We start from the raw sequence: 57,671 nt of genomic DNA on the forward strand, positions 1-57,671 counted from the left end.
GGCGGACAACTACGTGCAACGGTTGAGCACGTGGTTTGTGCCGCCGGTGACGGGTCGGTATGTGTTCTATCTGTCGTCGGACGATGACAGTGACCTGTTCCTGAGCACGGACGAAAACGAGGCGAACAAACGATTGATCGCCCAACAGAGTTCGTGGAACGGCACGCGGGCCTGGCAATCGGGCAACAATGTGTCGCAACGCAATTCGGACACGTTTGTTGCTCCGGATGGAAGCATGCCGGGTCAGGGTGGGATTCCGTTGGCAGCCGGCCAACGTTATTACATCGAAGTGGTGCAGCGCGAAGGCGGTGGTGGCGACAACGTGGCGGTCTACTACACGCTATACGGCGAACCGGCACCCGCGGACGGCACGCCGTCCAACCTGCGGGGCAATGTGGTGACGCTGAAGCTGCCGGCCCCGACCTCGCTGAGCATCACGCAGCAGCCGCAGAGCGTGACGGTGCGGGCGTGGCATCCGGCGGTGTTCACGATCGGGATTCAAACCGATGCGCTGTATCCGGCCACCTACCAGTGGCGGCGCAACGGTCAGCCGATTGCCAACGCGACTACGACGGTTTACTCGTTCGTGGCTTCGACCAATGACAACGGTGCGCAGATTGACTGTGTGGTGACGTTGTCGCAGTACGGCTCGGTGACCAGTCAGGTGGCGACGGTGACGGTGGCCACCGACACCGTGTTCGTGCCTGGGAAGGTCAAGGAAGAGTTCTTCCCGGGTGCCTCGTTTGATGCGGTGTTGTACGGGAACGTAGGGTATCCCTCGCAGGTCAACGAGTGGACCATCTTTGAGTCGGGGACGAACATTGCCGACAACTACACCCGTCGGGTGAGCGGGCTCTTCGTTCCGCCGCAGACGGGCCAGTACGTGTTCTTCATCAGTTCTGATGACGAGAGTCGGTTGTTCATCAGCACCAACAGCGATCAGCCCAACATGAAGGTCTGGGTGGCGCATCAGCCGGCGTGGAACAATGCGCGGATGTGGATCGCTGGAAGCAATCCGACGCAGCGGCGGTCGGACCAGTTCTCGCCCGACGGTGGTACCACCTTCCCGTACGCCATGGGCATCCATCTGGAAGCCGGCAAGCGCTACTACATCGAGGCCCTCCATCGGGAGGGTGGCGGGGGTGACAACCTGGCCGTGACGTACAAGCTGGTCAGCGAGAACGATCCGATGGACGGAGATGCGCCGCGGTTGACCGGGGAGGTGATCGGGTACATGGCTGCGCCTGCGCCGGTGGAGCCGCCGGTGTTGACGGTGGCGCGGCAGGGTAACAGTGTGGTGATCTCGTGGAGTCCTGCTGGTGGGCGGTTGGAGAGCAGTCCGGTAGTGGGTCCGGGAGCGATCTGGACGACCGAGACGACGGACAATCCGGCGGTGATCCCGATCACGGGCACGGCGAAGTACTTCCGCGTGGTGCGGTGAGGCCGGCGCGTGGGAGGGGCTGATCGGGCCCGTTTGAGGATCGAGAAAGGCTGCGGGGCCGGGTGCGCCACCCAGGTGCACCCGGCCCCGGTTGTTCGGGATTTGCCCTTTTCCAAACGGCCCCAAACAAAAGGCGGAGGATTCTGCCCGTGAGCCGTGCCGTCCGGATGGAGGGGTGCATTCCTTTGTGCATGCAAGGAGGTGCAGCTTTGCCATGGCCCACTTGCGGATGGCAAGGATGATGGCCCGCACGATCGAGGGTGCCCTTCCCGGGGGGCCGGGCTCCCACGCTCCGAAGCCGCCCCGAGGGCTCAGAGCGTCAGAGGCCTCTTTCAGGGGCTCGGTCCCCGTCAAACCACGGGTTTACGGTCGTGCCGGTGCGGAGGATGGGGACAATGGCCGGCAGGTTGCTGATTGTTGGTACCGGTTGGGCTTGGTTGGACGGCAGGCATCGCTCTCCCGAGACCTGGCACGGTGCGCGAACCACAGTTCGTCAGGCGTGCGGCCCGGGACTGGCGAATGCCGCAGCCCCCTGCCCATGGCCGTGCACGGAAGGTAAGGTTTTCACCCATGGAATCGGGCAGCGGACGGTGCGTGAGGTTCGACCGGATTGAAAGGCTTTGCGAGGGGCCAACCGGATAAGCCCCTCCGCTGCCCCGGATGCACCGGTGGAGGGCCTGCGTGCTCTCCAACCCTGTCGGCTTTGCACGTTGGTGAAGCCTCCGCGGGCCCAATGGAGCGGGGCGCTCCCACCCCTTGCGGAACACGGCCTTGCCCGCGCTTTCTTTGGGCCTTGGTCAAGACCTTGAAGCACTGCGGATCGGAAGGTGCGGATTTCCTTGATTGCCACGAGCGGGGGGCGTTCCTTCGCAGGCACAGCCTTGTGCCCCCGGGTGCCAGGGGCGCGGTCTCGTGGTTCGGCGCGCGAAATCGTGTGCGCCGTTCTTGAGGCTTTTGCAGGCGGGTTTCCCGGGCTCGACCGGTCGGGGCTGCCACCTCAGATCCCGGCCCACGGAAGCGTGAAGCGGAAGAGGGCCCCGCCAAGCGGACTGCAACCGGCCGAGATCGCTCCGCCGTGATCCTCCACAATCCGTTTGCAAATGGAGAGCCCCAGGCCGGTGCCCTGTCGTTTTCCGTGGGTGACAAAGGGTTCGAAGAGCCGATCGCGGATCTCGGGTGCGACGCCGGGGCCGTTGTCGTGCACTTCGGTGACGACACATCGCCCGGCGTCGGAGAGACGCACCTCGATTTGCCCACCCTGAGGAAGCATGTCACATGCATTCTGCACGAGGTTTTGCAGGACGCGCCGGAGTCGCCGGGGTTGGATGCGAACCCGTCCACGGGGCCAGTTGGCGGTCGTCCACCGAAGGCAGGCTCCTCGCAGCGCGACCTCGGCCCGCAATTCGTCAAGGACCGGAGCCAGAAAATCGGCGTACACCATGGGGACCATGGTTTCCGTGCCGCTGCCCCCTTCGGTGAACAAAAGGATTTCCTGGATGGAATCGGTGATGCGTTCCACCTGACGCCGGATGCGCTGCAGGGCCTCCTCTCTGCGGGCGGGATCGGCGTGGGGAGCCAGGCCGAGTTCGGCGGCCAGTTGGAGGACGTTGAGGGGGCCCTTCAAATCGTGAATGATGGTGCGGGCGAAACGTCCCACGAGTGCCAGTCGTTCCATCTGCAGGGTCTGCTCCAGATGCACGCGGTTGAACTCCCGCAGCCGCCGGCTCAGTTCGCGGAGCAGGCGCAGGGCGAACTCGGGATGTTCATGCATCAACTCCAGGACCGCCTCGCGGGGCACGAACCAGACGACGGCGTCGGTACAGGTCGTAACAGCCGCTGATCGGGGTCCTTCCTCGACCACTGCCATCTCGCCGAAAATGGCCTCCGGCCCGAGCATGGCCAGCACCCGGCCCGGCCCGGTACCGTGGGAACAACCGATCTGCACCGTGCCCTCCTCCAACACGTACAAACCGTCGCCGGGCTCGCCCTCCCGTACGATGGGTGTGCCGGCAGGCACGTGCAGACGGCGCGCTGCGGCCTCCAGTTTGGCCAGCGCGCTTTCAGGCAGACCGGCAAAGAGGGGATGTACCCGCCAGTCGGACATTGTGGTGGATTGTATCCCCGAGAGCATCCGCGTAAAGGGCCTTTGAGCTTTTGGCTGAAACGGTTCCCAAGTGCCGTCCGGGGCGTGGATCTCAACGGCGCGCACTTGAGGAAGCAGAAAAGGCGCATTGTGGTTTCCTCCGGGAAGCTTGGGTGCGAGGGCCCGGACAGGGAGGAGTCTTTTACCCGTGTCGGCCAGGACGAGCGTCCGTGGCGGTTTGCCGTTGCTACCACGGTTTTGGCAACAGGGCCGACTCGGCAGCCGCCCGTGCCTGTCCATCCCTTTGCCACCCCGGTTCCGGGTTCCGGGGTCGGGATGGCGGTGAAAAGCGCTTGGGATCGCAAGGCGGGGTGCGGAAGTGCCTCGACTGCAGCGGAATCGCAACGCATGACTTTTCAGACTGTCTGTCGGGATCGGGGCTTGGTCAGCCTTGGGGAGTGGGCTTGGGGACTCAGGACGCCCGCGGTCATCACGAAAGTGTTTGACGCAGGTCAAGGATGGAAGGGTCAGGTCGCTTATGATGCGGATTAGCCATGAAAACTCGGCAGACCATCGCGGGGTTGCTCGTGGGTGTCTGGATGGGGAGTGCCGCGTCGGCCACAGAAGGTGGCGCGCCGATGTCGGATCTGACATTGGGCCGGCGTTTGTACGAACAGCATTGTGCGCCGTGCCACGGGGTGAATGGCGACGGCCAAGGTCCGGCGGCGGTTTGGCTGTATCCGAAACCGCGAAACTTCAGCGCCGGCGTGTTCAAGATACAAAGCACGCCTCCGGGGACTCTGCCGTCGGACGAGGACCTCTTTCGTTCGATCACGCGCGGTCTGCCGGGCAGTGCCATGCCCGGATTCGGTTACCTGAGTGAGACGCAACGCTGGGCTCTTGTCGGTTACGTGAAGTACCTGACGGCTTACACGAACGCCGGGGGACGACGGATCAACCGGTTCGAGGAACAGGCGGCTGCGGGTGTTGTGTCACGGCCGATTGAAGTGCCGCCGGAACCGCCCGTGACGGTGCAGTCGCTTGCCCTGGGACGCGAGGTGTACACGCGGATGCAGTGTTATCTTTGCCATGGCGAGACCGGCGCCGGCGACGGCCCGCAGGTTCCGCTGTTGAAGGACAGTTTCGGCCTGCCCGCCCGGCCGCGCGATTTCAACACGGAACGGTTCCGGGGTGGGTCCAGCGGCCGGGATCTTTACCTCCGCATTCGAATCGGGCTGGCGGGAACGCCGATGGTTCCGTACGGGGATGACGTTATGACCCCGGAGGAACGGTGGGCGTTGGTGCATTACATCCGCTCCCTGCGCCGCACCGACGTTGCGGTCAACGACCTGCTGCAACCTGAAGACAACCGGATTCCCGTGCAGCGGGTGAGACGACTCCCCACGGATCCATTGGATCCCGCCTGGGAGGAGCTGGAAACGTCCCGAGTCCCCCTGCATCCACTCTGGCCCGAGCCGCAGCAGGTGTATGCGGTGGCGGTGCGGGCCGTCACGGACGGACGGCGGCTGGCCATCTGGCTGCAATGGCGCGATCCGTTGCCGCAAGAGCAGGCGCTGCGGGTGGAAGATTTCCAGGATGCGGCCGCGGTCCAGTTTGCTCTCGGGGCTGAACCGGCCTTTCTCGGCATGGGCGATCGGGATCACCCGGTCAATCTCTGGCATTGGAAGGCGGCCTGGCAGGCTGAACTGGATGCCCGGAGCGGGCCCGATATTGCCCGGGCCCATCCTGCCATGCATGTGGACACCTACTTTCAGCCGGAACGCCACTTTGTAACCGCCCGTGACGCGGGCAATTTCGTGGCGCTTGCTCACCGAACCCCGGTTGAGGACGCCAATGCACGCGGCTTCGGGTCGTTCCAATCGCAGCCACCCTCCGGCCAGAACGTCCAGGGGCGGGGGGTCTGGATGGACGAGAGCTGGACGGTGGTGTTCATCCGGGATCTGAAGAGCCGGGAATCCGATGACGTGCAGTTTGTTCGCGGTCGGCCTGTGCCGGTGGCCTTTGCGGTCTGGAACGGTGAACAGGGCGACCGCAATGGACGGAAGATGATCAGTTACTGGTACCAACTGGTTTGGCCGGAACAACAGGCCCGGACAACCGGGCGGGGTCGTGGATCCTGACGGGCGGGAAAGGAAGGGTGATATGAGTGACAAACTTTCGCGTCGGGCGTTTCTGCAGCGGAGCGGGCTGGCCGGAGCGGGCCTCTGGGCGGCGCAATTCCTTCCGTTGCGCTATCTGCAGGCGCAACCCTTGGAGGATGTCGCCAACCCGCTGGCACAGTATCCCAACCGGGACTGGGAGAAACTGTACCGGGACCAGTACGCGTATGATTACGCCTTTTCCTGGGTGTGCGCCCCGAACGACACCCACAACTGCCGGGTGACGGCGCACGTGCGCAACGGGGTGATCGTCCGGATCGGCGAGCAGTTCGATGTCCAGACGTATTCGGACCTTTACGGCAACCGGGCGACGGCCAACTGGGGTAACCGGCACTGCGCCAAGGGCTACACCTTCCATCGCATCCTCTATGGACCCTACCGGCTCAAACACCCGATCGTCCGGCGTGGGTGGCGACAGTGGGCCGACGACGGCTTCCCGCTGCTGACGCCGGAACTGCGTGCGAAATACAAGTTCGACTCGCGGGGTACCGACCGGTTCGAACGCATCAGTTGGGAGGAGGCCTTTGATTACATTGCGCGCGCCCTGGTGGCCATTGCCCGCCGTTACAGTGGTGAGGAGGGCGCCCGGTTGCTGGCCCGGCAGGGTTATCCGCCCGAAATGATCGAGGAGATGGGCGGCGCCGGCACCCGCACCATCAAGATGCGCGGCGGCATGGGGTTGCTGGGCGTCCTGGGCAAATACGGGATGTACCGGCTTTGCAACTCACTGGCCCTGCTCGACGTTCATGTGCGCGGCGTCCCGCCCGAGGAGGCCAGGGCGGGCCGGAACTGGTCGAACTACACCTGGCACGGCGACCAGGCCCCGGGGCATCCGTGGGTGCACGGGCTCCAGAACTCCGAGTGCGATTTCAACGACCTGCGGAATTCGCGCCTCATCATCATGAACGGCAAGAACCTGGTGGAGAACAAAATGGCCGATGCCCACTGGTTCATCGAGTGCATGGAGCGGGGCGCCAAAATCGTTGTGATCAGCCCCGAATACGGAGCGCCCTCCACCAAGGCCGATTACTGGATTCCCATACGCCCGGCCACTGACGCGGCTCTCTGGCTGGGCGTCACCCGTTTGATGATCGAGCGGGGCTGGTACGACGAGACCTTCATCAAACGGTACAGTGATTTCCCGCTGCTGGTTCGGATGGACAATGGACGTCGGTTGCGTGCGGCGGAGGTGTTTCCGGGATACGAATCCCGATTGCCCGACGACAGTCCCAGCAAACGCATCCAGGGCCTGACGGACGAGCAACACCGGCGTCTGGGCGACTTCGTGGTGCGTGACGCCCGCACCGGGGAATTGAAGGCGCTCACACGGGACATGGTGGGTGACCGGCTGGTCCAGGCCGGCGTGGATCCGCAACTGGACTGGCAGGGACGCATCCGGCTGGTGGACGGCACGGAGGTGGACGTGGCGACCACCTGGCGGCTCTACCAGGTCCACCTGCGGGATTACGACCTCGATACCGTCGCCGAAATCACCCAGGCGCCCAAGCATCTCATCGAACAGCTGGCGCACGACATCGCAACCATTGCACCCTGCGCCATTCATCAGGGGGAGGGCATCAACCACTGGTTCCACGCCACGGAGGCGAATCGGGCCGCCTATCTTCCGCTCATCCTGACGGGAAACATCGGCAAGCCCGGGGCGGGCTGTCATTCCTGGGCCGGCAACTACAAGGCCGCACTGTTCCAGGGCAGTCCGTGGACAGGTCCCGGTTTCAAGGGCTGGGTGGCGGAGGATCCATTCCACCCGAACCTGGATCCCCACGCACACGGGCGCGAGGTCAGGGTGCACGCCTACACGAAGGACGAGGAACCCGCCTATTGGAACCACGGCGACCGTCCCTTGATCGTGGAGACGCCCAAGGCTGGCCGGAAATGCTTCACCGGCAGGACCCACATGCCCACGCCCACCAAGGCGATCTTCACTACCAACGTGAACCTCATCAACAATGCCAAGTGGGCCTACGGCGTCATCCGCAACGTAAATCCGAACGTCGAACTGATTGTCACGATCGACACCCAGATGACGGCCTCGGTGGAGTATTCAGACTTCGGTCTGCCGGCCAACTCGTGGGTGGAGTTTCAGGACCTGGAAGTGACCGCCAGTTGCTCCAACCCGTTCCTCCAGATTTGGAATGGTGGCATCAAGCCGCTGTATGATTCCAAGGATGACCTGGCGATCCTGGCGGGAATCGCCGCCGCGCTGGGCCGGGTGACCGGTGACCGGCGCTTTTACGACTATTTCAAATTCGAACACGAAGGGCGCCGGCGGGTGTATTTGCAACGGTTGTTGGACACGTGCACGACAACGGCGGGCTACAAGGTGGAGGACATCCTGGCCGGCAAGTACGGTCCGCCCGGCGGCGCCCTCATGCTGTTCCGCACCTATCCGCGTGTCCCGTTCCATGAACAGGTTCATGAAAGCCTGCCGTTTTACACGGACACGGGTCGTCTGAACAGCTACACCGACGATCCGACCGCCCTGGCCTGCGGGGAAAACTTTATCGTGCACCGGGAGGGGCCGGAGGCCACGCCCTACCTGCCCAACGTGATCGTCAGCTCGAATCCGCTGGTGCGGCCCGAGGACTACGGGATCCCCCTGGATGCGGAGGGTTGGGACGAACGGACGGTGCGGAACGTCAAGCTCCCGTGGGCCGAGGTCAAGAAGACCCGCAACTTCCTGTGGGAGCGTGGGTACCGGTTCTACTGCCTGACGCCGAAGTCCCGGCACAGCGTGCATTCCTCCTGGGCGAATGTGGACTGGCACCTGATCTGGAACTCGAACTTTGGCGATCCGTACCGCGTGGACAAGCGCCTTCCGAACGTCAGCGAGCATCAGCTCCACATGAACCCACAGGCGGCGCGCGACCTGGGGATCCGCGACGGCGACTATGTCTACGTGGATGCCAACCCGATGGACCGGCCCTATCTGGGTGCCACGCCCAGCGATCCGTTCTACCGCGTGAGCCGGTTGATGCTGCGGGTGACCTACAATGCCGCGTATCCCTATCACGTGGTCATGATGAAGCACGGATCCTTCATCGCCACGGAGAAGACGGTGCGGGCCCAGCAGACGCGCAGGGACGGCTTGTCGCTGACCGAGGACGGCTACATCTCGAACTTCCGTTTCGGATCCCAGCAATCGGTCACGCGCAACTGGCACATGCCCATGCACCAGACCGACACCCTGTTCCACAAGAGCAAGGTGTTCATGGGCTTCATCTTCGGCGGTGAAGCGGACAATCACGCCGTCAACACGGTGCCCAAGGAATGCCTGGTGCGCATCACCAAGGCCGAGGACGGCGGACTGGGCGGCCGGGGGCCTTGGAAGCCGGCCTTGAACGGCATGGCCCCGGACGCGGAGAACGAGGTGATGAAGAAGTACCTGGCCGGCGGGTTCGTCGGCCAGGGTGGCGGTGCCGGCAGTGGCGGATACGAATGAACGACCGCCCGGCCCGCCTGACCGCACAGCGAGCACCGACAGAAAGGAAACCAGCCATGCCGTGGGAGGAATGGGACGCGGAGGATCCGTACGAGCTCATGGGAGTTCTGTTGCCGACGACGGAGGATACGTCATGGGCGATGGCCGAGACCTTCATCGAGGAGTTTCTGCGGCTCGGTTACGGGGCGCATCAGATACTGGCGCTCTTTCGCAACCCGTATTATCGCGGGCCGCACAGCGTGTGGCGCCGCCACGGAGACGACAGTGTCAAGGAACTCATTGAACGGGTCTTCGCCCGATGGGGACGGGCGGCGGATGGAATGCCGCCCCGGCAGGGCCCGGAAACCGGTTTCCCGGGACAGGTGCGAGCGGCCGGCAACGGCCCGGAGGAAGAAGGATCGGGAGCGGTGAGCGTCGAGGGGCAGAAGGGCGAGTTATGAGCACGGTGTACAACTGGCAATTGGGCCGGGGGATGGCATATCCTTACCCGGCGGCGTATCCGCGGGAGCAGTTTGCGTTCGTGTTCAATCTGAACCGCTGCATCGGCTGTCAGACCTGCACGATGGCGTGCAAGTCCACGTGGACCTTTTCGCGCGGCCAGGAGTACATGTGGTGGAACAATGTCGAGACGAAGCCATACGGCGGCTACCCGCATCACTGGGACGTGAAGACGCTGGCGCTGCTGGAGAAGGCGAATCCGGGCGGCCAGGTGTGGGGCGGCGTGCCGGAGCCGGTCCGGGCGCCGTACGGCCGCTTTGACGGCAAGACCATATTCGAAGCCGCGCAGGATCTGATGGGTCCTGAGGGTGCGAATCGCGCATTGGGTTATCTCCCCCCGGACGAGGAATGGTCGGCTCCGAATCGGTACGAGGACCATCCGGTGGCGGCGGAGAAGGGTGCGCCGGATCGGTACTTTCAGGACGGCCAGCGACTGCCCGAGCATCGAACCTGGTTCTTTTACCTGGCGCGGATTTGCAATCACTGCACGTACCCGGCGTGTCTGGCTGCCTGTCCGCGCAATGCGATCTACAAGCGGCCCGAGGACGGGATCGTTCTGATTGATCAGGAGCGGTGCCGGGGCTACCGCAAGTGCATGGAGGCCTGTCCGTACAAGAAGGCGATGTACCGGTCCAACACGCGGACCAGCGAAAAGTGCATCGGCTGTTATCCGCGGCTGGAGGGCCGGGATCCGGCCGGCGGCGGGTTACCCATGCAGACGCGCTGCATGGCGGCGTGCATCGGTCACATTCGACTCCAGGGTTTTGTGGAGTTGGAGCCGGACGGGACCTGGAAAGAGGATCGTTACAATCCCCTGTATTATCTGGTTCATGTCGCGCGTGTGGCGCTTCCGCTGTACCCGCAGTTCGGCACCGAACCGAACGGTTATTACATCCCGCCCCGTTGGGTGCCGCGACCCTATCTGCGGCAGATGTTCGGTCCGGGGGTGGATGAGGCGATCGAGCGTTACATGGTGCCCGACCGTGAGCTGTTGGCGGTGCTGCAGTTGTTCGGGAAAGACCCCCGCGTCTGCCATCGCTACGAGATTCGCGAGGGGCCGAAAGTGTACGAGACCGAAATCCGCGGGCGGAAGTTCGTGCTCTACAACGACACCATCATCGGGTACGCCAAAGACGGCACCAAGATCATCGAAACGACGGTGCAGGAACCGTTTCATCGGCGACCGGAACAACATGCCAACTCGATCTGAATTTCGACCCGGCGGCGACTGGGGAGCCCGGCCTGCCGGTCCCCAACGGTCGGTCTTCCCCAACTATCAGCCGGCGGAGGACGGCACGATGGCCGACCCGGGGCAGGGCACGCCTCCCGGCTCCGGGCCGGCGGAGGCCGAGGTCCGGGAACGGACGGACCTGGCGCTGGCGCGGAGTTTCGTTTATCGGGTGCTGGCGGCGGCCTTGGCAGATCCCCGACCGGACACGTGGGCCTGGTTGAGCGACGCCGGGGTGGAGACCGCGTTTGCCAGGGCCTGGTCCCTGGCCGGGTGCCGCTCGCAGGAGCCCGTGCGGTTCGACCCGGAGGGTTTCGCGAGGTATCGGGAGGCCTATGAGGCGGCGTTTGGCCACGCGGCCCGCGGCATCTGTCCGATCAACGAGATCGAGTACGGACTGCTCCATGCGGATCCGTTGTATCATCCGCATCGGCTGGCCGATCTGGCGGGGTTTTATCGGGCGTTTGGGATGGAGCTGGCCGGGGACGCCGACGAGCGGCCCGATCACGCGAGCGTGGAACTGGAATTTCTCTGCGTGCTGGCTGCCAAGGAGGCGTGGTTCTGGCGGCAGGGTGCGCCGGAGGAGCCCTTGCAGCTCTGCCGGGACGCGCAGCGGAAGTTCCTGCGCGAACATGCGGCACAATGGTTGCCGGCCTTTGCCCGGAGGCTGGAACAGTTCACAACCGAGCCGATGCTTCGTGGCGTGGCCCGGTGTACGCACAGGTTCGTTGCGGAGGAATGCCGGCGTTTTCAGATCGCACCGGGTTCGGATGAACTGGGCCTGCGTCCGGTGAACGAGGCCCTCGAGCGCCTGTGTGCCAGTTGCGGCCTGGCGGCGATGCCGCCGGGTGCGGGCGCACCGCCAACCTGAGGCCATGGAAATCCTGTACGAAACGGCGTTCCTGGAGAGTGCGGTCTTTCTGTACACCCGCCGGGCCGCGGGGCGCGTGCCGGCGGCTCAGATCGCTCGATACCATGCCGAGCGGGAGATGGCTTATCGGATCCTGGATCCGGATGCGCGGGAGCGGCGGTTTCACGAGCTGCATCTGGAATGGTTCCGGGAATGGGGTTTGGAAGACCGGTGGCGTCGGATATTCGAGGAGATGCTCGGGGACGCCGAACTGGGGCGGCTGGCGGTTGCCCGACCGCGGGCGGGGGTGGAACCGGGCGTGGAACTGTACGTGGGCCCGGGCGGCGGCAGGAGCGCCGTCCTGGTGCTGGCTCCGGAGAAACTGGCCGGGGGGGAGGGGTTGGAAGCGTTCCTGCGGCACGAATTTCTGCATTTGCGTGACATGTTGGATCCGGCGTTCGGTTACGAGCCGGATCTTCTGACATCGGGGGTGCCGGTGGGGCTCGAAAGGCTGGTGCGGGAGCGTTACCGGTTGTTGTGGGATTTGAGCATAGATGGCCGGCTCGCTGCGGCGGGTCATCCGGTGGCCACCTCCCGCGAGGCATACGCGGATGCACTGGGGCGGGGGTTTGGTTTCTGGCCTGCCGAACGGCGTGCCGAGGTTTTGAACCGCCTGTGGGGTGGGAAGCGTCCTTCCCATGCCGAGCTGGTCCGGTGGGCGAACGATCCGCGAGGGGTGCGGGCGGAGAAGAAGCCCGCGCCCGGCGGCACCTGTCCGTTGTGCGGATTTCCATCCTTCGAGTGGGTGCCGGAGGAGCGGGCACGGGCCTTGGAATCCGTGATTCGAGCCGAGGTCTCCTGGTGGGAAGCCGGGCTGGGCCTGTGCGGCCGCTGCGCGGAACTCTACGAGGTCCGCACGCGGCAGTGGCGCTGGCAGGGGGCGGCTTGACACTCGGGGGCTGCCCGACATGTTCGGTGGAGCATGACCAGGATCCGACATCTGTTCATTTCGCCGGGGCACAACTATTTCGGTCATCACGGACAGCCGCCGGGAGAGCATCCGATTCTGGAGGTGGACGCCGTCGAGTGCGTGGCAGGGCGCGGCCTGCGGGGAGACCGGTTCTTCGATTTCAAGGACGATTACAAGGGGCAGATCACGTTTTTTGCGTGGGAAACCCTCGAGGCCATGAAACGCGAACTCGGGCTGCGGGAGGCCAGCCCCTCGGCCACGCGCCGCAACGTGATCACGGAGGGACTGGACCTGAACGGGCTCATCGGCCGGGAATTCGAGTTGCAGGGGGTGCGGTTCTTCGGTGTGGAGGAGTGCCGGCCCTGCTACTGGATGAACCGCGCCTTTGGAGATGAACGGGTGGAGATGTGGTTGCGCGGTCGGGGAGGGTTGCGGGCTCGCATCCTCACGGATGGCTGGTTGCGGCGCGACTCCGCGGGGGCGGAGCTTGGAGCTGGCAAATGACGGGGCGATCTCCTTTCAGTGCAGTGGTCCTGGCGGGCGGCTCATCCTCCCGGATGGGCTGCGACAAGGCCAACCTGCCGTGGCAGGGTGGGACCCTGTTGGAACGGCAGGTGACCCTGGTGCAGTCACTGCGACCGGCGGAGGTGTTTGTTTCGGTGCGTGAGGGGGCGCGTTACGGGGGGGTGAAGGTCCCGCTGTTGTGGGACCGGTTTCCGGATTCCGGGCCGTTGGCCGGCATCGAGCGCGGGTTGGAAGCGGCCTCGACGGGCCTGCTGCTGGTGGTGGCGGTGGATCTGCCGGCGTTGACGGTGGAGTTTTTGGACAGGCTGTTGGGGCACTGCAACGAACGGACCGGTGCGGTTCCTGTCTGGCAGGGGCAGTGGGAACCGCTGGTGGCGGTGTATCCCAAGCGGTGCCATGCACTGGCGGTGGACCTTTTGGTGCGATGCCGGCCTGCCGCGCGGCTGTTTGCCGAACGCTGCTGGAATGAGGGTGCCATTCGCCGGTGGACGGTGAGCGAGGCGGAGGGTGTCTGTCTCCGCAACTGCAACACGCCGGAGGAATGGCGGGCCGCGCAGGATGGGCCACGCACGCCGGCCGGCCAGACTTGAGGTCGCCCGGTGGGCGCAGGGAACCGCGCCGGGACGGTCGGGCCGGGTTGTCAGCGGCCCTGTCGTTTTTTGCGGAGGGCACGCTGGAGCTGGTTCCAAGGGAGGGTGTTGATGACGTCGGATGGTTTGAGCCAGCCCTTACGTGCCACGCCCACGCCGAGTTTCAGGTAGGCGGCGTGCTCGCGGCGGTGTGCGTCGGGGCCGAGGACGCATCGGACACCCTTGCGCAAGGCGGCCGGCCAGTGGCGCCAATCCATGTCGAAGCGGCGCGGGTTGCAGTTGAGTTCGATCCAGGTGCCCGTTTCCGCACAGGCTTCGATGACGGCGTCGAGGTTGACGGGATAAGGATCACGTTCGAGGAGGAGCCGGCCGGTGGGATGGCCGAGTGCGTGGACGAAACGGTTCTGGGCGGCTCGGACAAGTCGTTTGGTGTTTTCGGCCTCGTTGTTGGCCGGGACATGGAGACTGGCGATGACGAAATCCAGTTCGGCCAGGAGATCGTCGTCGAAGTCGAGTCGGTCACGCAGGATGTCCACCTCCGTGCCTGCCAGGAGGCGGAAGTCGGCTTCCTCGTCTTCGAGTCTGCGGTTGAGGTCGCGGATAGCCCGGATCTGCTGGCGGAGGCGCCCAGGGTCGAGTCCGTTGGCCTGAAAGGAGGAGCGGGAGTGGTCAGTGACGGCCCAGTAGGCCAGACCGAGCGAGCGGGCCAGTTGAACGGTTTCCTCAAGGGTCATGTGGCCGTCGCTCCAGGTGGTGTGGTTGTGGAGCGACCCCTTCAGATCGGTCCATTCCAGCAGGCGCGGGATGGGTCCCTTTTCGGCCGCCTCGAATTCGCCGAGGTCTTCGCGGAGCTCCGGAGGGATGTAGTGCAGGCCGAGTTGTTGGAAGACTTCGGCTTCGTCCCGGCAGGGGATGAGCAATTTGGGATCCCGGGTCTCTTCCTGGGATCGGAACAGGCCGTATTCGTTGAGGCGCAGGCCGCGTTCGATGGCCCGCTGGCGCATGACGATGTTGTGTTGCTTGCTCCCCGTGAAGTACATCTGGGCGAAGGGGAACTCGCGATCGGCCACCACGCGCAGGTCGGCCTGGAGCCCGCCTTCGAGCAGGACACTGGCCTTGGTATCGCCCTTGGCGAGGACCTTGGTCACGCCGGGTTGACGGGTGAAATCCTCCAGTACGCGTCTGGGATTCTTGCTGGATGCCAGCAGATCGAGGTCGCCGATGACCTCCTTGCTGCGGCGCAGGCTCCCGGCGGGGCTGGAGCGGATCACGTCGGGGTGTTGCCGGAGGAACTCCAGCAGGGGTTCGGCGGCGGACCACGCCTCGATGAGCAGATGTTGGGAGGCGAACTGGCGCCGTCTTTGTATGCCCTCCAACAGGTTGGCCTGGGTTTTTTCGCCGAAGCCGGGCAGGGTGGCGACCTTGCCTTCGCGGCAGGCCCTTTCCAGGGCCTCGACGGATTCGATCCCAAGTTTTTCGCGGAGGGTGAGGATGCGTTTGGGCCCCAGGCCCGGGATGTCGAGCAACTCGATCAGACCGGGAGGGATGGAAGCCTTGAGTTCCTCGTAATAGGGGAGGCGGCCGGTGGTGACGAGTTCGGTGATTTTTTCGCGCAGGCTTTCGCCGATGCCCTTGACCTGGTCCAGACGGCCCTCGGCCACGACCTTTTCGATCGGCTCGTCGAGGCTTTCGATGGCGCGGGCGGCATTGAGGTAGGCGCGGGTTTTGAACGGGTTTTCACCCTTCAGTTTGAGCAGGGTGCCGATCTCGGTCAGGATGGCCGCCACTTGTTCCTTGTTCATCAAAAACCATGATGGGTCGAGGGAAGGTACGGGCAAGGGCAAACCCGCGGGATGCGTTCTCTGGCGTGCAGGCCCCGGGGGTACCGGCTCAGTGGTTCGCGCCGGGGCCGGCCGGATCCAACCACCGCCGGGTCAGCCCGGCGTATGCGTCAATGCGACGGTCGCGCAGGAACGGCCAATGGGTGCGGGTAATGTCGAGGGCTTCCAGGTCCAGGTCTGCCAGGAGGATTTCCTCGCGATCGGACGAGGCCTTGGCCAGCAGTTCACCGGACGGGCCGGCGACGAAGCTCTGGCCCCAAAATTCCAAGCCGTCGCCGGGGGTTTCCGGGAGGCGTTCGTGGCCCACCCGGTTGGCGGCGGCCACGTAACAGCCATTGGCGACGGCATGGCTGCGCTGGATGATTTCCCAGGCGGCGTGTTGTTTCTCGCCATGTTCGGCTTTTTCGGATGGATGCCAGCCGATGGCGGTGGGATAGAACAGGATTTCTGCCCCCTGGAGCGCCGTCAGTCGTGCGGCTTCCGGATACCACTGGTCCCAGCAGATGAGCACACCCACGCGGGCGTAACGGGTGGCGAAGCAGCGGAAGCCGAGGTCGCCCGGGGTGAAGTAGAACTTCTCGTAGTAAAGCGGATCGTCCGGGATGTGCATTTTGCGGTAGAGCCCCGCGAGGGAACCGTCGGCGTCGATGACGGCGGCGGTGTTGTGGTAGAGGCCGGGGGCGCGGCGTTCGAACAGGGAGGCGATCAACACCACATGCAGCTCGCGCGCCAGGCGTTGGAAGGCGCGTGTGGTGGGGCCGGGTATGGGTTCGGCGAGGCGGAAAAAGTCGTGGTTCTCGCACTGGCAGAAATAGAGGGAGCGAAAGAGCTCCTGGGTGCAGATGATGCGGGCACCCTGACGGGCGGCCTGCCGGATGGCGCGCAATGTACGGCGGAGGTTGTCGTCGGGATCCGGTGTGGCCCGGGCCTGAATGAGCCCGATGCGCACGCGGCGCGGACGCGGGGAGATGTGTTTGGCAGCCATGCGAAAGCCTTCAGTGGGGTCGGGAAAGGTGTTCGGCCCGGAGCATGAGTCCGGTGCTCTTCTCCATCAGGGGCGAAGGGCCGGCTGTGGCGCCGGAGCCGTCGAACAATTCGCGGATGTAGCGTCCCAGGGTTTCGTTGGTGGGGCCGTATCCGGCGTGATAGATGTAGTGTTCGAGATCGTACAGCAGTTCGTCGGCGGAGGCATAGCGCTTGTGAAGATCCCGAGCGAGGGCCTTGTGAAGGATGGCATTGAGCCGGTCGTCAATGCGCTCGTCGAGGGTCCGGAAGTCCGGGATGGGCAGTTGCAGGACGCGCTGGCGGGACTCCTCGGGTGTGGCGGCCTTGAAGATGTTGTAGCCGAGCAGCAGATGCGCGAGGACGACCCCGGCCGAGAAAAGGTCGGAGCGTTTGTCGGTCTTTTGGAAGCTGGCCTGCTCGGGACTCATGAAATCGGCCTTCCCGGCGATGACCTCGCCCTCCTGATCGGTGAGGTAACCGCGGGCTTTGGCAATGCCGAAGTCGGTGAGTTTGACGTCGCCTTCGAAGGCGATGAGGATGTTTTTGAAGCTGACGTCGCGGTGCACGATGCCGAGGGGACGGCCGTCGCGGTCGGTTTTGGCATGGGCATAGGCCAGGCCGCGTGCGACGCGGCTGACGATGAAGACGGCCAGTTCACGGGGCAGGCGCCGTGCGCGCTGGACGTGTTGCTGGGTGAATTGTTCGAGATTGACCCCGCGGATGAGTTCCATGGCGATGAAATACACGCCATGGGCCTCGCCGAGGTGATAGGTCTGGACGATGTTGGTGTGGATGAGGTCGGCGACCAGCTTGGCCTCGCCGATGAAGTTGGCGATGAACTCCGGCTGGCGGGCGTACTGCTGGCGGATGACCTTGATGGCCACCCGTTTGACGAAGCCGTGGGCGCCGTGTTGTTCGGCCTCGTAGACGATGCCCATCCCGCCCTCGGCGATCTTGCGCACGATTTCGTAGCGGCAATCCGCGTGGATGGTGAACAATGCCACGCGGGGATGGTGGCCCAGAGTCCGGATCAGTCAAGCGCTTCGGCCCCGGCCGTGTCGTGAAAACGGGCGTGGATGCGGGGAGGAGAAGGAGCACCGCAGCCGACTTGTGAAGAGCCGGGAGGATGGCCCAGACTGGGGGCCGCCCGTTCAGAAAGGATGAAAGTGGACGCCAGAAATGCAACAGGGGGGCCGGGCAGGGAAGAGCGCCTGCCCCTGGAACAGGTGCGCGTGTGGCCCCTGGCCGAGCGGCGGAGTCTCAGCCGGCTGTCCGACATTCTGGTCTCGCCGGATCAGGCGCCCGGCCCCGTGCCGGCGGAGGTGGACGCGGCCGTGTTGGAGGCCGCGGAGAAGATTCGACACGCGCGCGAGCGGGACGCGTCGGTTCTGCTGATCTACGGGGCGCATCTGGTCAAGAACGGTCTGATGGACGTGGTGATCCGGCTGATGGAGGCCGGTTGGGTGACCCATCTGGCCACGAACGGTGCGGGCACGATCCATGACTGGGAGCTGGCGTTCCTGGGCCGGACCGAGGAGAGCGTGCGGGCGCATGTGGTGGAGGGTTGTTTTGGCACCTGGGACGAGACGGGGCGTTACCTGCATTTGGCGCTGTTGGCGGGGGCCCTCAGGGGCGAGGGTTGGGGGCGGAGTCTGGGGCGGTTCGTGGCCGAGGAGGGTTTGGAGCTGCCCGCGCCGGAGGATCTGGAGCGGAGCATCCGGGAAGAGCCCCGGCATCCCCTGACGGCGGCGCGGGCGGATCTGCTGCAGACGATGGTGCGCCACGGTCTGAGCGGCGGGCGTGTGCAGGTGTCGCATCCTTTCAAGGCCCACTCCCTGGTGGCGCGGGCGTTCGAGCGGGGTGTGCCCTTCACGGTGCACCCGGGCATCGGTTATGACATCGTGGCCACGCATCCGTGGTTCAACGGCGCGGTGCTGGGCCGGGCGGGCGGCTGGGATTTCGCGGCCTTCGGCGCCTCGGTGGAGCGGTTGGACGGCGGTGTGGTGTTGTCGGTGGGGTCGGCGGTGATGGGCCCGCAGGTGTTCGAGAAGAGTCTGAGCTGCGTGAACAACCTGCGGCGGCAGGCGGGCCGGCCGAGGGTCAGCGGTCACACGATTTTTGTGGTGGATCTGCAGGAAGGCGGAGCCTGGGACTGGACGCGGGGGGAACCGCCGAAGGACAATCCGGCCTATTACCTCCGGTTTTGCAAGAGTTACGCCCGAATGGGTGGCACGATGCGATATGTGCAATGTGACAACCGGCTCTTCCTGACGTCGCTCTGGCAGCGGTTGAAACGGAGGATCCCATGAAGCGGGTAAAGCAGACGCGCCCGGGCGCAACGGGCGGAGGTCCCGTGCAGACGTTGTCGGTGGACCGGCTGCGGGAGTTGTGCCGGCGGTACGGCAGGCTGCGGATTGCGGTGGTGGGGGATTTTGCCCTGGACCGGTACCTTGAGATTGACCCGCGGCAGAAGGAGCGTTCGTTGGAGACGGGCCTTCCGGTGTACAACGTGGTGCGGGTGCGGGCGCAGCCGGGTGCGGCGGGCACGGTGGTGAACAACCTGGTGGCGGCGGGTGTGGGCCGGGTTTGGCCGGTGGGATTTCACGGTGCAGACGGGGAGGGATACGAATTGCGGCGGTCGCTGGCGAGTCTGTCCGGCGTGCAACTGGACGCCCTGTTGGAGACATCTGAACGCCGGACCTTCACCTACACGAAACCGTTGCTGGTGGAGCCCGGCCGCCCGCCCCGGGAATTGAATCGGCTGGACATGAAGAACATGTCGCCCACGCCGCGCGGGTTGCGCGTGGCGTTGGCGGAGCGGGTGAGGGAGCTGGCACCGCGGGTGGATGCCGTCATCGTGCTGAACCAGGTGGATCGCCACGGCACGGGCGTGGTGGGGCCGGAGGTTTTGCAGGCGTTGGAAGCGGCGGTGTCGGACGAACCGGAGCTGTTGGTGCTGGCGGACAGCCGGACCGGATTGCGCGGGTTTCCGCGGGTGATGTGGAAGATGAACCTGCGGGAACTGGGCCTGTTGTCGGGGGCGCACCGGCCGGTCCGCGCACGCCGTGCGGGGGCGGAGGCGCTTCGACTGGCGGAGCGGAACGGGCAGCCCGTGGTGGTCACGCTGGGTGCGGACGGCTTGTTGGGGGCTTGGCCGACAGGCGAATTGTGGACCGTGCCCGCTGTACCGGTGGAAGGGCCGGTGGATGTGGTGGGCGCGGGCGACGCGGTCAGTGCGCATCTGGTGGCCGCGCTGGCGGCCGGGGCGCTGCCACAGGAGGCGTTGGAGATGGCGAATCTGGCGGCTGCTGTGGTGGTGCGCAAACTGGGGACGACGGGGACCGCCACGCCGCGGGAGCTCGAACGGCTGCTGCGCCGGTGCGAGGGACGCGCCCGGGATTGAAGCCTGTCCGTCTTCTGCCATCTTGTGCGCGCGGATGAGGCTGGTTGTGGAACATCGCTACGGGGGGATTCTGATCCCCGTGTTTGCCATTCGGACTTCGGACGACCTCGGCATCGGTGACACGGCCGGGGTTCGTGCGCTGTTGGACTGGTGCGAAGCGCACGGTCTGCAGATCCTGCAGACGCTGCCCATTCATGAATTGGGCGAGGATTTCAGCCCCTACAACGCGATCAGCGCCCGCGCGCTGGAGTACGGCACCCTGGATCTGCGGCCCGGCACGGTTCCGGACCTGGACCCCGTGACCTGGGAGGCGGTGCTGAGGGAGGTGGACATCGAGGGGTTGCGGTCCGGGCCGGTGGATTATGAGGCGGTGCGGGCGTTGAAGCTCCGTTTGTTGGAGGAGGCGTACGCCAGTTTTTGCCGGAGGGAGTGGGAACCGGAGACGGCACGCGCCCGGGCGTTCCGCAGGTTCTGTGAGGAAGAGGCGGACTGGTTGGAAGACTATGCGTGGTTCCGCGTGCTGATGGAGGAGAACGACGGCTCGGCTTCCTGGGAGGACTGGCCGGCCGAGCACAGGAGCCCCGACCGGGCGCGCCAGTGGCTGGAGACGCTGCCCGGGGCCAGGCGACAGGCCCTGGCGGACCGGCACCGATTCTTCTGCTATGTGCAATGGCTGGCGCACCAGCAGTGGCTGGGCGTGCGCCAGGACGCGGAGAGAAGAGGCGTGGCCCTGATGGGGGACCTGCCGTACGGCGTGGCACGGGCCAGCGCGGACGTCTGGGCGAAGCAACACCTGTTCGACCTGGAATGGTCGGGCGGCGCCCCGCCGGAGACCACCTTCCGGAGCGATCCGTTCGTGGAAAAATGGGGACAGAACTGGGGCGTACCGAACTATCGCTGGGAAGAGCACCGGCGGGAGGATTATGCCTGGTGGCGGGAGCGCGTCCGGCATCTAACACGGTACTTTCACGCCTATCGGGTGGATCATGTGCTGGGCTTTTTTCGGATCTACTCGTTTCCGTGGGTGCCGGAGCGGAACAGGGAGTTTGTGGATTTGACGCCGGAGGAGGCCGCGCGACGCACCGGCGGGCGGTTGCCGCGGTTTTTGCCGTTTCCGGACGACACGCCCGAGCATCGGGCCGCCAATCAGGCGCACGGTGAGGCACTGTTGCGGATGCTGCAGGAGGCTTCGGGCGAGGCCACCATCGTGGCGGAGGACCTGGGTTGGGTTCCCGAGTACGTCCCGGAATCGCTGCGGCGGCTGGGCATTCCGGGGTTTCGGATTCCGATGTTCTGCCGGGAACCGGACGGCCGCTACACGGACCCCAAGCGGTACCCGCGGTTGTCGCTGGTGCAACCGGCCACGCACGATCATCCGCCTCTGGCAGCGCGGTGGTTGGAGTTGTGGGCAGCGGCGGACAACGGGGACGCAGGGGCGCGCAGGGAGCTGGAGTATCTGATGGAATTTGCCGGCCTGCCCGGCGTGCCGCCGCCCCGGGCGTACACGCCGCATGTGCAGGAGGGGTTGTTGCGCGCAGTGTTTGGTGCGGCGTCGTATCTGGCGGTGGTTTTGTTGGATGACGTGCTGGCGCTGGCCACGCGGTACAATCGCCCGGGGACCAGGTCGGAGGAGAACTGGACGGCGCGATTGCCGTGGACGGTGGAGGCGCTGGGGCGGGATCCTGTGGCCGTGGCGCACGGCCGCAGGCTGCAGCGGTTGCTGGCGGAGACGGGTCGGTTGGGGGCGCCCGTTGTTGCGGGTCAGGCGGTTTGAGGCCGCGGTCCCCGGTGGGAGAGGAGGACACCGTGCAGGAGGGGGGTCAAGGCCGTTCCGGAGAGGCTGGGTCGGGTGAAACCTGCGGGTATCCGGCGCCGCGCGAAGCGCATGTGGACACGGCATCCGCCCCCGCCCAAGGCGGGGCGGAGAGAATTCCCGCCGGGCTGCGTCACGCCTATCTGTTCGCCTGGTTCAACGCGCTTTCGTATCAGGTCGTGCTGGGCAGTCCCATGATCCTCTACGCGAAAGCGCTGGGGGCCAGCGCAACGGTGTTGGGGGTGATTGCCGGAATGATGCCCCTGCTGGTGATTCTGCAGATCCCTGCCGCGGCGCACATCCCACGGGTGGGTTACCGGCGCTTTGTCGTCAGCGGTTGGGGGATCCGCGTGTTGTTCATCTTCGGGATGGCTCTGGTGCCCTTGCTGGGAGGGGTGTTGGATGCGCGGAATCAGCTGGCGCTGCTGTTGTTTCTGCTGTTCGGGTTCAACCTCTCGCGCGGGATCTCGAGTTGCGCCTGGCTGCCGTGGATCACTGCACTGGTACCGGCCGGACTCCGGGGTCGGTATCTGGCCCGGGATGCCGCCCTTCAGAACCTGGCGGGCATGGTCACGCTGTGGGTTGCGGCCCTGTTGTTGGGTGGGGAGGGGAGGCCCTGGCAATTTGCCACGTTGTTCGCGTTCAGCGCGGTGATGGGCGGACTGAGTCTGGTGTTTTTGAAGCGGATGCCGGACGTGCCGCCGGCGTGTGAAGCGTCCGGTGGACGCGGTCCGGTGCCCTGGCTGGCGATGCTGCGGCATCCACCTTTTGCACGGCTTTTGCAGGCGGTGGTGGCTTGGTCGGTGGCCTACGGCGGGATGACAGCCTTTACCGTGGCGTTTTTGAAGGTGTCTCTCGGTTACACGGAGGGGCACGTGCTGTGGGCGACTTCGGCGGCCTTTGCGGGGGGCTTGAGCAGTTTGTGGTTTCTGGGGTCGCGACTGGACCACCTGGGCAGCCGGCCTGTGATCCAGTTTTGCGGTCTGGGATGGCTGGCGGTGGTGACGGGCTGGATGCTGATGGCCGGCCGATGGCGGGAGCCTTCCCCCGGCTGGGTCCTGGCGTTGCAATTCCTGATGGGTCTGTTGGCGGCGCTGGTTCAGATGGCGCACACGCGCCTGGCCATGGCGGTCATACCACCCATGGGCCGGAACCACTTTTTCGCGTTGTACTCGGTGGCGAGCAATGTGACGCTCGGTCTGGCGCCGATTGGATGGGGCCTGTGGATCGATGCGGTGGGGGAACGGACCTGGCGATGGCTGGGCCTGGAATGGAACCGGTTCAGTCTCTTTTATGCGGCGGTGGGACTGGCATTCGGTGTTTTCGTGCTGCTGGCGCGGCGTTTGGTGGAGCCCAGGGCGGCCAGCATGGAGGCGTTGCTGCGGGAGGTCTTGATCGAGTCCCCGCAGCGGTTCTGGCTTCGTTTCTGGCCGCGGACCTGACGAATTTCCTGCCGGAGGGCGGGGAACAACATTGGTGCCGGTGGTGGGACTCGAACCCACACGACTTTTTACGGTCCCAGGATTTTAAGTCCTGTGCGTCTGCCATTCCGCCACACCGGCACGCGCGGGCAAGGCATGAGAACAATAGCCCGCTGCCGTCGGGACCGAAAGGGCGGAAAAGGGCCCGGCCGGCCGGCAGCGCCATGGTTGCCCTGTTGTGCAGAGGCGCCGGAGTTTGCCCGGCGGGATGTTGTCTGCTGTGGTTCAGGGCCATCCGGGCCGTAACGGAGTGGGCCGGAAATGCACCACGGCCCCGCCACCGGACGGTAGCTGGAGGGAAAGCCGCTCGCCCGACGCGGGCCCGGTGCGAATCTGGAGGTGTTGGCGGTCGGGGTCGTCGGTGTAGAGGGTGCATTCGGCGGGGCCGGTGATGAAGCTGCTGGGGTCGAGTGGTATGGTGACGGCCTGCCGGGTGCAGTTCAGCAGACCCACGTACCACTCGCCACGGTGGCGTCTGGCCAGGGCGACGATCCGGCCGATGCGGGACGGCGGCAGGACGCGTGTTTCGTCCCAGACCGTGGGGACCCGGCGGAAGAAGGACAGGGCCGGGCTTTCGAGGTAGGCCTCCGGATGATCCGGCCAGCACAGGAGCGGTGAACTGAAGATGATCGTGGTGGCGAGTTGGAATCCGAGGGTGGTGTCCTTGCGGAGCGAGGGCCGGATGTATCCCGGCAGGAAATCCGCAGGACCGACCACCAAACGCGTGAAGGGCAGGGCACCGTAATGTTCGAGGGGCAGATTGCTCCAGAGCTGGTATTCCTGTTCGCGAATCCCTTCGCGCGTGAGTTCGTGTGGCCAGGTGCGGTTGAGACCGGTCGGCTTGGGAATGCCGTGGAAGCTGATCAACAGCCGGTACCGGGCGGCATGACGGCGCAGGTCCTCGACCACGCGGACGGTTTCGATGCTTTCGGAATCGAAAAAGTCAATCTTCACCCCTTTGACGCCGGCCTCGGCGCAGCGGCGGAAGAAGGTCTCGCGGTCTTCGGGCCGGGTGAGGCCCGGTCCGTCGTCGCGGCCTTCGGGGTAACCGTGCCAGACGAGGATTCCGACGTTGCGCTCGGCGGCGTAGCGGCACAGTTCGGCCATGCGGTCCCAGAGGTCGACGTCGGGTTCGATCCAACCCCACCGCTCGGTCTGCCAGCCGCCGTCCACGAGGAGGTATTCGCATCCCAAAGCAGCGGCGGTATCCACAAACCATTTTTGCCGGGCCCAGCGGGCGCCGCCGTTGCCGAAGACCATCCATGTACAGGGGGCACGGCCGGGTCGGATCCAGTCGGTGCGGGCTCCCTGTGGAAACCGTTCCGGGTCGGGCGGGTCACAGAGTGCCGGGATGACGTCGCTGTTGACGAGTGGGTCGAGATTGGTGGTGACCAGGACCACGCGCCAAGGGGAGGCGATGGGCCCGTGCGCGGGCCAGCCCTGCGGGTCGTGCGGGAAGATGGCGCGAAGTCGGTCCGGGCCGTCGCTCTCCAGGGCCAGCCCGCTGTAGTCCAAGAGACGCGCCTCGCTGATCAGGAGGGTGATTCCGTTGGTCAGGACGGCTGTAACCGGCAGGCCCATGCGGAGTGCGCCTGATGCGGGGAGAGTGTTTGCCGGCAGGCTTTGGAAGATTCCCTCGTGGTTGGCGAGGTTGGTTTGGAACCAGAGCACCGCTCCGGGCGGGAGGTGCCATGCGGTTGTTTCTCCCCGGATGTGCCGCGGGGAATCAGCGGCGGGAACCAGATGGCGAAATGCCGCCGCGTCGCGGAAGAGTCGGACTTCCAGGGTCCAGGCGGGGCCCAACCCGGAACGGACGGGGATTTCGTAGGCGTAACAGTCGTTGGTGGCGCGGTTTTTCCCGCCCAGCCAGTCGAACTCCTCGTAGTGACGGGCCCGATGAACGGGGCCGAAGGCCGGGTACTGGCCGAGATCGTGGTCGTCGAGGAGCAGGCCGGTGGGTGCGGGCAGAAGTGCTTCCCGGCCGTGGGCGCGGACCCGGTAGAGCAGCTGGCCTTGCGGGTTGGTGGTCAGGTGAAAGGTGACGACCTGATGGGGGTCGGTCAGCACCAGTTCGCCTTCACCGGTTGGGGCGGAGCGGGCTTCGGGCGTCAAAACCAACCGGAGGCTGATGCAGAGGCAGGCTCCCGTTTGGAAGCGGCTCCATTTACGGCTGAGGACGGCGGTCGGCATGGAGAGCAGGATGCAACCCGGCCCGGGAAAAGCAAAGGGGGGACTGAACCCGGCAGCCGACGCGCAGTCGGGTCTGAGGCACGCCGGGCGATCCACTGCGGACCTGACCGGGAGGTTTCTTTCTCTGCGCTTCCGGTGGAGGCGGCGAGCCGGCGTCCGGTCGTCTCCGCCGTTGCCACAACGGCGGGACATTGGAGCCCTGACCGGGTGAGGCACAACCGGCATGCAGGAGGGCGCGGCTTTTCCGGGAGGTCGGCGTCGGTGAGGGCCGATGCTGCCGGACACCGGCAGGCCGGGCGGTGCCGGTCAATCCGGATCGGATGGGTGCCCTGATTCGGCCGGGGATTCGCCCGTGCTGACGGGTGCCTCCGTGGGTTCCATGAGCACGACGCATTCACCGCGGAGCGGGCGCTCGCTGCATTGTTGGAGGATCTCACGGGCGGTGCCACGAATGAATTGTTCGAACTTCTTGGTGAGCTCGCGGGCGATGACGATGCGACGATCCGGATGGAGTTCGGCGCATTCCTCGAGGAGGCGCTGGATCCGGTGGGGCGATTCGTACAGGACAAGTGTGCCTGGGATGGTACGGAGCTGTTCCAACCGGCGCCTGCGGGCCCCGGATTTGTGGGGCAGGAATCCCACGAAATGGAATTCGGCCGTGGGCAATCCGCTGGCGGTGAGTGCGGCGACCAGTGCGCAGGGACCGGGCACCGGCTCGACGCGGAGACCCGCATCCCACACGGCGCGGACGATTCGTTCGCCCGGGTCGCTGATGCCGGGCGAGCCGGCGTCGGTCACCAGGGCCACGGTGGCGCCCTGGCGAAGCCGGGAGAGAAGTTGGGCGGCGCGGGCGACCTCGTTGTGGGCGTGGCAGCTCACCACGGGTTTTTCGATCTGGAAATGGCGTAGGAGTTGAAAGGTGCGACGCGTGTCCTCGGCGGCCACGAGGTCGCACTGGCGCAGGACGCGGAGTGCGCGGAGGGTGATGTCCTCGAGGTTGCCGATGGGTGTGGCGACGAGGTAGAGCGTGCCGGGAATCAGGCCTGGTGCGGGAGCCTCGCTCATGGTCGGGCCACTGACGGATCCCCCGGCCGTGGTCGGATGCCGCGGCCGGCGCGGACGGGGTGGGACAAACGACCCGGCACGGGCCGGGTGGTGGAACGGATCGGGCTCACGTGGACGGGACCGGTGAGGTGGCGGCCGGGCCGGCTGGGGCGGGGAAGGCCGGCTCGGTTTGTGGGGCGCGGGTGCGGCGTTCCTGTTTGTCGCGGTAGATGCGTTCCTCCTCGTCGAATTCGCGTTCGGCGCGGTGCACGCCGGGCAGGCGGCGCCGTTCCTCCGCGGACAGGCGCGCGGCCTCCTCGGGGTCCATCAGGACGATGGGCCGCATGAGGACCATCAGTTCGCTGCGGTCGCGTGAGCGGTCGTTGCTGCGGAAGAGGTAGCCCAGCAGGGGAATGTCTTTGAGGATGGGCACGCCGGCATGGGACTCGGTGCCGGAGGAGCGGATGTAACCGCCCAGGAGGATGCTTTCGCCGTTGCGGACGGCGACCTCGGCCGAGAGGGTGCGGCTGCGGGTCTTGGGGACCTTGCCGCCGCCGGCGATTTCCACCTCGTCGCCCAGTTCGTCAATGGCCTGGTCAATCTGCATGAGGACCAGACCGTCGGCGTTGATGAAGGGGGTGACGGAGAGTTGGATGCCGACGCGGAGTTGCTGGTAACTGGCGGCCGGGCCGGTGCCGAAGCCGCCGTAGTAGGTGCTGGTGATGTAGGGTACCGTTTCGCCGACGAAGAAGGAGGCGGGCTTGGCGTGGGAGGTCAGGATGCGCGGTTTCTGAATGACGCGCGCGGTGCCGTCGCTGGCCGCGGCCTGGAGGGTGAGATAGAAGCTGTCGTCAATGCGGGTGAAGTAGCGCAGGCCGGTGCCGAGCAGGTCGGCGGTGAGATTGGTGCCGGTGCCGGAGAAGTTGAAGACCTGGTTGGCGTTGATGCCGCCGGCGCCGAGGATGTTGTTGCCGCCGAGCTGCCGGGTGGTCTGGAGTCCGGAGATGCCGAGGTTCCATTTGTTGTTGAGCGAAACGTCGAGGATGGTGGTTTCGATGAGGACCTGGGGCAGGATGACGTCGAGTTTGGAAATGATGTCCTTGATGGTGGCCATGTCTTCCTTGGTGGCGTAGACGAGCAGTGCGTTCGCGCGTTCGTCGGCGATGATCTTGGTTGCACCGATGATCTGGATCTCGCCGGCGGCCAGAGCGGAGGCTCGGCGCACGATTTGTTGGAGTCGGTCGCTGAAGCTGGCCTGGGGATTGGCGGGTTGCCCGGGTTGGGTGCCCAGGGGTTGGCCGGGCAGACCGGTGGAGCCGGGTCGTTGGAGGCCGGTGGGGGTCGTGGGACGCGCGCCTGTGCTGCGGGTGCCGACGCTGGTGGTGCCGCCGCCGGAGCTGAGACTGTTGAGGGCGGCGGCTATGTCGGAAGCCATGGCATACTTGATGGGAATGACCTCGGACACGTACTCCGAGGGGACGGCCACGTCGATTTCCTTGATCAACTCGAGCATGCGCTTGACGTTCTCGGCGTTGTCGCGCAGCACGAGGATCTGGTTGCTGTCGATGGGCAGGATGCCGTTGGGGACCTTGGCGAAGGGCGTCAGGACCTGTACCAATTCGCTGGGTTTGGCGTACTTGAGCTGGACGATGTGGGTGACGTAAGACCCCAGCTCCGGCAGTTGTTCGGCTTGGGCTCGTTGAATGGGTGCGCCCTCCTGATTGGCCTGTGCGATGGGGACGGCTTTGACGAATTTTTCACCGACCGGGATCATGGCAATGCCGTTCATGGCCAGGACGCTGTCCAGCGCCTGAATGAACTCGCTGCGGGTGAGGTCGGATTCGGTGCGCAGTTTGATGGGCGGCGCGGCGAGGTTGGCCGGACGCAGGATGGTGCGGCCGGTGAGCTTGGCGTAGTACTCGAAGACCTGTTCGATGTCGGCGCCGCCGGCGCCCACCCAGTCGACGGTCCCGGCCGGGATGGTGTCTTCGGCGGGGGCGGCCGGTGGGATGTTGGTGAGTAAGATCCCCGGGTTGCCCGGAGAGGGCAGGCCGGGCCCGGGCGGCGGGAGCGAACCCGGCACGGGCAGTCCGGCCGGGGTGCCCGGTTGACCTGCGGCAGGTGTGGTGCCGGGTCGGGGCAGGGCCGGGGCGGCGGTTTGTGCGGGTATGCGCACGGGCGCGGTGCGGTTGGTGAGCGGCGAGCCGGGGGAGGGCAGCACGGGTGGCGTGCGTGCCGGGGCGGCCGGTTGGGCCGTTGCGGTTGCAACCGCGAGTGTCGAAAGCCAGGTCAGTAAGAGTCGCTTTGCGAGCATAACACAATCCGTCAGGTGGCAGGTTGATTGGCCGGAGGCCGGGCCCCGGGCGCCGGGGGGCGGGGCGCGGAGGGTGTACGGGCCGGAGGGGCAGGCGGCGGGGGACGGTTCGTTTGCACCGTGCCTGTTGGGGCTGCCGGCTGGGGCGGGGTGTCATCGGCCGGGGTGGTGCGGGTGGCCGGCTTCTTCTGGTAACTGGCCACGAGGGTGATGTTCCCTACGAGTCGGTGTCGGGGCGGATCGGGCCGGAGCGACAATCCGCGGATCCGGGTCATGGAACCGGCGGATCCGATCCGGTAGAGGAAATCGAGCAGCGCGCGTTCCTCGGCGAGGACGCTGATGGTCTGGGAGCGTTCGATGAAGAAGGGGTTGTTGGTGCGGGTGGTCATGCGGGAGCTGCCGGTGATGGTGACGCCGCTGAGCGAGGCCTGGCGCTGGATGGTGCTGAGGAATTCGGTGCCCTGATCCTCCTCGGGGAGCGGTTCCTGGCCGGATTCGAGGACGCGAATCCGGGCCTCCCACTTGGGGAGGTCGGCGATGGCTTCCTCGTAGCGACGGAGTTTGAGTCGGGCGGCCTTCAGGTCTTCGCGCACCTCCTGCCAGTCACTGAAGTGCGGCCAGACGAGGAGCATGTTGAGGACCAGGAAGAGGACCAGACCGACGCCGATGACCAGGCGGCGTTCGCCGGGGCGGAGATTGAGTTGGGCGAGGGTTTTGGCCATGGTCAGTCTTCCGGTCGGCTCAGTTCGAGGGTGAAGTTCCAGGAGACCACATTGGCGTTGGGGGTGCGGCGCTGGGTGAACGGTTCGCCCTTTTGCGGGTCGAACATGGGCCGGCCGCGGACCTGGGCTTTTCGGAGGGCGCTGCTGAATTCGATGACAGCCATGACGCGGTCTTCCGGGCAGGTGCCGTTGAGGGTGAGGCGCCGGCCGTCGGCGAAATCGAAGGACTGGAGCGTGGCTCCTTCCGGTAGCAGCTCGGCCACGAGTTTGTAGCAGTCGAGGGCGGCGAAGCGGAGGTCCTGCCGGTCTTGCAGGACCTCGGCGCGGGCCTTGAGTTGGGAGGCGCGCGTGTACTCCGGGGTGAGGGCATCGATGCGGGCCTCGACACGGCTCAACTGGAACTGGAGAACGCCGAGGGCGGCGAAGTAGATGATCACCCCCACCAGATAAAGCCCGAGCACGGCGCCGAGCCCGGTCATCCAGAGCCGGTCCACGAACTGTTGTCGGTATCGCGCGGCGTGTTCGGGTGGCAGCAGGGAAGGCAGCCCGTTGGCTTGCAGGGCGCGGAGAGCGGTGCGACGGGCCAGGTCATCCGGGGGCGGCGGAGGTTGGACGGAGACGGTGGTCTGGAGGGCCTGGTTCAGGACCGGTTCCCATTCCGCGGCTGTGACGGGATCGGCCACGAGATGCCACTCGGGCGGACGGGTCAGCCAGCCGTCCAATTCGCCGGCCCAGGCGGCCTGCAGGAGTTGGCTCCTGACGACGCTGGTGCGGTCGCCGCCGGCCGGCAGTTGAAGGAAACTCAGGTTGTGCAGGACGCCGCCGTACCACCAGGCCACCAGGGCCAAATCGGGTCGGCCGAGGATTCCGGCATGGATCCAAGCGCCGTCGCCGCTGACCGGCACGGCGGCCAGTTGATCGAGGGTGCTCAGCTCGAGGCGATCGGGCAGGTAGCCGGCCGACTCGAGCTGACCCAGGAAGGCTTCGACCGTTTCGCGGGCGACGATGGCGACCACGAGTGTCTGCTGGCCCCCGGGTGCGCCGGGGACGGGGTGATAACTCCAGACGGTCTGCGCGACCGGCAGAGGGGAAAGACGTTCGAGCTGGAGTTCCACCATGGCGCGGGTTTCCTCGGGTGGTGCGGCGGGCAGATGGACAACCCGGAGGAAAACCCGGTCCGGATGCAGCCAGGCGATGTGCAGGCGGGGTCGGCCGAGGGTTCGCCAGTCCTTGGTTCCCCAGTGACGCGGCAGGGGCTGATCGGGCGCCAGCCGCTCGGCCCGGTCGGGTTGAATCCCGGTGCCTTTGACCTCGAAACGCCAGAAACGGCGTCCGTCCGGCCCGATGGCCAGGACGTGACATGCGTGGAGTCGGGTCTGGGTCACGCGCGCGCCCATGCGGGTTGTTTCGGGTTCTCGGCGAGGGCGTCCAGGTGCTGTTCGATCTGGGTGACCCGGAGAACCTCTTCGATCGTGGTGATCCCTTGCTTGACCTTGTTCCAACCGTCGGCGCGGAGGGTGCGCATGCCCAGTTCGATGGCCTTCTGGGCGATGGTGGAGGCCGGGGCCCGGCTCATGACGAGGGACCGGATCGGTTCGCTGACGACCAGCAACTCGTAGATGCCGGTGCGGCCCTGGTAGCCGAGCTGGCGGCATTCCTCGCATCCGGCGCCGTGGTAGAATCTGGCGGTCTCGATGTCCTCGGCCGGAAAGCCGATGCGCTGGAGGTACTCCTTCTCGACCTTTTGCTCGGTTTTGCAGAGCGGGCAGATGGTGCGGACCAGCCGTTGCGCCATGATCGCCTCCACCGAAGAGGCCACCAGGAACGGTTCAATGCCCATGTCAATCAACCGCGTGAACGCGCTGGGTGCATCGTTGGTGTGGAGGGTGGAGAACACCAGGTGACCGGTCAGGGCGGCGCGAATGGCGATCTCGGCCGTCTCCAGGTCACGGATCTCTCCCACCATGATCACGTTGGGGTCCTGGCGGAGGATGTGGCGCAAACCGACCGCGAAGGTCAGGCCGATCTCGGGTCGGACCGCGATCTGGTTGATGCCCTTCAACTCGTATTCGACCGGTTCCTCGATGGTGATGATGCGCTTGTGAACCGAGTTGATGGTGCTGAGGAAGGCGTAGAGTGAGGTGGACTTTCCGGAGCCGGTGGGCCCGGTGACCAGGAAGATGCCGTGCGGCTTGACGATGAGCTCGCGGATGAGGGCTTCGTCCCGCGGGGAGAACCCCAGCTTGTCCAGGCTCAGAAAGATCTTGCCGCGGGTCAGCAACCGCAGGCTCACGCTCTCGCCATAGACGGTGGGTACGGTGGAGACGCGGATGTCAATCTCCTCGCCCTGGATGCGGACGTTGATGCGACCGTCCTGGGGGAGGCGCTTTTCGGCGATGTTCATCCCGCTCATGACCTTGATGCGGGAGATGATGGCCGATTGGAACCGCTTCAGTTGCGGTGGCATGGGAATTTGATGGAGGATGCCATCAATCCGGTTGCGGATGCGCAGTTCGTCCTCCGCCGGCTCGAAGTGGATGTCGGTGGCCCGGTTGCGGTACGCCTCCCAGATGACCTGATTGACGAATTTGATGACGCTGGCCTCCTGGTCGCCCTCGGTGATTTCCTTGTTCTCGCTGACGAGCAGTTCGATGGGTTCCTCCTCGGCCATCTCGTCGAGGGTCTCGGCACCGACGCCGTAGTACTTTTTGAGGGCTTTCTCGATGTCGCCGCGGGTGGCAAGGGCGAACTGGACGGGTTGCCGCGCGTCGAACTGGACGGCGTTGAGCATGGCGGTGTCGAAGGGGTTGCTCACGGCCACCTGCAACAGGCCGTCGTTGCGCTGCACGGGCATGACGGTGTGCTGGAAGGCGACCTTGGTGGAAAGCCCCTTGCGGGCTTCGGGCGGGATGTTGATGCGGCCCAGCTCGAGAAACGGCCAGTCCAGAGCCTGGGCCAGTCGCCGGAGCAACGCCTCCTCGCTGAGGCCGCGTTCCCGGGCTGCGAAGGCGGGAAAGGACTCGTTCGAACCGTTGGCCGCCGCCAAGCGCCAACTCCGGACCAGGTCTTCCACCGTTTCTGGTGGGACCTCCAGCGCCCGGCTCAGGACATTTTGCAAACCGAGGTAACCCATCGGTGACGTTTTCCTACTCGCTGGGGGAAACACCCCTGAGAGCGGAAAGTTGCGCGGAAATCCCGCGTGCTGCCGGGGTGTCTCTGGCCATGACTCCCGCACGGGTGGGTCCCCGTCCGCAGCGGAAGGGGTCCGGGTGGCGAACCGGCACCGGGCGGGCGCGTTGTGAGGAGCGAACGTCCGTCACGGATTCAGGTAATCGGCCGGTTTTCGGCCCCGGATAAAGCGGTCGAAGCCGAACATGGAGGGACGATACTCGCCCACGGGGGTGACGTCAGCGTGTTCGGGCACCGGTTTGCCGGTGAGCCAATAGCAGGCGTTGACGAGCAGGCGGCGGAGATTCTCGTCCTGGAGATCCACCGCTGCGCCGATGGTGGAGGTGAGGGCCCGGGTGACCGCGCCGTTGGGCCAGGTGTAATCGCGGATCCACACCAGTGGCATGAGCGGTTTGTCATAATGGGGCGGGGCATCGGGTCGCATGCCGCGCAGGACCAACCCGTGCATGAGCACGGTGTCGGTGGGTCGGAGATGGCGCACGGCGTACACATCGGTCGGTCCCCAGACAGTTCGCACGCCTCGCAGCACGGGATGATCGGCATGGCGCCCGTCCACGAGGCCGCGGGTGCTTTCCCGACCGTGCTCGCCGTGGTGGGCGACCCAGGTTTCGCCCAGGACCTGCTGGCCGAAACCACCCGGCCAGGTCCGGCTGCGCCAGTCGAAGTGTGCGTAGGGGCTGCCCGGGTTGCGGCTGTACTGGAAGGCATGGGTGGCCGTGCGGAGCGCCACGATGGGTTTGCCCGCATGGAGGTACTCCACGAAATGCCGCATGTCAGCGTCGGGCAGCTCCCGGAAGCGAAACTGCAGGATCACCAGGTCGGCCCGGTCCAGCAGGTGCATGCCCGGGACATTGGTTTGGTTGTTGGGGTCGATCGTTCCGTCGTCCGGGTTTTGGGAGAAGAGGACGGTGGAACGGAACCCGTGTCGTTCGGCCAGCAGGCGCGCCAGCATGGGCAGACCCTCTTCGGACCGGTATTCCTCGTCGCCGGCCAGCAGGACGATGTGGCGCGGTGCGGAATCGCGCCGGTCTCGGGGCTCGAAGGTGATCCAGGGATCTGCGGCCAGGACCGGCAGGGTCAGGACCCACGCGACCAAGAAGATCACGGGTGCCGGTTTCATGAGGCGGCCTTGGACGGTTTGCGGGAGCGGAGCCGGCCCCTGCGGATCAGGGCGTATTCGAGGCTGTCGGCCAGGGCCTGGAGACTGGCCTCCACGATGTTCTCGCTGACGCCCACGGTGCCCCATTCTTCGCGGCCGTCGGTGGACTCGATGAGGACCCGGGTCTTGGCCGCGGTGCCGGAGGCGCTGTCGAGGATGCGCACCTTGTAATCGGTGAGGCGCACCCTGCGCAATTCGGGGAAGGAACGCACCAAGGCGGCGCGGAGGGCGCCGTCCAGCGCGTTCACGGGGCCGTCACCCTCGGCCACGGTGTGATGGACGTGGTTGCCCACCCGAACTTTGACCGTGGCTTCACAGATGGATTCCTGCGCATCGCGCCGCATCGAGACGTGGTAGGTCTCGACGGTGAAGAGCAGGGAGGGATTATGCTCCAGGACGCCGCGGATGAGCAGGGCCAGGGAGGCCGGGGCGGCCTCGTACTCGTAGCCCTGATGCTCGCGTTCCTTGACCAGGCGAAGGATTTCGCGGACCTCGGGCGTGTCGGGATTGAGCCGGAAACCCAGTTCCTGGGCCTTCATGAGAATGTTGCTTCGGCCGGCCAGGTCGCTCACCAGTACGGTGCGGCTGTTGCCCACCAGCGCAGGGTCGATGTGCTCGTAACTGGCGGTGAGTTTCTGCACGGCATTGACGTGGGTGCCTCCCTTGTGTGCGAAGGCGGCGGAGCCAACCCAGGGTTGGCGCGGATTGGGCCGGAGATTGGCGATTTCGTCCACGAAATGGGACAGCTCCTTGAGCTTGCGAAGCGAACGCCGGGGCACGGTCCGCAAGCCCATTTTGAAGGTCAGACAGGGAATGACGCTGGTGAGATTGCAATTGCCGGTGCGCTCGCCGTACCCGTTGATCGTGCCCTGTACGTGGACGGCGCCGGCCTCCACGGCGGCCAGCGCGTTGGCCACCCCCAGGCCGATGTCGTCGTGGGTGTGGATGCCCACCGGACAGCGGAGGCTGCGCACCGCCTCCGCGGTGACCTCGGCCACCTCGCGCATCAGCGAGCCGCCGTTGGTGTCGCAGATCACCACCAGATCCGCTCCGGCTTCGGCCGCCGCCTGCAGCGTGGCCATCGCGTAGTCGCGATCGAGTTTGTACCCGTCAATGCAGTGTTCGGCATCGTAGATGACCATCCGGCCGTGGTCCTTGAGGAACCGGACGGTCTCGCGGATCATGGCCAGGTTTTCCTCGGGCCGGCACCGGAGGACCTCCCGCACATGGAGCAGGGAGGTCTTGCCGTAGATGGTGACCACCGGGGTCTCAGCCTCCAGCAGGAGCCGGACCTGTTCGTCCTGGTCCACCGGGATTCCCTTGCGCCGCGTGGAGCCGAAAGCGGCCAGACGCGCGTGCTTCCAGCGCCGGCGCCTCGCCTGGGCGAAGAACTCGATGTCCTTGGGATTGCTGCCGGGCCAGCCGCCCTCGATGTAGTGCACACCGAAGGCGTCCAGCCGCTCGGCAATGCGCAACTTGTCGTGGACGGAAAAGTTGATGCCCTCGCCCTGGCTGCCGTCTCGCAGCGTGGTGTCGTAAATCTCGACCGACCGTTGTTTCATCTTGTCCGCTCGTTTAAAGACATATTGCTACGTCAAAACGGCCCGAAGGGAAAGCCGATTGTCGGGGCGTGGATGGCATGGTTCCGGGCTGCAAGGACGATGGGGCGCAACATTCCGGGATCGGACCGGCTCCCCCACCAAGGGCCGTCCCCCGGGGCGGGCATGGAGCGTGGCGGTCCGGGGCGCCTGCGGCTCTTGACAGCAATGCGGGGGCACGCCCATCTTGTTGTCGGTTCGAAGGTGCCTCGGTAGCTCAGTTGGTAGAGCAGCTGACTCTTAATCAGTAGGTCCCAGGTTCGAGTCCTGGCCGGGGCACCAAATCTTTTTGGTTCCGGATTTTCCCTCCCTCTGTTCGTGAATGTCCGCCTTCGCATGCCAGTTGCCGGGGCTGGGAGCCTGTTTTCTGTGGCGATGTTCCCTCGCCTGATCCCGTGGGCCGGCGTTGTCAGGGGTGGCCGGGGCCGGTTTGAGGTTGCCCTGAAGCGTGTGCCGAAGCGATAACGGCGGCGTGGCGTTGCGCGTGCTCATCTGTCCGGACAAGTTCAAGGGTTCGCTGACGGCCGTGGAGGTGTGCAAAGCCCTGGCCCGTGGCTGGCTTCGGGCACGGCCCCGGGACGTATTGGATCTGCTGCCGGTGAGCGACGGTGGAGACGGCTTCGGGGACGTCTGCCGCCGGTTGGTCGGAGCTCGCACGCGCTCCTTGCAAACGGTGGACGCTGCGGGCTGCCCGTTGCGGGCGCGTTGGTGGTGGTGCCGGACGCGGCGGCTGGCAATCTTGGAATCGGCGGCCGTCATCGGCCTGGCGTTGCTGCCGAAAGGTCGGTTTCATCCTTTCGAGCTGGACACGGCCGGGCTGGGACGGGCTCTGCAGAAGGTGGCGGCGCAGGGTGCCCGCAGGATCCTGGTGGGCCTGGGCGGCAGTGCGACCAACGACGCCGGGTTCGGCCTGGCGCGGGTCTTGGGATGGCGATTCCTCGATTCGGCCGGCAGGGAACTGACCCGGTGGACGGATCTGGATCGGCTCGCGTGCGTGGAGCGGCCTGTGAAAGGGTTCCCCTGGCGGGCCTTGCAGGTCGCGGCGGACGTGACGAATCCGTTGTCGGGTCCGCGGGGGGCCACACGAGTGTACGGCCCGCAGAAGGGCCTGCGGCCCGCAGACCTTGCCCGGGCTGAGCAGTGTCTGCGGCGGTTGGCACGCGTCATGGAAGATCTGACGGGCCGGCCACTGTCCCGGGTGCCGGGCGCAGGTGCGGCTGGTGGACTCGGATTCGGGTTCCTGGCATTCGCCGGTGCCGAGCTGGTGCCGGGATTCGACTGGGTGGCCGAGCGGGCCCGTCTGGAGCAGCGGCTGCGCCGGGCCGACCTGGTGCTGACGGGTGAGGGGTCCATGGATCGGTCCACGGTGATGGGCAAGGGAGTGGGCGAGATCGCCCGGCGCTGCCGTCGGAAGCAAAAACCTTGTCTCGCCTTTGTGGGCAGTTTCCAGCCCTGGGGCGGTCATGCGCGATGGTTCCGGCGGGTCTACGCGCTGCTGGACGTGGTGCCGGAAAAGGTGGCATTCGCCCGCCCGGCCGGGGTGCTGGAGCAACTGGCCGAACAGGCGGCCCGGGAATGGACCACGGAATCCGCCGGGTGAACGGTCCGGCGCGACCTTCCGGGCCGTACCATCGCGGCCGCCCTCAGCTGCGGGTCACTTGAAGGCCCGTGGAGGAGATGCTGAAGTTGACAAATCGCGCGCGCGGGTTCGGCGGCCGCCGGGTGAGCGCCTCCCGGATCCGTGCAGCCGCCGCCGGATCGCGCGCGATCATGAACAGATACCCGCCGCCGCCCGCGCCGGCCAGTTTGGCCGCAGCCAGATTGGGCGCCACGGTGTCGAGGATCGCCCGGACCTGGGGCGGGTTGGTGGCGGGATCGAGGGCTTGGTTGAGGCGCCAGCTCTCGCGGACGGTCTCGCAAAGCCCTTCGAAATCGCATCGTTGTACGGCCAGGGCACCGCGACGCGCGTTCTGACCGATCTCCTCCAGAAGGGCCAGGTGCCTGGGCGAGTTGAGAAACACCGCGCGCACGATTTCGCCGAGGATGTTCCATGCCAGCCGGGTGATGCCGGTGTAGTACAGCAGGCAACAGGCGGAGGTTGCCGGGGACTCGAACAAGTGCTGGGGCAGCCAGTGGATCTGCGGGCTCTGACGCAGGCCGGGGGCGGTCTCGATCAGTTTGATTCCGCGCTCGATGGCCCCGAGTTGGTCCTGCCACCCGCCTCCGGTGCCGAGGAGCTGTTCCAGCACCAGCGTGCGATGGGAGAGCGTCTCACGATCCCAACCCAGACCGCAGAGGTCCGAGAGTGCGGCCAGCAGGGTGGCGGCCAGGATGCTGCTGGTGCCGAGTCCGCTGCCCTTGGGCACGGCGGCGACCAACGACAATTCGATGCCGCCCCCGAACTCCCGAAGTTGTTGTTCGAGGGATTCGAACCCGCCGTGCACATGAAACCGTGGCGAGAAACCGGCCAGCGCCAGAGCGGCGCGTGCCAGCGCGAACGGGCTGCCCGGATCCGCGTGGTTCTCCAGCTCGGCATAGGTCCGCACCCGTTCTTCAGCGCTGAGGTCAATGGACCGAATCACCACCACGGGTTCGGGGATGCACTTGGCAAAAACCTGCAGGGGCGGTTGCCCGTTGAGATCCACCGCGAGGTTCAGAACCCGGCCGCCGTGTTCGAGGCAGTAGGGTGGCGTGTCCGTCCAACCACCGGCCAGGTCCACCCGCACCGGACAGCGCGCCCACACGATCTGATCCTCCTGAATGGAACGAACCGGATGCACGGGAAGGACCCTGGCTTCACGCACCAGCATCTCCCGGAGCCGTTCGAAGGCCTCCTGTTCCCGCCGTTCCCAGCCGGGCTCGCCGCGGTGCCGGGCCCATGCCGCCTGGAACATGGCCTCGCGCGCGGCGTGCAGCGGCGGGTCGTCGGGACCGAAAAGAACAGGGTCGGGTCGCTGTGCGTTCCCGGCAGCCAGCCGGGCCGCCGATTCCAGGTCGAGCCGGTAAAAGACGCTCTCTCGCGCGTGCTTCCGGAGGGCCGTGAGGGCTTCGCGGCGCAGGCAGGCCCGTTGCGCGTAAAGGCGCCTCGGATTGCAACGGCGCAACAGGTCGGCGGCGGACAGGCGCGGTCCGCCGAGCCATTGCCGGGCCCGGCGCTGCGATCCGGGTGAATCGGCCCGCCACAACCATTCGATCAAACCCGGATCGAGATCCGTCTCTCGCAGGAGGGGGAAAAGCGGACATTGGTGGATGTCCATGCCGGCCGGCCACGCCAGCACTCGGGGGGAGATCCCGCGCTCTTCCAGCCATTGAAGAAACGGCCGCCCCAGCCAGAACGTGCCGGGATCGTCCCAAGGGCCCTCAAACAGGTCGGCAAATCCGTACGCCCGGATGCACCAGAGATCGGCGTCCACCGGCACCATGTCCAGGCAGATCCCGGGCGGCAGGGTGAGTTTCCAATCGTTGGCCGGCACGCCTGTGAGCACGTGCTGATGCGCCAGGTGCCAGCGCGGGCCGATGACGCTGTTCTCGATCCACAAGGTGTGTCCCGCCTCGCGGTCCAACGGGAGCCGCACCCGTGCGTTCTGCAGGACCTGGTCCGGATGCCGGTGTTCCTCCCAGTCAACCGGTAGCCGGTTCTGCAGGCTCACCACGGATTCCACCATCTGTGCCGAGGTGCCGAAGGGATGGCACGCCGCGCCGGGCCACTCCACCACGGCGCAGCTCAGGGCGCGAATCTCCGGGTCGTCCAGGCGGGGGTCGGTCCCCAGGGCGGCGGTGAACGCGGCATGGAACGGACAGGGCTCGGCCCGACCGGCGCGGAAGATTCCTCTCGATTCCTCCCAGCCACAGCGGTGCATCAGGATGGAGACGGCCCTGGCGCTCAGCAGCCACACCCCGGTGTCCACTACGAAACGGTGGCTGGACGCAATCTGTCGAATCCGCGCCGCTGATGGCTTTTGCTCGGCAAAGGCCAGGCGCGACGGCTCGCGCCGGTGACAGAACAGCACCCCGAAATGTTGAGCCGTCTCCGGTGGGACCCGGATGCCGAGGACCACGACGTCCGCCTCGGGCAGCGCCGGCAGTCCCTCGGGACCCGGCCGGACCCAAACATCGCCGCGGCAGAGCACCAGACGAACGACATCGGGAGCTGCCCGCAGGAGGCGGTCCCACAGGGGTTCCTGTAGATCCAGCAGCGTCTGGTCGAGTCGTTGTCCCCGGCTCCACCGCAGCACCGGCACGGGCAGGAGGGATTTGCCCACGGGCGCATAGGCGGGCAGGCGCCGGCTCTGTCCGCCCGCGTGGATCACCACGCGCCGGTCTGCCGCGAGCCACGAGGCAAAGGACATGCTCGAGCCGCTGGCGTGCCACGCCGCCGCCAAAAGATGGGCGGTGGCGCCCCCGGAACCGGGCGGCGGTCCGTCGGGATCCGCCGCGGCAAACCATTCCGGGCTCATGCGCCCTTCCAGTTCGGCAAACACCGGCGCCATGGCCGGAGGGAGCGAGATCAGGTACCGCGGTTGCATGAGCATCGGAGAAGAGAGCCCGGCCAGGGCGGGGGACGCCGCGCAAACGAGTCCTCGCTTCCGGCTGGGCAGGTCGGGTTCATCATGGCTGGGACCGCCCGCTCCCGGGGGTCCGGGATCGGGCGGCCGGCGGGAAAAGAGGCGAGCGAATCCATCCCCAGAGTGCGAGCCGGAAAGTGAGGGCCGTCAGCAGGCAGCCCCATCCGTAGCGCACGCTGCGGCGGAAATTGATGGAGGAGGCTTCGGGAAAATACCGCGCCGGACAACTCACCTCGCCGATGGCGAATCCGTGCCAGAGGATCTGGGCCAGCATCTGGTTGTCGAACACGAAATCGTCCGAGTTCACCGTGAAGTCAATGTGCCGCAGGACCTCGGCGGAGAAGGCCCGGTAACCGGTGTGGTACTCGGAGAGTTTGGCACCCAACAGCCAGTTTTCCAGCAGGGTCAGAACGCGGTTGGCCACGTATTTCCAGACGGGCATGCCGCCGCGCAGGGCCTGCCCGCCCAGGATCCGGCTTCCCAGCACGCAATCATAGACGCCGCTGGCGATCATGCTGGCCATGGCCGGGATCAACGCGGGAGTGTACTGATAGTCGGGATGGATCATGATGACGATGTCCGCACCCGCCTCCAGGGCCAGGCGGTAACAGGTCTTTTGGTTGCCACCGTACCCGCGGTTTTGCGGATGGACATGCACGCGCAGGCCTTCCAGGGTGCGCGCGATGGCCACGGTCTCATCCCGGCTTCCATCGTCCACCAGGATGATCTCGTCCACCATTTCCTGGGCACGGACCTCGGCCCAGGTCTGCCGCAGCGTACGAGCCGCGTTGTACGCCGGCATAACCACCACGATTCTGCGCCCCCGGTACATCGTCCTGTCGCGCTGCCAGAAAGCGCGGCCAAGCTGCCGCAGCTCCCGCGGAGTTGAGAAGTCGAAAATCGGCCCGGACGATCTCCAAGAAGCACCAATGGATCGCCCGTTTCCATGCCCCGAGGGGATCCGAGGCGGCTTGACAAACCGGGAACCTCATGATCCAGTGAGTCCTGAAGATGGTCGGGCGGCCCCAGACCACCCTGCGCCGTGCCCTGGCCCTGCTCATGGCGGGGCTGTGGGTGTGGGTGTTTGCCGAGGCGGCCTGGCTGGGTGCGACCGGTCACCACCACAAGGCGACCTCCTCAGGTTCCCCCAGTTGCGGCGTTTGCACGATTGCATTGGGCCTGTTGGAAACCTCTGTTGAGGGCTCGACGGCATGCGAACCGCCTGCGGTGCCCACACAACCGTTGCAGTTCGTTCCTCCCTGCCCGCAGAAGATCTTTCCTGCGCTTCCCCATGGCCGGGCACCCCCGGCCGCCGCGCTTCCCTGAGCCGTTGAAGAGCACGCCCCGGGCGCATGCCGCCCGGGACGGAACACCACCGCCCGAACTGCTGTCGCCCGCCTGAACGCGGCCGATGACCGGCGCGGCGTGGTGAAGCGTATGCGAAACAGTTGCTTGAAATGAACCCCGATTTGTTGGACGCAATGAAAAAGTTTTTCTACACGACCCTATCTGCAGCTTTCATGACCGCGGTTGCCGCGGAGGAAACCGGAACCGCCGGCGGGCCGGATCGGATCCGGCTTTTGGAACAACGCCTGCAACAATTGCAGGGCGAGTTTGATCGGACCCTGGAGGAGCAACGGCGCCAGATCGAGGCGCTTCGGTCGGAACTGGAACACTTGCGCGCCCGGGCCGGGTCGGCGGAACCGGCCGGGCAGGGTGCGGGGCCGGCGGCCGGCCCGGGACAGGCCCCGCGCGATTCAGCCGGTACGCCTGCGGTCCGTTCGGCATCGCCGGCGATGAGCGGTGTTTCGCCCTGGCGCCTGGGAGGGGCCGGCGCGTACGTGGACGTGGGTTTGGTGGGCACCTTTGCGGCGGGCACCTCCACCGCGGATGACATCGAGGGCGGGTTGCAACCGGGTGGACACGATCCCAACCAGCGCGGGTTCACCGTGCAGGGGGTGGAACTCAACCTGACCGGTTCGGTGGACCCGTATTTCTCGGGCAGCGCCAACCTGCTCTACAGCCTGGATGCCTCCGGCGAGTCCCGGTTCGAACTGGAGGAGGCGTGGCTGCAGACATTGCAGTTGCCCGCAGGGTTGCAGGTGCGGGCGGGCCAGTTCTATGCGCCCTTCGGGCGGATCAACGGGCGGCATCCGCACCAGTGGGGATTTGTGGATTCCCCCCTGGTGATCGCACGGCTCCTGGGTCCGGATGGCCTGCGAAATCCCGGGGCGCAGCTCTCATGGATGATGCCCACGACCTTCTATTCCGAGCTTTTCCTGGCCGTTCAGGACAGTCAGGGTGACGGGGCCGCCCCCTTTCGCGCGGGCGGCCACGTGCACGGCGGGGAGGAGGACGGGGCCCTTCCCATGGGGTTCCGCCCATTGGAGAACGATCGGGGGGTCTCGGCCCTGAACGATCTGATGTGGACGCTGCGGTATGCCTGTTCCTGGGACGTCACGGACCAACAAACCGTGTTGGTCGGCCTGAGTGCGGCCCTGGGTCCCAACGCCAGCGGGGCCGGGGGCGCACCGGCCACGCAGATCTACGGGCTGGACCTCTACTGGAAATGGAAATCGCCGCGGGCGCACGCGGGTTTCCCGTTCGTCTCGTTCCAGGCGGAGGCGCTGCTGCGCCGCTATGAACTGGGCGCGTTCGATTGGACCGAGCATGCCGAGCACGATGAGCCTTTCCTGGCCGACGCAGCTTCGGGGACACCGGCGGTCTTGTCGGCCGAGACGGTCACCGACTACGGGTTCTATACCGAGTTGCTGTACGGCTTCCGCCGCGGTTGGGTCGCCGGGTTGCGTTTCGACTACGTGGCAGGCGGGGAGGGCGACTATGAGAAAGGTCCGTGGACATTCGCGGGCGAGCCGGTGGGCCGCGATCTTTTGCGACGGGAACGTTGGCGGATCACACCGAACCTCACCTGGTACCCGAGCGAATACTCGAAGCTGCGGCTCCAGTACAACTATGACCGGCGGGCGGATGTGGGGGAGGACCACTCCGTGTGGTTGCAGGTCGAGCTTTCGCTGGGTGCCCACGCGGCACACCAGTTCTGAGGAAAGGAGGCTCCAGATGAGATTGCGAACCGGTTTTCTGGGCGGTTTGGTTGCTGCCCTGTGTTTGGTTGCGGGGACGACCGAGGCACGGTTGCGGGTGGTGGCCACGACGGCCGACCTCGGGTCGTTGGTGCGGACCGTGGGCGGGGATCGGGTTGACGTGCTCACCCTGGCGCGCCCGACGGAGGACTCGCATTTCGTGGATCCCCGGCCGAGTTATCTCGTACGTCTTTCCCGGGCCGACGCCCTGGTGCACGGCGGGGCGGGACTCGAAGCGGCCTGGCTGACCCCCCTGCTGCAGCGGGCCGGCAACGCGCGCATCCTGCCGGCGGCCCGCGGAAATGTGCGCTGCTGCGAGGGCGTGACCCTGCTTGAGGTGCCCGAACGACTCGACCGTGCCCAGGGCGACGTTCATCCGGCGGGCAACCCGCACTACCTCATGGACCCCGAGAATGCGCGAGTGGTGGTGCATCATCTGGCCGATACGTTTGCCGAGCTGGATCCCGACGGTGCGGAGGTCTACCGGCGCAACGCCCAAGCATTCCTGACCGAGTTGGATCGGCGGCTGCCCGGCTGGTTGGAAAGGCTGCGACCGTATGCAGGGACGCGCCTGGCGGCCTACCACAATTCCTGGCCGTACTTTGCGAGGCGGTTCGGATTGCGGATCGACCTGTTCCTCGAACCCAAGCCGGGCATTCCACCGTCGGCGGCGCATCTGACCCGGGTGATAGCCGAAATGAAGGCCGACAGGGTTCGGGCGATTCTGGTGGAGCCCTACCAGGACCGCCGGGTGGCGGAGCGCGTGGCTGCGGAGACCGGCGCCAAGGTGGTGCCTGTGACGCAATATCCCGGCGGGGTCAAAGACACCGGGGACAGTTACCTGGAACTGATGGATTACCTGGTCCGTTCCGTGGCAGAGGCCCTGGCTGCCGGACCTGAACCCACCCCGCAACTCTGAGCGATCATGGCATCTGCTGGACCTCACTGGACGGAGGTGCTGCAGCTGTTGGGGCCGCCGCTGGCGGCGGCGGTCCTGCTGCCCGGCCTGCTGGTCTATTACGGCCTCCACATCCTGGAGCGCGGGATCATCTTCATTGATCTGGCGCTGGCCCAGGTCGCCACCGTGGGTACGTGCGTGTGCATCCTTTTGGGGCACGAAGCGACCGACGTCCATGCCTATGCGTGGTCCCTGGGTTTCACAGTGGCAGGTGCCTTGTTGTTCACCGTGTTGCGGGAGCCGCGGCATGGTCGGGTGCCGTTGGAGGCGTTGATCGGCATCGTTTACGTGGTTGCCGCGGCTGCGAGTGTGCTGTTGTTGAGCCGGGCACCGCACGGGCGCGAGGAACTTCAAAAAACCCTGGTGGGCGATCTTCTCACCGTGTCGTGGCCGGTGGTCTGGCGTACGGCGGCGTTGTATGCCGCGATGGGCGCTGTGCACTGGATCTGGCGCCGCCAGTTCCTCCGGTTGACCTTCGACCGCACGGCGGCCCTGGCCGCGGGATTGAACGTGCGGATCTGGGACTTCTGGTTTTACCTGCTGTTCGGGCTTTTGGTGACCACTTTTGTTCACCTCGGAGGCGTTTTGTTGGTGTTCTCCTATCTCATCATCCCGGCGGTTTGCGGCCGGTTGTGGAGCGCCTCGCTGGGTGTGGCGCTGGGTGTGGGTTGGGCCGTGGCCGTGGTCGGCGGCATGGGCGGACTGGCCGCCTCCTATCAGCTGGATGTCCCGGGCGGAGCGGCCGTCGTATGTGCCCTCGGGGTGTTGTTGGGCGCTTGTGCGGCGGGCGCGCGGCTCTGGCAGACGCGGCCCCGGACCGCCGGTCCGGTCCGGGGCTCGCTCTGAGCGGCCTCAGGCTTCCGGAAGTTGGAAGGTTTCGCCCACCTTTCGGAGTGCCAGCCGTTCCGGCTCCTCTTCCAGCGCCGTTTCCAGGCGTTCGAGCGGCTCGTGGATCGGTTCGTCGCTGAGGACGAACACCTCGTGATGCATGGGGACGAGGTATTGTGCGCCGGCTGCGTCGGCCATCTGAACGGCCTGTTCGGGCGTGCAATGGTTGCGGATCCAGGGGTTGTAGGCGGCGATGGGCATGATGGCCAGGGCGTAGGGGCCGGTGGAACGGAGTCGGGCAAACGAATCGGTCATGGCGGTGTCGCCGGCAAATACGAGGGCGGTGTCCTCGCGGCGCAGGATGTAACCGTTGTAACCGCGGGGGCGGCCGTCCGGCCAGCGCCGACCCCAGTGTTTGACCTCGAAAGCCTCGATCTGGATTTCGCCGGCCGGGGTCCGCAAGGTGAGCTTCTCGCCCCAACCCAGTTCGGTGATCCGCCTGCCGCCGGCGTCGCGGATGAGATCGGATGTATCCCGTGCGGTCACCACGGGAAGCTCCCGACGCAGGAGGCAGCGGAGGGTGCGGATGTCCAAATGGTCCATGTGCGCGTGGGACAGGAGCAGGAAATCGAGCTCCGGCAGCTCCGGCACCGTGAGCGCCGGAGCGATCAGCCGTTTGGGTCCCAGTGTGCCCACGCGCAGGTCCGGCCCGATCCGGGGAAAGAGCACCGGATCGGTGAGGATGCGGACGCCGTAGAAGTTGAGCAGGAGTGTGGCGTGGCCGAGCAGGGCGAGGGTGACGTGTTGGTCGGACCAGCGGTCGGGTCGGGGTCGGAACGGTGGTGGCGCCATTTCCCGCCCGGTTTCACGCAGAAGCCTGCGCGCCCATCGGGCCGCACGTGCGTGGGAGGAGGAGAGCCACGCGGCCCCGCCGGCCACTCCCGCCAGGGTGAGGCTGCTTGTCCAGAGGAGGAATTTTCGCCGTGTCAGCCGCACCTTGGGAACTTGCCGCACGTCCCGCCCCTGTCAACCGGATCGGCCCGGTGTTGCCGGGCCGGCGAAGGCAGCCGATGCCACGCGCTCAGACGTCGCAGATCTGGATGGCCTTGCGGAGGGAGGCCAGCTTGTCGCGGTTCCTGGGTACGAACTCCTGAGCGACGAATCCCTTGAATCCGGTGGCGACGATCGCCTGCATGATGCGCGGATAGTAGAGCTCCTGGGTTTCATCAATCTCGTTGCGTCCGGGCACGCCGCCGGTGTGGTAATGGTCAATGTACGGGTGGTTTTCCCGGATGGTGTCGCAGATGTCGCCCTCCATGATCTGCATGTGAAAGATGTCGTAGAGAAGCTTGAACCGTTCCGAGCTGATGCGCTTGACCAGTTCGACCCCCCACGCGGTGTGGTCGCACATGTAATCGCGGTGACTGCGTTTGCTGTTGAGCAGCTCCATGCAGAGGGTCACCTTGTATTTCTCTGCCACGGGGAGGATGCGCTTCAATCCGCGCTCGCAGTTTTCCAGGCCCTGTTCGTCATCCAGGCCGGCGCGGTTGCCGGAGAAACAGATGAGCCGTTCGAATCCGGCCTCCGCGGTTTCGCGGATGCGCTGTTCGTAGGCCTGAACCAGCTTGTCATGGTGTTCCACGCGGTTCCAGGCGTGGGTGATGCCGCCCAGACCGTCAATGACCGGGTTGCTCACCATGCTGCAGACCAGCCCGTACTTTTTCAGGACGGGGAAGTCACCGGGCCCAACCAGATCGATTCCTTCGAGCCCCATCTCCTTGCCTGCCCGACAGAGCTCCTCCAGCGGGATGTCGTTGTAACACCACCGACAGGCCGCATGCCGGATGCGGCCCTTGAGTTTGACAGGTCCCGACTCCTGCGCGGCTGCGGAGGGAGAGAAGACCGATCCGGACGCAACCGCTGCGGCCGTGCCGACCAGTGTTTTGAGGGCGGACCGACGTGAAACACGTGCGCTCATGGGCCTATTCTTGCACACGGCAGGGGCTTGTCCACCCGAAAGCAGTCGCCCGGTCCGGGCGCCTCGAGCGGCGCTCCGGACGGCGCCTGCCCGGCCCGGCCTCTCCGGGGCGGTGGTCGAGCCCCGCGCCTGAAGAGGGGACCGGGGGTGTCCGACAGCCGTGCGAACGCACGGGTCTGATCCCTTATTCGCGCACCGGTTGGCCGGAGCGATAGAGGCGCAGCAGTTCGCGGTTGCGTTCCACCAGTTGGGTCTGGCCGAGCTCGGTGGCGCGGGCGATGGCTTTCTCGGCCGCGGCGATGGCGTCGGTGAACCGGCCGGCTTCGGCATACGCGGCTGCCAGGGTGCCCAGGATCACGGGGACCCGCTCCTGCGTGAGTTGCGCGGCGCGTTCGCCGAGTTTCACGGCCAGTGGACCGTCGCGCACGGCGGCGTTGGTGTGGGTGGCCAGGATCCAGGCCAGATTGTTGAGCAGTTCCACGTCGTCCGGCATTTGCGGCAGGGCCCGGCGATAGTGTTCTGCGGCGCGATCCTTGTGGCCCCGGGCAAGCTCCAGGTGCCCCAGATAGGCATGGGCCAGTGGTTGATCCGGCTCCGACTCCAGGACCTGGCGCAGATGTGGCTCGGCCCTTTCGGGCTGGCCCAGCCGGAACCGCAGCACGCCCAGCCGCAGATGGATGTCGGGTGTGTGGGTTTGTCCCTCCCGGGTTTGTCCGGCCAGGGCCTGCTCATATGCCCGGCAGGCGCCCTCCAGATCCCCCTGGAGGGCCAGCACCGCACCGAGCCCCTGCAGTGCGGCGGGTGACCCGGGTTTCAGTTCGAGCACCCGTTGATACGCGGTCCGTGCCTCCTCCAGATGTCCGGCCTGATGATGAGCCCGGGCCAGGGTGAACCACGCGGCCGTGTGCAGGGGCCAGAGTTCGACCGCCCGGGCGGCGGCGTGGATGGCCGTTTCCCACTGGCCCTGTTCAGACGCGGCCACGGCCAGGCCGTGCCAGGCATCCGGGTAGGTGGGGTTGCACCGGATGGCCTCTTCGAACGCTTCACGGGCACGCTGCCAGTCGCGGCGGCGCAGGTGCACGTTGCCCAGGGTGTTGTACGCCTCGGCGTAACGGGGACGGACCGCCAGCGCTTCCTCGCACAGGCGGCGTGCTTCCTCGAGGCGACCCTGTTCAAGCCGCACGTTGGCGAGCTGGGTGAGCGCGAGATAATTTTTCGGCGTGACGCGCAAGGTCTGCTCGGCCAGAGCAGCGGTGTTGCGCCAGTGCGGGAGTTGTCCCCGCGTCAGCAGCGCGCCGGCCCCGATCAGGCCCGCGGCAGCCAGGAGGGCCGGCGCCCGAAGGATCGGGATCCCCGCCACGGCGGAGGCTGCCCACCAGACCGCCGCCCAGATCAGGCCGATGTGCGGCAGGTAGGTGTAGCGATCCGCCATGGCCTGCTCACCCACCTGCACCAGACCGATGACCGGTACCAGCGTCCCCAGAAACCACAGCCAGCCCACCGCCAGCCAGGGGCTCCGACGCCGCCACAGTGCGGCCGCCAGGGTCAAAAGCAGGAGCAGCCCCACGGACTGCCACACGATCGGATCGCCCCAGGAGCGCGGTTCATACGGATAAAACGGGGCGAGATGGATGGGGAACAGTGTCTTCTCCAGATAGGTTGCATACGACACGAATGCCTGGGCCAGGCGCGTGCTCAGCGGCAACACCTCCAGGGGCACGGTTGCGCCGGAAACGGATTGGGCGCGGAGGGTGATGACCGAGCTGGTAGCGGAGAGGAGAAAAAAGGGGATCTTTTCGATCACCAATCGGCTCCAGGACTGCGGCGCGCCCCGGGCGGCCGGTGTGCGCGGATCCGGGTGGATGAGCGCCGGTGTGCGCTGCAACGGCCAGTAATCGAGCAACAGCAGGACGCAGGGGAGGGTGACCAGCATCGGTTTGGCCATCAGACCCAGTGCCAACGACAGCCAGGCCAAAACCATTCGGACCCAGAACCGTGCCCGGCCGGACCCGTTCCCGGATCGGGTTCGGACGGCGCTCGTGTAGGCCCACAGGCAACCGAGGCCGAACGCCAGGCTGAGCACGTCCTTGCGTTCGGAAACCCAGGCGACCGACTCCACTCGCAGCGGATGCCAGGCCCACAGGGCCGCCACCAGCCATGCGAGTCCGGGCCGGCCCGTCAGGTGAGTGAGCCAACCGAACAACAGCGCGGCGCTCAGGGAGTGCCAGACGACATTGACCATATGATGGCGGCCCGGATCGAGACCGAACCACGCACAGTCCAGCATGTGGGAGATCCAGGTGAGCGGGTGCCAGTTGCTGGAGTGCACCCGGGTGAAGGCCCAGCGGAGACTTTCCGGAGTGGGGCCGGCCTGAACGCGCGGATTGTTCGCCACGTAGTCCGGGTCGTCGAGGTTGACGAAGTCGAACGAACGGACCGGGGCGTAGAGGACCAGGGTGCCGATGAAAAGGATCAGGGCAGCGAGCCCAAGCAAGGGAACGCGAAGACCGGCCCGGGCGTTCTTGCGCCTCGTTTCGTGTGGCGACAACTCGATGCGCAGTCGGCTCATGAGCGCGCGGGTCGGTCGCCCGGACGGCATCCGGGCGCTGTCAGGGTAGGATGATCGGAGGTGCGGGCGGGGTCGGACCGTGGGAACGGCATGGCCGGAGGGGGGTCAGGTGCCGGGCCGGCTGGTGAGTGTGATTTGCATGGAGGTGGTGCCTCCGGGCGGTAGCGTGAGCGCGTTGTCGGCCACGTTGCCGGATTCGACGCACACCATCTGCAGGTACTCGTCGTCGCCCAGGTCGGGCATGGTCCGGGCCCGTTCCGGACCGGGATTCCAGATCACCGTGCTGGCGGAACCGGTCTTTTCCACCCGGATGGTCCGCCCCAGCACAGGGTCATGAACCTCCACGGGCCGCGCCGTGTTCACGTAGATCCGGTCCACCTCGCCCCGGATGCGGAGTTGGGGTTCCGCATCCCGCACGCGGTGCCGGCCCGCGGCGGCGTCCAGGTACTCGGTGTCCTGCAGACCGGTGATCCAGATCTGCCGGACGTCGCCCACCGCCAGATAGGTGTGCAGGCAAAGTTCGAACGGGAAAGGGCGATCCGACTGATTGGTAACGCGGATCTCCAGGGTGAGGCTGTCGCGGATGACCAGTTCGCTCTCGACCGCGCAGGCGGGGCAGTCCGGACTTTCCTCCACCTCCGGCATCCGCAGGACCAGCCGGAGCGAACCGTCCAGGCCGGTCGCCAGCTCGCTGAGCGTCCAGTCACGGAGACGCGCAAAGCCGTGCGACGGGTGGCGATCATCTTTTCGGCCGAACCAGGGAAACACCACGGGGATGCCGCCCCGGATGGGAGCGCCGGATTCGAAGCGACTGCACTGGCTGGTGAACAGCAGGGGCGGTTCGCCCTCCTTTTGGAAGTGGGTCACCTGGCCGCCGTGGAGGTAGAGCTCCGCACGGCTCCAGCGGGTGAGGATCTCCAACATGGGCAGTTCCCCGCGCCCGTTCAAAAATGCCACGTGATTCGCCAGGGATGGTGTGGTGCCGTTCATAAACCGCGCACGCCTCATGGTAGGCTGTTGTCTCCACGCCGACACGCAAAAACTGCCGCAATTCTCCGCCTCGACCTTGCCACCAGACCGCCCCTGACGCCAGCATCCGCCCGATGCAGCAGCGCCGGACATGGTGGATGCGCGCCGCCTGGGTGGCAGGTTGGCTGGCCGCCGCAGTGTGGCTGGCGGTGAACATGCACCGCAGCGACAACCTCGCCTACCTCCCTGCCTTCGAAGGACAACCATGGTGGGTGGCGCCGCGCACAGCTTCCGCCGACCCGCATTTCGGCGGCGAGACCGGCCGGCTCTTCCGCGCGCGGTTCGTGCTGGACGCCGAGCCCGAGGAGGTCCGCCTCCTGCTGGCCGTGTTCCGACAGGGCGAGGTCCGGCTCAACGGAACAGCGGTCCCAGGGGGCACTTTGCAGGGCCCTGCTTGGAAACGACCGGCTGCGCTGGACCTCACACGGCTCGTCCGCGGCCGGACAAACGAAATCACCGTGCGGGTGACCAACCCAGCAGGACCGGCGGCGCTCTGGGCGGCGTTGCGAATCCGTTCGACAAGCCCTGCCAGGTTCCTGCAATGGGAGGTGTCCGGCCCGCACGGGCAATGGGAACCGGCCCGCCCGGCCGATGCACCCATGCTGAAGGGGCCTGAAGGGTATTTGCGTTCGTTCACCACACTCCCGGAGCTGGCCCGGCGTGCGGCGGGGTGGGCGCTGGGCCTGGCTTGCGTGCTCTCCGGGCTTACGCTCGGGCTGTGCAAAAGCCGGGCAGGCGCTGTGCGGGCGATCCGCGAATTCCTGCGGGGTCCCGGCGGGGACCGCGCCCTGATGTTCGCCGGGGCGTTGTCGTGGGCCGTCCTGTTTCTCAACAACCTGCCTCAACTCCCGCGAATCTATGGCTTCGATGCCGAGGGCCACGAGGCGTACATCCGGTACATCCAGCAGCGCGGGCAACTGCCCCTGGCGGACGAAGGGTGGCAGATGTACCAGCCCCCGTTGTACTACCTGCTGGGCGCGGCCCTGCTGGGTCTGACGGGCCTGTCGGTGGAGGATGATCTGGCCGTGCTGCTGCTGCGTGCCTTCAACGGTGTGGTGGGCTTTGCCCATGCATGTCTGGTCTTTGCGGTGTTGCGGATGTGCCATCCGGACAAGCGCTGGCCGGCGCGCGTGGGATTCGTGCTGGCGGCGGCTCTGCCGGCGCACCTGGTTGTGGCGCAATATGTGACCAACGAGCCCCTGGCCGCCTTTTGGGTGACCCTGGGCCTGGTCTGCACGCTCCGGGCGCGCCAGCGCGGGGGCCACGCGGGTTGGATGGCCGCTGGCGGCGCCGCACTGGGCCTGGCGATGCTGACCAAGTTCTCCACCCTGCCGGCGGTGCCTGTTGTGCTGGCGGCCGGATGGCCCGCGCCGGCGGACCCGGGCCAGGGACAAGGGCGGAGTGGCACCGTGAGCAACCGCGGTGGGCGGACCTGGCTTGGCATGGCAGGGGCCGTGGTGACGTTCGTCCTGGTCTGTGGCTGGCATTACGCGCGGGTTTGGCTGCATTTCGGCCGGCCGCTGGTCGGCAATTGGGACGTGGGAACGGCCGCGTGGTGGCAGGATCCCGGCCTCCGCACCGCGGCGGATTTCACCCGCGCGGGGGCGGCTTGGATCCATCCCTGGTTCAGCGGGATGGACAGCTTTTGGGACGGACTGTACGCCACTCTGTGGGGGGACGGCCTGATCAGCAGCGCGTCGTGGATGGTGTTTCGCCCGCCTTGGAACGAGGCTTGGATGGCGATGGCCTGGTGGTTGGGAGCCGTGTGGACCGTGCTGGTGGTGGCGGGTGCGGTGGTCGGGTTTGTGATGATGGTGCGTCGGCCGCGGGAGGCGGAGTGGATGGGACCGACCCTGCTGGGCTTGTACGGGCTGGCCCTGATCTACATGTCGGTGCGGGTGCCGTCGTACGCCCAGGTCAAGGCGTTCTACGCGTTGCCGGCGTTGGCCGGTCTGGCGATGGCGCTGGTTCAGGGCTGGCGTGGGGTTGCCGGTGCTTCGCGCACCCGGCACGCCGTGCTGGGAGTGCTGCTGGGGCTGTGGGCCGTGTTCAGCCTGGGGTCCTTCTGGGTGCGCGCCGCCCAGCCTCAGACTGTGCTTGTCCAGGCCCTGTGGGCGCTGGATCGGGGGGACGATGCGCGGGCGTGGTCTCTGTTCCGGCAGGCGGTGCGGCTCGATCCCGACCGTCCGGAGCTGGAACTGGCTCTGGAACGGGCCGTCCGGGCAAGGCCGCTCCACGCCGAGCTCCTGGACCTGTACGCAACGGTGCTGGCATCCAGGGAGAAGTGGGCCGAGGCCGTCGCGTGGCGCAGAACCGCCGTCGAACGCTTCCCCGATCGGCCGGACCTGCGCAACAATCTGGCCTGGCTGCTGGTGACCGTGCCCGTGCCGGAACTGCGGGATCCTGCCGCGGCGGTGCGTCATGCCCGGGAAGCGTGCGCACGCACGGCCTGGCAGGAACCGGTGTGCGTGGGCACACTGGCCGCCGCGCTGGCAGCGGCGGGCCGATTCGAGGAAGCCGTTCAACGGGCCGGGGAGGCAATTGCCCTGGCACGGCACCAGGGGCGTGCCGATCTGGTGGAGCGAAACTCTGCCTATCTCGAAGCCTACCGGGCCGGGCGTCTGCCACGGTTCAACGGTTCCGGGGAAAGGACGGAATGAGAAGGTCCCTGCGTGCGGAAGCGGGTGCCGGCCTTTTTTCCGGCCGGGCGGGCACCGGAGAGACCTCCGAAGGCGGGGTTCAGACGGCGTAGTAAGGGAACGGACGAGCCGATCGTCCGGATTTCGAGTCGGGTGGATCCCTCGGGATCGGGGAGGGCGGCACTGCCCGACGTCTTCTGTGGATGCTCTTTGTGATGTTCATCGCGGGGTGGGGATCTGCCGCGGCGGCCGGGTTGTCCGTGCGGGAACGGATCGAAACTCGCGGCTTTCCCTCTGTGTTCCAGGCGTGGGCACCTGCCGAAGTTCCGGACGAACCACCTGCCCGGACGCTTGCCCGACACGATCTGGTCTGGGGCGGCCCTTGGCTGTTGGGACTGGAATGGGGGCAGGGGATCGGTGAGCCTGCCACCCGGTTCCGGCCCGACACGGTCGAGGCGGCCCGGAAACGCCGGCAAGAGTTGCTCCGGCTCAATCCTCACCTGGTGCTGCTGTGTGAAATCCGGTACCGGGACGCCCCAGCTGTTGCCTTGGCGGGCTCGATCATCGGTGGTGGTTGCGGGACCAGAGGGGTCGGGTGGTGCCGGGTTGGGCAGAGGGCGGGTTTTACCGGTGGGATTTCCGGTTGGAAGCCTTTCGTCGTCACGCCGCCGCGCGTGCCGCCACCGCCACGGCCGCGGGACTTTTCGACGGTATTCTGTTGGACTGGTGGGACGAGGCCGAGCGGTTTTCAGGCCGGCCCCTGCTGCCTGCGCGAACCAACTTGCTGGCACCCATTCGGTCGGCCATCGGACCCGCTCTTTGCAACTGCCCGCGGAGACCTTTTTGAAAGGCCGTCGCCGGTACCCTCTTCCGGAAGCGCGCGACACGGCGGTGGGGTTCGGACGATCCGGAATGGGAACGCCTGCGCGTGGTGGCCGGTGCCGCCTGCCCGGCAGGGCCGGAGGCGCATCGCGCATTTGACCCGTCCGGTGCGGCCCGCCTACACTCCGCCAAACTATGAAGATCCTGGTCTGCGATCCGATTGCGCCCAAGGGGATCGAACTGTTGCGGGCTCGGCCCGAGTTCCGGGTGGAGGTGCTGTCGCGCCGTCACACGGAGGACGAACTGTTGCCATTGGTGGCGGATGCGGTGGCCCTGGTGGTGCGTTCCGAGACCAAGGTGACACGCCGTGTGATCGAGGCGGCCAAAGCCCTCCGTGTGGTGGGGCGGGCCGGTGTGGGCGTGGACAACGTGGACGTGGAGGCGGCCACGCAGCACGGCGTCGTCGTGATGAACACGCCGGGGGGCAACACCATTTCCACCGCCGAACTGACCTGGGCCATGTTGCTGGCCCTGGCCCGCAAGCTCCCGCAGGCCCACGCCAGCATGGTGGCAGGTGAGTGGGATCGGAAGAAATTCTCGGGAATCGAGTTGGCGGGTAAAAAACTGGGGATCCTGGGGCTCGGCCGCGTCGGCAGTGAGGTGGCCAAGCGGGCGCTGGCCTTCGGGATGGAGGTCATCGGATACGACCCCTTCCTCGCTGACACGAGGGTGAAGGCGCTGGGGATCAGGCTGGCGAACGAGGTGGACGAGGTGTACCGCAACGCCGACTTCATCACCGTGCACATGCCGGTGACGGAGCTCACCCGCGGCATGCTCAACGCCTCGGCCTTTGCCCGGATGAAACCGGGCGTGCGCCTGGTGAATTGCGCCCGGGGCGAAATCATCGTGGAGCAGGACCTGCTGGCCGCGCTGGACAGCGGCCAGGTGGCCGGTGCGGCTCTGGACGTGTACGCCACCGAGCCGCTGCCGGCCGACCATCCCTTCCGCAAGCATCCCGCTCTCATCCTCACCCCGCACCTGGGTGCCAGCACCAAAGAGGCCCAGGACAAGTGCGGCGTGGAGGTGGCCGAGGTGATCACCTCCTATCTGCTCACCGGCGAGGTCCGCAACGCGGTGAACCTCCCCTACCTCGACGCCAAGACCTATGAACAGGTCAAGCCCTACCTGGTGCTGGGAGAAAAACTCGGCCGGTTGCTGGGCCAGCTGGCACCCGAACAGGTGGACCGCCTCTACATCACCTACGGGGGGCGGGCCCGCGAACTGCCCAACGTGGATCCCATCACCCGCGCGGTCTTGATGGGATTCCTGTCTCGGACGGGCATGGAGGCGATCAACCCGGTCAATGTGCGCAGCATCGCCGCCACTCTGGGCGTCACCGTGGAGGAAAAACGCTCCAGCGAACCGGTGACCTACAACGAGTGGTTGCACGTCCAGGTCTTCCAGGGCGATCAAAAGGTGATCTCGGCCGGCGGTACCTTCTTCGGCTCTCCGCAGAACCCGCGCATTGTCCGACTCTACAGCATGCCGGTGGAAATCCCCGTCTCCGGGCACATTCTCCTGTTGACCAACCGCGACCGACCGGGCATGGTCGGCCACATCGGCACCCTGATGGGCCGGCACGGGGTCAACATCGCCAGCATGAACCTGCACCGGGACGAGGCCGGGGGACGCGCGCTGACGGTCCTGCACCTGGACAACGCGCCCCCGCCGTCGGTGTTGGAAGAGCTGCAACGCGACCCGGACATCAGCAACGTCCGGCTGGTTCACCTGTAGTTGGTGCCCAAAAAACAAGAGGCAGATCGCATGTCGAAACCGTTTCCTTTGCGGACGCTGAGGTTGACCCTGACCACCGTGCTGCTGGCCGGCCTGGCCTGGGCGCAAACCAACCCCTCCACCAGCAGCGCCGTGGCCGTGATGACCGAGCTGTTCGGCGACGAGGTCATCGCCCGCGGCAAGAGCTTCGAAATCAAACGCAGCCAGTTGGACGCCGCGCTCCTGAGTTTCAAGGCATTGGTGGCCGCCCGCGGTCAGACCCTCCCACCGGCGGCGGACCTGCAGGTGCAACGCGAACTGCTCCAGCAGCTCATCCGCGTCAAGATGCTGGTCGGCCGCGCCACACCCGAGGACAAGGCCGAGGGCAAGCGCGTCGGAGAGCTGCGCTACCAGCAGGTCCTCGAGCGTGCCGGGTCCATGGAAAACCTGGTCCGCCAGCTCAAATCGGTGGGGATCAGCCCGGACCAGCTCAAGGAACGGCTGATCGAGGAGGCCACCGCCGAGGCCGTCATCCGGCGCGAGGTCCACGTGAACGTCACGGACGAGGACGTTCGCAGGTTCTATGACGAGAATCCGGCGCAGTTCGAGCAGCCCGAACGCGTCCGGGTCAGTCACCTGCTGCTGCGCACGGTGGACGCCAACACCCGGGAACCGTTGCCCGAAGAGATTCGTCAGGCCAAGCGCAAGCAGATCGAGGAACTCCTGCAGCGGGCCCGGGCCGGCGAGGATTTCGCAGCCCTGGTGAAGCAGTATTCCGAGGATCCGGGTTCCAAGGACCGCGGAGGCGAGTACGTCTTTGCCCGGGGCCAGATGGTCCCCGAGTTCGAGGTGGCGGCCTGGAGCCTGCAACCGGGCCAGATCAGCGACGTGGTCACCACCCAGTTCGGTTATCACATCATCAAAATGCTCGAACGCCTGCCGGCGCGCCGCGTGCCGTTTGAAGAGGTCAGGGAACAGATCCGCGATTACCTGACCACGCAGGCCATCCAGAAGGTCCTGCCGGATTACGTCCGCAAGATCCGCGCCGAGGAAAAGGTCGAGGTGCTCGTCGAGGAACTCAAACCGGTGGAACAAGCCGACCTGCCCGTCTCGACCAACAGTGCCGCCGGCACTGCGGCCCCGTGAAGCTGCGGCATTGGGAGCCGACCCCGTTGCCCGGTGGGCTCCGGTCCGGTGGGAACATGCAGGCTCAGTCCTGTAACAGTTCCCGCTGCCACCGCATCAGCCGCGGGGCGCAACCCTCCCAGTCGCGCGCCAGCTCCACCAGCACACCTCGCGGCGCGATCAGGGAGGGTTCCAAACCCAGTTCCTGCGCGCGCGCGTTGCGCCGGCGTTCCAGCTCTTCCAGTCGTGCCTGCTCGGTTTCGGTCAGCCGGCGGCCGGTGCCCCGGCGCAGCTCGGGCCATTGCTCCGGCGGCACCGCCAAGCCCCGGGCCACGGCTTCCTTCAGCCCCGCCCGACGCCGCGCGGAGAACTTCTGCGGCAGAAGCGTCAGGTAGTCCTGTCCGTCCACGGCCGCCGCAGCGATGCGGCTCAGGGTCTCGTGGGGCAGGACGAAAAAGGGCGGTCGGTTCGAGGCCCGTGCCTCGGCCTCCCGCCAGTGCCACAGCTCCCGCAACACCGCCAGTCCCCGCCGCGTCAGCAGATGACTGCCCTTGACCCGCCAGACCTGGTCGGGATCCATCTCGGGATCGCAGGTGCATTCCTGGACCAGTCGCCGGCAGGCCTCCTCATGCCAGGCGAGCCTTCCCCGTGCCACCAGCTCCTCGCGAAGTCGGTCGGCCAGCGGCTTCAAATGCCGCGT

The 57,671-nt window shown here is 66.3% G+C and carries 41 protein-coding genes and 2 tRNA genes (2 of these 43 only partly in view); 23 read left to right on the forward strand and 20 right to left on the reverse strand.

Annotated elements, in window-relative coordinates:
* Positions 1 to 1,441, forward strand: the end of a protein-coding gene (locus ACPDIX_RS08065) for a PA14 domain-containing protein (protein WP_423431272.1). Its footprint begins 1,967 nt before the window's first position; 1,441 of the gene's 3,408 nt are visible here — the last part of the coding sequence; the start codon falls outside the window, past its left edge; the stop codon is at positions 1,439 to 1,441.
* Between the two features lie 997 nt (positions 1,442 to 2,438).
* Here the strand turns inward: ACPDIX_RS08065 and ACPDIX_RS08070 are convergent.
* Positions 2,439 to 3,545: an ATP-binding protein gene (locus tag ACPDIX_RS08070; RefSeq protein ID WP_423431273.1), complete on the reverse strand. Its 1,107-nt coding sequence runs from the start codon at positions 3,543 to 3,545 to the stop codon at positions 2,439 to 2,441.
* Positions 3,546 to 4,078: 533 nt separating this feature from the next.
* Here ACPDIX_RS08070 and ACPDIX_RS08075 point away from each other — a divergent pair.
* From ACPDIX_RS08075 to mobA, 8 genes are read left to right on the forward strand one after another with little or no spacing between them, the layout of a single operon-like run.
* On the forward strand, positions 4,079 to 5,665 hold the full coding sequence (locus tag ACPDIX_RS08075; RefSeq protein WP_423431274.1) for an ethylbenzene dehydrogenase-related protein: 1,587 nt from the start codon (positions 4,079 to 4,081) through the stop codon (positions 5,663 to 5,665).
* Positions 5,666 to 5,687: 22 nt separating this feature from the next.
* Positions 5,688 to 9,164 (forward strand): molybdopterin-dependent oxidoreductase, encoded by a 3,477-nt coding sequence (locus ACPDIX_RS08080; RefSeq protein ID WP_423431275.1) that lies wholly within the window; start codon positions 5,688 to 5,690, stop codon positions 9,162 to 9,164.
* 56 nt (positions 9,165 to 9,220) lie between these two features.
* Positions 9,221 to 9,604 carry a hypothetical protein gene (locus tag ACPDIX_RS08085; protein WP_423431276.1) on the forward strand — a complete coding sequence of 128 codons (384 nt, stop codon included), beginning with the start codon at positions 9,221 to 9,223 and terminating at the stop codon, positions 9,602 to 9,604.
* A complete protein-coding gene (locus ACPDIX_RS08090; RefSeq protein ID WP_423431277.1) occupies positions 9,601 to 10,872 on the forward strand; it encodes a 4Fe-4S dicluster domain-containing protein in 1,272 nt (423 codons plus the stop codon). The genes ACPDIX_RS08085 and ACPDIX_RS08090 overlap by 4 nt, the downstream gene beginning before the upstream one ends.
* Positions 10,856 to 11,761 carry a TorD/DmsD family molecular chaperone gene (locus ACPDIX_RS08095; protein WP_423431278.1) on the forward strand — a complete coding sequence of 302 codons (906 nt, stop codon included), beginning with the start codon at positions 10,856 to 10,858 and terminating at the stop codon, positions 11,759 to 11,761. Before ACPDIX_RS08090 ends, ACPDIX_RS08095 begins: the two co-directional genes overlap by 17 nt.
* A gap of 4 nt (positions 11,762 to 11,765) precedes the next feature.
* The gene (locus ACPDIX_RS08100; protein ID WP_423431279.1) at positions 11,766 to 12,689 is read left to right on the forward strand and encodes a hypothetical protein; all 924 of its coding nucleotides are present in this window, start codon (positions 11,766 to 11,768) and stop codon (positions 12,687 to 12,689) included.
* Positions 12,690 to 12,722: 33 nt separating this feature from the next.
* A complete protein-coding gene (locus ACPDIX_RS08105; RefSeq protein ID WP_423431280.1) occupies positions 12,723 to 13,214 on the forward strand; it encodes an MOSC domain-containing protein in 492 nt (163 codons plus the stop codon).
* Positions 13,211 to 13,825, forward strand: coding sequence for a molybdenum cofactor guanylyltransferase (gene mobA / locus ACPDIX_RS08110; RefSeq protein WP_423431281.1), 615 nt, complete (start codon positions 13,211 to 13,213; stop codon positions 13,823 to 13,825). Before ACPDIX_RS08105 ends, mobA begins: the two co-directional genes overlap by 4 nt.
* 50 nt (positions 13,826 to 13,875) lie before the next feature.
* Here mobA and polX read toward each other — a convergent pair whose 3' ends face one another.
* The 3 genes from polX to ACPDIX_RS08125 form a co-directional block, all read right to left on the reverse strand.
* Positions 13,876 to 15,627 (reverse strand): DNA polymerase/3'-5' exonuclease PolX, encoded by a 1,752-nt coding sequence (polX, locus tag ACPDIX_RS08115; RefSeq protein WP_423431282.1) that lies wholly within the window; start codon positions 15,625 to 15,627, stop codon positions 13,876 to 13,878.
* An 88-nt stretch (positions 15,628 to 15,715) separates the two neighbouring features.
* Positions 15,716 to 16,651: a carbon-nitrogen hydrolase gene (locus ACPDIX_RS08120; protein WP_423431283.1), complete on the reverse strand. Its 936-nt coding sequence runs from the start codon at positions 16,649 to 16,651 to the stop codon at positions 15,716 to 15,718.
* Between the two features lie 10 nt (positions 16,652 to 16,661).
* Positions 16,662 to 17,675, reverse strand: a complete 1,014-nt coding sequence (locus ACPDIX_RS08125; RefSeq protein ID WP_423431284.1) for a serine/threonine protein kinase — start codon at positions 17,673 to 17,675, stop codon at positions 16,662 to 16,664.
* A gap of 156 nt (positions 17,676 to 17,831) precedes the next feature.
* On the opposite strand from ACPDIX_RS08125, the gene ACPDIX_RS08130 reads away from it, so the two are divergent.
* From ACPDIX_RS08130 to ACPDIX_RS08145, 4 genes are read left to right on the forward strand one after another with little or no spacing between them, the layout of a single operon-like run.
* Positions 17,832 to 18,980, forward strand: a complete 1,149-nt coding sequence (locus ACPDIX_RS08130) for a hypothetical protein (RefSeq protein ID WP_423431285.1) — start codon at positions 17,832 to 17,834, stop codon at positions 18,978 to 18,980.
* Positions 18,977 to 20,074: a bifunctional heptose 7-phosphate kinase/heptose 1-phosphate adenyltransferase gene (locus ACPDIX_RS08135; protein WP_423431286.1), complete on the forward strand. Its 1,098-nt coding sequence runs from the start codon at positions 18,977 to 18,979 to the stop codon at positions 20,072 to 20,074. Before ACPDIX_RS08130 ends, ACPDIX_RS08135 begins: the two co-directional genes overlap by 4 nt.
* Positions 20,075 to 20,108: 34 nt before the next feature.
* On the forward strand, positions 20,109 to 21,848 hold the full coding sequence (locus ACPDIX_RS08140; RefSeq protein WP_423431287.1) for a 4-alpha-glucanotransferase: 1,740 nt from the start codon (positions 20,109 to 20,111) through the stop codon (positions 21,846 to 21,848).
* 32 nt (positions 21,849 to 21,880) lie between these two features.
* Entirely contained in the window at positions 21,881 to 23,329 is a 1,449-nt protein-coding gene (locus tag ACPDIX_RS08145) for an MFS transporter (protein WP_423431288.1), read from the forward strand.
* 32 nt (positions 23,330 to 23,361) lie between these two features.
* Here the strand turns inward: ACPDIX_RS08145 and ACPDIX_RS08150 are convergent.
* From ACPDIX_RS08150 to cimA, 9 genes are all read right to left on the reverse strand, one after another.
* Positions 23,362 to 23,449 (reverse strand) — tRNA-Leu (locus tag ACPDIX_RS08150).
* A gap of 144 nt (positions 23,450 to 23,593) precedes the next feature.
* Complete coding sequence (locus tag ACPDIX_RS08155) at positions 23,594 to 25,558, reverse strand: glycoside hydrolase family 97 catalytic domain-containing protein (RefSeq protein WP_423431289.1); 1,965 nt, start codon at positions 25,556 to 25,558, stop codon at positions 23,594 to 23,596.
* 306 nt (positions 25,559 to 25,864) lie between these two features.
* Positions 25,865 to 26,623 (reverse strand): 16S rRNA (cytidine(1402)-2'-O)-methyltransferase, encoded by a 759-nt coding sequence (gene rsmI / locus ACPDIX_RS08160; protein ID WP_423431290.1) that lies wholly within the window; start codon positions 26,621 to 26,623, stop codon positions 25,865 to 25,867.
* 106 nt (positions 26,624 to 26,729) lie between these two features.
* Entirely contained in the window at positions 26,730 to 28,916 is a 2,187-nt protein-coding gene (locus ACPDIX_RS08165; protein ID WP_423431291.1) for a secretin N-terminal domain-containing protein, read from the reverse strand.
* 11 nt (positions 28,917 to 28,927) lie between these two features.
* Positions 28,928 to 29,638, reverse strand: coding sequence for a hypothetical protein (locus ACPDIX_RS08170; RefSeq protein ID WP_423431292.1), 711 nt, complete (start codon positions 29,636 to 29,638; stop codon positions 28,928 to 28,930).
* Between the two features lie 2 nt (positions 29,639 to 29,640).
* The gene (locus ACPDIX_RS08175; RefSeq protein ID WP_423431293.1) at positions 29,641 to 31,035 is read right to left on the reverse strand and encodes a hypothetical protein; all 1,395 of its coding nucleotides are present in this window, start codon (positions 31,033 to 31,035) and stop codon (positions 29,641 to 29,643) included.
* Positions 31,020 to 32,771, reverse strand: a complete 1,752-nt coding sequence (locus ACPDIX_RS08180) for a GspE/PulE family protein (protein WP_423431294.1) — start codon at positions 32,769 to 32,771, stop codon at positions 31,020 to 31,022. The genes ACPDIX_RS08175 and ACPDIX_RS08180 overlap by 16 nt, the downstream gene beginning before the upstream one ends.
* A gap of 183 nt (positions 32,772 to 32,954) precedes the next feature.
* Positions 32,955 to 33,947 carry a hypothetical protein gene (locus ACPDIX_RS08185; RefSeq protein ID WP_423431295.1) on the reverse strand — a complete coding sequence of 331 codons (993 nt, stop codon included), beginning with the start codon at positions 33,945 to 33,947 and terminating at the stop codon, positions 32,955 to 32,957.
* A complete protein-coding gene (gene cimA, locus ACPDIX_RS08190; protein ID WP_423431296.1) occupies positions 33,944 to 35,548 on the reverse strand; it encodes a citramalate synthase in 1,605 nt (534 codons plus the stop codon). Before cimA ends, ACPDIX_RS08185 begins: the two co-directional genes overlap by 4 nt.
* Positions 35,549 to 35,790: 242 nt before the next feature.
* Between cimA and ACPDIX_RS08195 the strand changes: the two genes are divergently transcribed.
* Both ACPDIX_RS08195 and ACPDIX_RS08200 read left to right on the forward strand, forming a co-directional pair.
* A tRNA-Lys gene (locus ACPDIX_RS08195) sits at positions 35,791 to 35,866 on the forward strand.
* Between the two features lie 166 nt (positions 35,867 to 36,032).
* A complete protein-coding gene (locus tag ACPDIX_RS08200; protein ID WP_423431297.1) occupies positions 36,033 to 37,184 on the forward strand; it encodes a glycerate kinase in 1,152 nt (383 codons plus the stop codon).
* A gap of 43 nt (positions 37,185 to 37,227) precedes the next feature.
* On the opposite strand, the gene ACPDIX_RS08205 is transcribed toward ACPDIX_RS08200, so the two are convergent.
* Positions 37,228 to 40,110, reverse strand: coding sequence for a bifunctional fucokinase/fucose-1-phosphate guanylyltransferase (locus tag ACPDIX_RS08205; RefSeq protein ID WP_423431298.1), 2,883 nt, complete (start codon positions 40,108 to 40,110; stop codon positions 37,228 to 37,230).
* An 82-nt stretch (positions 40,111 to 40,192) separates the two neighbouring features.
* Entirely contained in the window at positions 40,193 to 40,981 is a 789-nt protein-coding gene (locus ACPDIX_RS08210; protein WP_423431299.1) for a glycosyltransferase family 2 protein, read from the reverse strand.
* 179 nt (positions 40,982 to 41,160) lie between these two features.
* On the opposite strand from ACPDIX_RS08210, the gene ACPDIX_RS08215 reads away from it, so the two are divergent.
* The 4 genes from ACPDIX_RS08215 (at position 41,161) to ACPDIX_RS08230 (ending at position 45,054) form a co-directional block, all read left to right on the forward strand.
* Positions 41,161 to 41,475, forward strand: coding sequence for a hypothetical protein (locus tag ACPDIX_RS08215; RefSeq protein ID WP_423431300.1), 315 nt, complete (start codon positions 41,161 to 41,163; stop codon positions 41,473 to 41,475).
* A gap of 131 nt (positions 41,476 to 41,606) precedes the next feature.
* A complete protein-coding gene (locus ACPDIX_RS08220; RefSeq protein WP_423431301.1) occupies positions 41,607 to 43,211 on the forward strand; it encodes a hypothetical protein in 1,605 nt (534 codons plus the stop codon).
* A gap of 16 nt (positions 43,212 to 43,227) precedes the next feature.
* The gene (locus ACPDIX_RS08225) at positions 43,228 to 44,169 is read left to right on the forward strand and encodes a metal ABC transporter substrate-binding protein (RefSeq protein WP_423431302.1); all 942 of its coding nucleotides are present in this window, start codon (positions 43,228 to 43,230) and stop codon (positions 44,167 to 44,169) included.
* A gap of 6 nt (positions 44,170 to 44,175) precedes the next feature.
* Positions 44,176 to 45,054 carry a metal ABC transporter permease gene (locus ACPDIX_RS08230; RefSeq protein ID WP_423431303.1) on the forward strand — a complete coding sequence of 293 codons (879 nt, stop codon included), beginning with the start codon at positions 44,176 to 44,178 and terminating at the stop codon, positions 45,052 to 45,054.
* 6 nt (positions 45,055 to 45,060) lie between these two features.
* Here the strand turns inward: ACPDIX_RS08230 and ACPDIX_RS08235 are convergent, their stop codons facing one another.
* The 4 genes from ACPDIX_RS08235 to ACPDIX_RS08250 all read right to left on the reverse strand — a co-directional run bounded on the left by ACPDIX_RS08235 (position 45,061) and on the right by ACPDIX_RS08250 (position 50,573).
* On the reverse strand, positions 45,061 to 46,032 hold the full coding sequence (locus ACPDIX_RS08235; RefSeq protein WP_423431304.1) for an MBL fold metallo-hydrolase: 972 nt from the start codon (positions 46,030 to 46,032) through the stop codon (positions 45,061 to 45,063).
* Between the two features lie 85 nt (positions 46,033 to 46,117).
* Positions 46,118 to 47,014, reverse strand: a complete 897-nt coding sequence (locus ACPDIX_RS08240) for a TIM barrel protein (protein WP_423431305.1) — start codon at positions 47,012 to 47,014, stop codon at positions 46,118 to 46,120.
* A gap of 184 nt (positions 47,015 to 47,198) precedes the next feature.
* Positions 47,199 to 49,583: a tetratricopeptide repeat protein gene (locus ACPDIX_RS08245; RefSeq protein WP_423431306.1), complete on the reverse strand. Its 2,385-nt coding sequence runs from the start codon at positions 49,581 to 49,583 to the stop codon at positions 47,199 to 47,201.
* Between the two features lie 105 nt (positions 49,584 to 49,688).
* Positions 49,689 to 50,573, reverse strand: coding sequence for a D-hexose-6-phosphate mutarotase (locus tag ACPDIX_RS08250; protein WP_423431307.1), 885 nt, complete (start codon positions 50,571 to 50,573; stop codon positions 49,689 to 49,691).
* Between the two features lie 113 nt (positions 50,574 to 50,686).
* Here ACPDIX_RS08250 and ACPDIX_RS08255 point away from each other — a divergent pair, with 113 nt between their 5' ends.
* From ACPDIX_RS08255 to ACPDIX_RS08270, 4 genes are all read left to right on the forward strand, one after another.
* On the forward strand, positions 50,687 to 53,272 hold the full coding sequence (locus tag ACPDIX_RS08255) for a phospholipid carrier-dependent glycosyltransferase (protein WP_423431308.1): 2,586 nt from the start codon (positions 50,687 to 50,689) through the stop codon (positions 53,270 to 53,272).
* A 577-nt stretch (positions 53,273 to 53,849) separates the two neighbouring features.
* On the forward strand, positions 53,850 to 54,098 hold the full coding sequence (locus ACPDIX_RS08260) for a hypothetical protein (protein ID WP_423431309.1): 249 nt from the start codon (positions 53,850 to 53,852) through the stop codon (positions 54,096 to 54,098).
* Positions 54,099 to 54,268: 170 nt separating this feature from the next.
* Positions 54,269 to 55,867 carry a phosphoglycerate dehydrogenase gene (gene serA / locus ACPDIX_RS08265; RefSeq protein WP_423431310.1) on the forward strand — a complete coding sequence of 533 codons (1,599 nt, stop codon included), beginning with the start codon at positions 54,269 to 54,271 and terminating at the stop codon, positions 55,865 to 55,867.
* 30 nt (positions 55,868 to 55,897) lie between these two features.
* Positions 55,898 to 56,992, forward strand: coding sequence for a peptidylprolyl isomerase (locus tag ACPDIX_RS08270; RefSeq protein ID WP_423431311.1), 1,095 nt, complete (start codon positions 55,898 to 55,900; stop codon positions 56,990 to 56,992).
* 64 nt (positions 56,993 to 57,056) lie between these two features.
* Here ACPDIX_RS08270 and ACPDIX_RS08275 read toward each other — a convergent pair whose 3' ends face one another.
* Positions 57,057 to 57,671: the 3' portion of a ribonuclease D gene (locus ACPDIX_RS08275; protein WP_423431312.1), read on the reverse strand. 444 nt of this gene lie beyond the right edge of the window; 615 of the gene's 1,059 nt are visible here — the last part of the coding sequence; its start codon lies off the right edge, out of view; the stop codon is at positions 57,057 to 57,059.

The organism is Limisphaera sp. 4302-co (genome assembly GCF_049537155.1).
GTDB lineage: Bacteria > Verrucomicrobiota > Verrucomicrobiia > Limisphaerales > Limisphaeraceae > Limisphaera.

What these genes read in the sequence shown, in the direction of transcription:
- ACPDIX_RS08070 (WP_423431273.1), bottom strand. Translation starts at nt 3,545, where the DNA reads ATGTCCGACTGGCGGGTACATCCCCTCTTTGCCGGTCTGCCTGAAAGC.
- ACPDIX_RS08075 (WP_423431274.1), top strand. Translation starts at nt 4,079, where the DNA reads ATGAAAACTCGGCAGACCATCGCGGGGTTGCTCGTGGGTGTCTGGATG.
- ACPDIX_RS08080 (WP_423431275.1), top strand. Translation starts at nt 5,688, where the DNA reads ATGAGTGACAAACTTTCGCGTCGGGCGTTTCTGCAGCGGAGCGGGCTG.
- ACPDIX_RS08085 (WP_423431276.1), top strand. Translation starts at nt 9,221, where the DNA reads ATGCCGTGGGAGGAATGGGACGCGGAGGATCCGTACGAGCTCATGGGA.
- ACPDIX_RS08090 (WP_423431277.1), top strand. Translation starts at nt 9,601, where the DNA reads ATGAGCACGGTGTACAACTGGCAATTGGGCCGGGGGATGGCATATCCT.
- ACPDIX_RS08095 (WP_423431278.1), top strand. Translation starts at nt 10,856, where the DNA reads ATGCCAACTCGATCTGAATTTCGACCCGGCGGCGACTGGGGAGCCCGG.
- ACPDIX_RS08100 (WP_423431279.1), top strand. Translation starts at nt 11,766, where the DNA reads ATGGAAATCCTGTACGAAACGGCGTTCCTGGAGAGTGCGGTCTTTCTG.
- ACPDIX_RS08105 (WP_423431280.1), top strand. Translation starts at nt 12,723, where the DNA reads ATGACCAGGATCCGACATCTGTTCATTTCGCCGGGGCACAACTATTTC.
- mobA (WP_423431281.1), top strand. Translation starts at nt 13,211, where the DNA reads ATGACGGGGCGATCTCCTTTCAGTGCAGTGGTCCTGGCGGGCGGCTCA.
- polX (WP_423431282.1), bottom strand. Translation starts at nt 15,627, where the DNA reads ATGAACAAGGAACAAGTGGCGGCCATCCTGACCGAGATCGGCACCCTG.
- ACPDIX_RS08120 (WP_423431283.1), bottom strand. Translation starts at nt 16,651, where the DNA reads ATGGCTGCCAAACACATCTCCCCGCGTCCGCGCCGCGTGCGCATCGGG.
- ACPDIX_RS08130 (WP_423431285.1), top strand. Translation starts at nt 17,832, where the DNA reads ATGAAAGTGGACGCCAGAAATGCAACAGGGGGGCCGGGCAGGGAAGAG.
- ACPDIX_RS08135 (WP_423431286.1), top strand. Translation starts at nt 18,977, where the DNA reads ATGAAGCGGGTAAAGCAGACGCGCCCGGGCGCAACGGGCGGAGGTCCC.
- ACPDIX_RS08140 (WP_423431287.1), top strand. Translation starts at nt 20,109, where the DNA reads ATGAGGCTGGTTGTGGAACATCGCTACGGGGGGATTCTGATCCCCGTG.
- ACPDIX_RS08155 (WP_423431289.1), bottom strand. Translation starts at nt 25,558, where the DNA reads ATGCCGACCGCCGTCCTCAGCCGTAAATGGAGCCGCTTCCAAACGGGA.
- rsmI (WP_423431290.1), bottom strand. Translation starts at nt 26,623, where the DNA reads ATGAGCGAGGCTCCCGCACCAGGCCTGATTCCCGGCACGCTCTACCTC.
- ACPDIX_RS08165 (WP_423431291.1), bottom strand. Translation starts at nt 28,916, where the DNA reads ATGCTCGCAAAGCGACTCTTACTGACCTGGCTTTCGACACTCGCGGTT.
- ACPDIX_RS08170 (WP_423431292.1), bottom strand. Translation starts at nt 29,638, where the DNA reads ATGGCCAAAACCCTCGCCCAACTCAATCTCCGCCCCGGCGAACGCCGC.
- ACPDIX_RS08175 (WP_423431293.1), bottom strand. Translation starts at nt 31,035, where the DNA reads ATGGGCGCGCGCGTGACCCAGACCCGACTCCACGCATGTCACGTCCTG.
- ACPDIX_RS08180 (WP_423431294.1), bottom strand. Translation starts at nt 32,771, where the DNA reads ATGGGTTACCTCGGTTTGCAAAATGTCCTGAGCCGGGCGCTGGAGGTC.
- ACPDIX_RS08185 (WP_423431295.1), bottom strand. Translation starts at nt 33,947, where the DNA reads ATGAAACCGGCACCCGTGATCTTCTTGGTCGCGTGGGTCCTGACCCTG.
- cimA (WP_423431296.1), bottom strand. Translation starts at nt 35,548, where the DNA reads ATGAAACAACGGTCGGTCGAGATTTACGACACCACGCTGCGAGACGGC.
- ACPDIX_RS08205 (WP_423431298.1), bottom strand. Translation starts at nt 40,110, where the DNA reads ATGCAACCGCGGTACCTGATCTCGCTCCCTCCGGCCATGGCGCCGGTG.
- ACPDIX_RS08210 (WP_423431299.1), bottom strand. Translation starts at nt 40,981, where the DNA reads ATGTACCGGGGGCGCAGAATCGTGGTGGTTATGCCGGCGTACAACGCG.
- ACPDIX_RS08215 (WP_423431300.1), top strand. Translation starts at nt 41,161, where the DNA reads ATGGTCGGGCGGCCCCAGACCACCCTGCGCCGTGCCCTGGCCCTGCTC.
- ACPDIX_RS08220 (WP_423431301.1), top strand. Translation starts at nt 41,607, where the DNA reads ATGAACCCCGATTTGTTGGACGCAATGAAAAAGTTTTTCTACACGACC.
- ACPDIX_RS08225 (WP_423431302.1), top strand. Translation starts at nt 43,228, where the DNA reads ATGAGATTGCGAACCGGTTTTCTGGGCGGTTTGGTTGCTGCCCTGTGT.
- ACPDIX_RS08230 (WP_423431303.1), top strand. Translation starts at nt 44,176, where the DNA reads ATGGCATCTGCTGGACCTCACTGGACGGAGGTGCTGCAGCTGTTGGGG.
- ACPDIX_RS08240 (WP_423431305.1), bottom strand. Translation starts at nt 47,014, where the DNA reads ATGAGCGCACGTGTTTCACGTCGGTCCGCCCTCAAAACACTGGTCGGC.
- ACPDIX_RS08245 (WP_423431306.1), bottom strand. Translation starts at nt 49,583, where the DNA reads ATGAGCCGACTGCGCATCGAGTTGTCGCCACACGAAACGAGGCGCAAG.
- ACPDIX_RS08250 (WP_423431307.1), bottom strand. Translation starts at nt 50,573, where the DNA reads ATGAACGGCACCACACCATCCCTGGCGAATCACGTGGCATTTTTGAAC.
- ACPDIX_RS08255 (WP_423431308.1), top strand. Translation starts at nt 50,687, where the DNA reads ATGCAGCAGCGCCGGACATGGTGGATGCGCGCCGCCTGGGTGGCAGGT.
- serA (WP_423431310.1), top strand. Translation starts at nt 54,269, where the DNA reads ATGAAGATCCTGGTCTGCGATCCGATTGCGCCCAAGGGGATCGAACTG.
- ACPDIX_RS08270 (WP_423431311.1), top strand. Translation starts at nt 55,898, where the DNA reads ATGTCGAAACCGTTTCCTTTGCGGACGCTGAGGTTGACCCTGACCACC.